The sequence below is a fragment of the Arthrobacter pascens genome, assembly GCF_030815585.1.
Lineage (GTDB): Bacteria > Actinomycetota > Actinomycetes > Actinomycetales > Micrococcaceae > Arthrobacter > Arthrobacter pascens_A.
Genome location: NZ_JAUSWY010000001.1, coordinates 909691 through 965790, shown reverse-complemented (window position 1 = coordinate 965790; position 56100 = coordinate 909691). Strand labels below are relative to the sequence as shown.

63 protein-coding genes (2 of these 63 cut by a window edge) are annotated in these 56100 nt (G+C 61.8%); 19 read left to right on the top strand and 44 right to left on the bottom strand.

The window, feature by feature from the left end; all coding sequences use genetic code 11:
* The 10 genes from QFZ30_RS04630 to QFZ30_RS04585 all read left to right on the top strand — a co-directional run.
* Positions 1–403, top strand: the 3' portion of a protein-coding gene (locus tag QFZ30_RS04630; protein WP_307073914.1) for a prepilin peptidase. The gene continues 263 nt to the left of window position 1, outside the view; the window shows 403 of its 666 coding nt (coding positions 264–666); the start codon falls outside the window, past its left edge; the stop codon is at positions 401–403.
* A 219-nt stretch (positions 404–622) separates the two neighbouring features.
* Positions 623–889 carry a Flp family type IVb pilin gene (locus tag QFZ30_RS04625; RefSeq protein ID WP_307073912.1) on the top strand — a complete coding sequence of 89 codons (267 nt, stop codon included), beginning with the start codon at positions 623–625 and terminating at the stop codon, positions 887–889.
* A gap of 114 nt (positions 890–1003) precedes the next feature.
* Entirely contained in the window at positions 1004–1411 is a 408-nt protein-coding gene (locus QFZ30_RS04620; protein WP_307073910.1) for a TadE/TadG family type IV pilus assembly protein, read from the top strand.
* Positions 1399–2388, top strand: coding sequence for a TadE/TadG family type IV pilus assembly protein (locus tag QFZ30_RS04615; RefSeq protein ID WP_307073908.1), 990 nt, complete (start codon positions 1399–1401; stop codon positions 2386–2388). Before QFZ30_RS04620 ends, QFZ30_RS04615 begins: the two co-directional genes overlap by 13 nt.
* A 1-nt stretch (position 2389) precedes the next feature.
* Positions 2390–3166 (top strand): Flp pilus assembly protein CpaB, encoded by a 777-nt coding sequence (gene cpaB / locus QFZ30_RS04610; RefSeq protein WP_307073906.1) that lies wholly within the window; start codon positions 2390–2392, stop codon positions 3164–3166.
* The gene (locus tag QFZ30_RS04605; RefSeq protein WP_307073905.1) at positions 3163–4356 is read left to right on the top strand and encodes an AAA family ATPase; all 1194 of its coding nucleotides are present in this window, start codon (positions 3163–3165) and stop codon (positions 4354–4356) included. The genes cpaB and QFZ30_RS04605 overlap by 4 nt, the downstream gene beginning before the upstream one ends.
* Positions 4357–5922 (top strand): CpaF family protein, encoded by a 1566-nt coding sequence (locus QFZ30_RS04600; RefSeq protein WP_307073903.1) that lies wholly within the window; start codon positions 4357–4359, stop codon positions 5920–5922. It begins immediately after the preceding gene.
* Between the two features lies 1 nt (position 5923).
* Positions 5924–6856 carry a type II secretion system F family protein gene (locus QFZ30_RS04595; RefSeq protein ID WP_307073901.1) on the top strand — a complete coding sequence of 311 codons (933 nt, stop codon included), beginning with the start codon at positions 5924–5926 and terminating at the stop codon, positions 6854–6856.
* Between the two features lie 9 nt (positions 6857–6865).
* On the top strand, positions 6866–7750 hold the full coding sequence (locus QFZ30_RS04590) for a type II secretion system F family protein (protein WP_307073898.1): 885 nt from the start codon (positions 6866–6868) through the stop codon (positions 7748–7750).
* Between the two features lie 93 nt (positions 7751–7843).
* Positions 7844–8308, top strand: coding sequence for an Hpt domain-containing protein (locus tag QFZ30_RS04585; protein ID WP_307073896.1), 465 nt, complete (start codon positions 7844–7846; stop codon positions 8306–8308).
* A 13-nt stretch (positions 8309–8321) separates the two neighbouring features.
* On the opposite strand, the gene QFZ30_RS04580 is transcribed toward QFZ30_RS04585, so the two are convergent.
* Complete coding sequence (locus QFZ30_RS04580) at positions 8322–9110, bottom strand: response regulator transcription factor (RefSeq protein ID WP_307073894.1); 789 nt, start codon at positions 9108–9110, stop codon at positions 8322–8324.
* Between the two features lie 252 nt (positions 9111–9362).
* Between QFZ30_RS04580 and QFZ30_RS04575 the strand changes: the two genes are divergently transcribed.
* The 6 genes from QFZ30_RS04575 (at position 9363) to QFZ30_RS04550 (ending at position 14552) form a co-directional block, all read left to right on the top strand.
* Positions 9363–11036 carry a PAS domain-containing sensor histidine kinase gene (locus QFZ30_RS04575; protein ID WP_307073892.1) on the top strand — a complete coding sequence of 558 codons (1674 nt, stop codon included), beginning with the start codon at positions 9363–9365 and terminating at the stop codon, positions 11034–11036.
* A 135-nt stretch (positions 11037–11171) separates the two neighbouring features.
* Entirely contained in the window at positions 11172–11723 is a 552-nt protein-coding gene (locus QFZ30_RS04570) for an alternate-type signal peptide domain-containing protein (RefSeq protein ID WP_307073890.1), read from the top strand.
* An 84-nt stretch (positions 11724–11807) separates the two neighbouring features.
* A complete protein-coding gene (locus QFZ30_RS04565) occupies positions 11808–12302 on the top strand; it encodes a hypothetical protein (RefSeq protein ID WP_307073888.1) in 495 nt (164 codons plus the stop codon).
* The gene (locus QFZ30_RS04560; protein ID WP_307073886.1) at positions 12299–12922 is read left to right on the top strand and encodes a signal peptidase I; all 624 of its coding nucleotides are present in this window, start codon (positions 12299–12301) and stop codon (positions 12920–12922) included. The genes QFZ30_RS04565 and QFZ30_RS04560 overlap by 4 nt, the downstream gene beginning before the upstream one ends.
* Positions 12909–13529 (top strand): SipW-dependent-type signal peptide-containing protein, encoded by a 621-nt coding sequence (locus QFZ30_RS04555; protein WP_307073884.1) that lies wholly within the window; start codon positions 12909–12911, stop codon positions 13527–13529. The genes QFZ30_RS04560 and QFZ30_RS04555 overlap by 14 nt, the downstream gene beginning before the upstream one ends.
* Before the next feature lie 6 nt (positions 13530–13535).
* The gene (locus QFZ30_RS04550; protein ID WP_307073882.1) at positions 13536–14552 is read left to right on the top strand and encodes a signal peptidase I; all 1017 of its coding nucleotides are present in this window, start codon (positions 13536–13538) and stop codon (positions 14550–14552) included.
* Between the two features lie 5 nt (positions 14553–14557).
* Here the strand turns inward: QFZ30_RS04550 and QFZ30_RS04545 are convergent, their stop codons facing one another.
* The 31 genes from QFZ30_RS04545 to rpsJ form a co-directional block, all read right to left on the bottom strand.
* Positions 14558–15448, bottom strand: coding sequence for a tRNA pseudouridine synthase A (locus QFZ30_RS04545; protein WP_307073880.1), 891 nt, complete (start codon positions 15446–15448; stop codon positions 14558–14560).
* Between the two features lie 31 nt (positions 15449–15479).
* Positions 15480–16070, bottom strand: coding sequence for a 50S ribosomal protein L17 (gene rplQ, locus QFZ30_RS04540; RefSeq protein WP_307073877.1), 591 nt, complete (start codon positions 16068–16070; stop codon positions 15480–15482).
* A gap of 71 nt (positions 16071–16141) precedes the next feature.
* The gene (locus QFZ30_RS04535; RefSeq protein ID WP_131131310.1) at positions 16142–17152 is read right to left on the bottom strand and encodes a DNA-directed RNA polymerase subunit alpha; all 1011 of its coding nucleotides are present in this window, start codon (positions 17150–17152) and stop codon (positions 16142–16144) included.
* Positions 17153–17282: 130 nt separating this feature from the next.
* Positions 17283–17684 (bottom strand): 30S ribosomal protein S11, encoded by a 402-nt coding sequence (gene rpsK, locus QFZ30_RS04530; RefSeq protein ID WP_018769149.1) that lies wholly within the window; start codon positions 17682–17684, stop codon positions 17283–17285.
* A gap of 52 nt (positions 17685–17736) precedes the next feature.
* On the bottom strand, positions 17737–18111 hold the full coding sequence (gene rpsM, locus QFZ30_RS04525) for a 30S ribosomal protein S13 (protein WP_307073874.1): 375 nt from the start codon (positions 18109–18111) through the stop codon (positions 17737–17739).
* 175 nt (positions 18112–18286) lie between these two features.
* On the bottom strand, positions 18287–18400 hold the full coding sequence (rpmJ, locus tag QFZ30_RS04520) for a 50S ribosomal protein L36 (protein ID WP_009358722.1): 114 nt from the start codon (positions 18398–18400) through the stop codon (positions 18287–18289).
* 70 nt (positions 18401–18470) lie between these two features.
* A complete protein-coding gene (infA, locus tag QFZ30_RS04515; RefSeq protein ID WP_009358723.1) occupies positions 18471–18692 on the bottom strand; it encodes a translation initiation factor IF-1 in 222 nt (73 codons plus the stop codon).
* Between the two features lie 169 nt (positions 18693–18861).
* The gene (locus QFZ30_RS04510) at positions 18862–19890 is read right to left on the bottom strand and encodes a P1 family peptidase (RefSeq protein WP_307073872.1); all 1029 of its coding nucleotides are present in this window, start codon (positions 19888–19890) and stop codon (positions 18862–18864) included.
* A 108-nt stretch (positions 19891–19998) separates the two neighbouring features.
* A complete protein-coding gene (gene map / locus QFZ30_RS04505) occupies positions 19999–20826 on the bottom strand; it encodes a type I methionyl aminopeptidase (RefSeq protein ID WP_307073870.1) in 828 nt (275 codons plus the stop codon).
* 69 nt (positions 20827–20895) lie between these two features.
* Positions 20896–21465: an adenylate kinase gene (locus tag QFZ30_RS04500; RefSeq protein WP_307080038.1), complete on the bottom strand. Its 570-nt coding sequence runs from the start codon at positions 21463–21465 to the stop codon at positions 20896–20898.
* A gap of 5 nt (positions 21466–21470) precedes the next feature.
* Positions 21471–22781, bottom strand: a complete 1311-nt coding sequence (gene secY, locus QFZ30_RS04495) for a preprotein translocase subunit SecY (protein ID WP_307073868.1) — start codon at positions 22779–22781, stop codon at positions 21471–21473.
* Between the two features lie 181 nt (positions 22782–22962).
* Complete coding sequence (gene rplO, locus QFZ30_RS04490) at positions 22963–23454, bottom strand: 50S ribosomal protein L15 (protein WP_307073866.1); 492 nt, start codon at positions 23452–23454, stop codon at positions 22963–22965.
* Complete coding sequence (gene rpmD, locus QFZ30_RS04485) at positions 23455–23661, bottom strand: 50S ribosomal protein L30 (protein WP_028269574.1); 207 nt, start codon at positions 23659–23661, stop codon at positions 23455–23457. It lies immediately after the preceding gene.
* 3 nt (positions 23662–23664) lie between these two features.
* On the bottom strand, positions 23665–24393 hold the full coding sequence (gene rpsE, locus QFZ30_RS04480; protein ID WP_307073863.1) for a 30S ribosomal protein S5: 729 nt from the start codon (positions 24391–24393) through the stop codon (positions 23665–23667).
* A complete protein-coding gene (gene rplR / locus QFZ30_RS04475) occupies positions 24390–24773 on the bottom strand; it encodes a 50S ribosomal protein L18 (protein WP_066293270.1) in 384 nt (127 codons plus the stop codon). The genes rpsE and rplR overlap by 4 nt, the downstream gene beginning before the upstream one ends.
* A gap of 2 nt (positions 24774–24775) precedes the next feature.
* Positions 24776–25312 (bottom strand): 50S ribosomal protein L6, encoded by a 537-nt coding sequence (rplF, locus tag QFZ30_RS04470; protein ID WP_307073861.1) that lies wholly within the window; start codon positions 25310–25312, stop codon positions 24776–24778.
* An 18-nt stretch (positions 25313–25330) separates the two neighbouring features.
* Complete coding sequence (gene rpsH / locus QFZ30_RS04465) at positions 25331–25729, bottom strand: 30S ribosomal protein S8 (RefSeq protein WP_018773673.1); 399 nt, start codon at positions 25727–25729, stop codon at positions 25331–25333.
* 93 nt (positions 25730–25822) lie between these two features.
* Positions 25823–26404 (bottom strand): 50S ribosomal protein L5, encoded by a 582-nt coding sequence (rplE, locus tag QFZ30_RS04460; protein ID WP_307073859.1) that lies wholly within the window; start codon positions 26402–26404, stop codon positions 25823–25825.
* A complete protein-coding gene (rplX, locus tag QFZ30_RS04455; protein WP_307073857.1) occupies positions 26404–26763 on the bottom strand; it encodes a 50S ribosomal protein L24 in 360 nt (119 codons plus the stop codon). Before rplX ends, rplE begins: the two co-directional genes overlap by 1 nt.
* 3 nt (positions 26764–26766) lie before the next feature.
* Positions 26767–27135, bottom strand: coding sequence for a 50S ribosomal protein L14 (rplN, locus tag QFZ30_RS04450; protein WP_024366126.1), 369 nt, complete (start codon positions 27133–27135; stop codon positions 26767–26769).
* Between the two features lie 487 nt (positions 27136–27622).
* On the bottom strand, positions 27623–27934 hold the full coding sequence (gene rpsQ, locus QFZ30_RS04445; RefSeq protein ID WP_307073855.1) for a 30S ribosomal protein S17: 312 nt from the start codon (positions 27932–27934) through the stop codon (positions 27623–27625).
* On the bottom strand, positions 27931–28260 hold the full coding sequence (rpmC, locus tag QFZ30_RS04440; protein WP_307073853.1) for a 50S ribosomal protein L29: 330 nt from the start codon (positions 28258–28260) through the stop codon (positions 27931–27933). Before rpmC ends, rpsQ begins: the two co-directional genes overlap by 4 nt.
* A 2-nt stretch (positions 28261–28262) precedes the next feature.
* Entirely contained in the window at positions 28263–28679 is a 417-nt protein-coding gene (gene rplP / locus QFZ30_RS04435; protein WP_013601829.1) for a 50S ribosomal protein L16, read from the bottom strand.
* Complete coding sequence (gene rpsC, locus QFZ30_RS04430) at positions 28680–29513, bottom strand: 30S ribosomal protein S3 (RefSeq protein WP_307073851.1); 834 nt, start codon at positions 29511–29513, stop codon at positions 28680–28682.
* Complete coding sequence (gene rplV / locus QFZ30_RS04425; protein WP_003803798.1) at positions 29514–29879, bottom strand: 50S ribosomal protein L22; 366 nt, start codon at positions 29877–29879, stop codon at positions 29514–29516.
* A gap of 38 nt (positions 29880–29917) precedes the next feature.
* The gene (gene rpsS, locus QFZ30_RS04420; RefSeq protein WP_003803803.1) at positions 29918–30199 is read right to left on the bottom strand and encodes a 30S ribosomal protein S19; all 282 of its coding nucleotides are present in this window, start codon (positions 30197–30199) and stop codon (positions 29918–29920) included.
* A 12-nt stretch (positions 30200–30211) separates the two neighbouring features.
* Entirely contained in the window at positions 30212–31051 is an 840-nt protein-coding gene (gene rplB / locus QFZ30_RS04415) for a 50S ribosomal protein L2 (protein ID WP_307073850.1), read from the bottom strand.
* Positions 31052–31080: 29 nt separating this feature from the next.
* A complete protein-coding gene (rplW, locus tag QFZ30_RS04410; RefSeq protein ID WP_011692807.1) occupies positions 31081–31386 on the bottom strand; it encodes a 50S ribosomal protein L23 in 306 nt (101 codons plus the stop codon).
* Entirely contained in the window at positions 31383–32006 is a 624-nt protein-coding gene (gene rplD / locus QFZ30_RS04405; protein ID WP_307073847.1) for a 50S ribosomal protein L4, read from the bottom strand. Before rplD ends, rplW begins: the two co-directional genes overlap by 4 nt.
* A 4-nt stretch (positions 32007–32010) precedes the next feature.
* Entirely contained in the window at positions 32011–32661 is a 651-nt protein-coding gene (gene rplC, locus QFZ30_RS04400) for a 50S ribosomal protein L3 (protein ID WP_104136690.1), read from the bottom strand.
* Between the two features lie 17 nt (positions 32662–32678).
* Complete coding sequence (gene rpsJ / locus QFZ30_RS04395; RefSeq protein ID WP_038464699.1) at positions 32679–32987, bottom strand: 30S ribosomal protein S10; 309 nt, start codon at positions 32985–32987, stop codon at positions 32679–32681.
* 399 nt (positions 32988–33386) lie between these two features.
* On the opposite strand from rpsJ, the gene QFZ30_RS04390 reads away from it, so the two are divergent.
* Entirely contained in the window at positions 33387–34823 is a 1437-nt protein-coding gene (locus QFZ30_RS04390) for a GH1 family beta-glucosidase (RefSeq protein WP_307073846.1), read from the top strand.
* Positions 34824–34849: 26 nt separating this feature from the next.
* Here QFZ30_RS04390 and QFZ30_RS04385 read toward each other — a convergent pair whose 3' ends face one another.
* The 9 genes from QFZ30_RS04385 to QFZ30_RS04345 form a co-directional block, all read right to left on the bottom strand.
* Entirely contained in the window at positions 34850–34975 is a 126-nt protein-coding gene (locus QFZ30_RS04385; RefSeq protein WP_307073843.1) for a hypothetical protein, read from the bottom strand.
* 30 nt (positions 34976–35005) lie between these two features.
* Positions 35006–39220: a hypothetical protein gene (locus QFZ30_RS04380; protein ID WP_307073841.1), complete on the bottom strand. Its 4215-nt coding sequence runs from the start codon at positions 39218–39220 to the stop codon at positions 35006–35008.
* A gap of 165 nt (positions 39221–39385) precedes the next feature.
* A complete protein-coding gene (gene tuf / locus QFZ30_RS04375; RefSeq protein WP_307073839.1) occupies positions 39386–40576 on the bottom strand; it encodes an elongation factor Tu in 1191 nt (396 codons plus the stop codon).
* Positions 40577–40840: 264 nt separating this feature from the next.
* Positions 40841–42955, bottom strand: coding sequence for an elongation factor G (fusA, locus tag QFZ30_RS04370; protein ID WP_307073837.1), 2115 nt, complete (start codon positions 42953–42955; stop codon positions 40841–40843).
* Between the two features lie 69 nt (positions 42956–43024).
* Complete coding sequence (rpsG, locus tag QFZ30_RS04365; RefSeq protein WP_011692813.1) at positions 43025–43495, bottom strand: 30S ribosomal protein S7; 471 nt, start codon at positions 43493–43495, stop codon at positions 43025–43027.
* Position 43496: 1 nt separating this feature from the next.
* A complete protein-coding gene (rpsL, locus tag QFZ30_RS04360) occupies positions 43497–43871 on the bottom strand; it encodes a 30S ribosomal protein S12 (protein WP_307073836.1) in 375 nt (124 codons plus the stop codon).
* Between the two features lie 391 nt (positions 43872–44262).
* The gene (locus QFZ30_RS04355) at positions 44263–48162 is read right to left on the bottom strand and encodes a DNA-directed RNA polymerase subunit beta' (protein ID WP_307073834.1); all 3900 of its coding nucleotides are present in this window, start codon (positions 48160–48162) and stop codon (positions 44263–44265) included.
* Between the two features lie 106 nt (positions 48163–48268).
* Positions 48269–51778 carry a DNA-directed RNA polymerase subunit beta gene (gene rpoB, locus QFZ30_RS04350; RefSeq protein ID WP_307073832.1) on the bottom strand — a complete coding sequence of 1170 codons (3510 nt, stop codon included), beginning with the start codon at positions 51776–51778 and terminating at the stop codon, positions 48269–48271.
* A 313-nt stretch (positions 51779–52091) separates the two neighbouring features.
* Positions 52092–52565 (bottom strand): hypothetical protein, encoded by a 474-nt coding sequence (locus tag QFZ30_RS04345; RefSeq protein ID WP_307073830.1) that lies wholly within the window; start codon positions 52563–52565, stop codon positions 52092–52094.
* Positions 52566–52805: 240 nt separating this feature from the next.
* On the opposite strand from QFZ30_RS04345, the gene QFZ30_RS04340 reads away from it, so the two are divergent.
* Positions 52806–54005 (top strand): acetyl-CoA C-acetyltransferase, encoded by a 1200-nt coding sequence (locus QFZ30_RS04340; RefSeq protein WP_307073828.1) that lies wholly within the window; start codon positions 52806–52808, stop codon positions 54003–54005.
* On the top strand, positions 54005–54505 hold the full coding sequence (locus tag QFZ30_RS04335; protein WP_307073826.1) for an aminoacyl-tRNA deacylase: 501 nt from the start codon (positions 54005–54007) through the stop codon (positions 54503–54505). The genes QFZ30_RS04340 and QFZ30_RS04335 overlap by 1 nt, the downstream gene beginning before the upstream one ends.
* Positions 54506–54642: 137 nt before the next feature.
* Here the strand turns inward: QFZ30_RS04335 and rplL are convergent, their stop codons facing one another.
* The 3 genes from rplL to QFZ30_RS04320 form a co-directional block, all read right to left on the bottom strand.
* On the bottom strand, positions 54643–55020 hold the full coding sequence (rplL, locus tag QFZ30_RS04330) for a 50S ribosomal protein L7/L12 (RefSeq protein WP_307073825.1): 378 nt from the start codon (positions 55018–55020) through the stop codon (positions 54643–54645).
* Positions 55021–55098: 78 nt separating this feature from the next.
* Positions 55099–55695, bottom strand: a complete 597-nt coding sequence (gene rplJ / locus QFZ30_RS04325; protein WP_307073823.1) for a 50S ribosomal protein L10 — start codon at positions 55693–55695, stop codon at positions 55099–55101.
* A 296-nt stretch (positions 55696–55991) separates the two neighbouring features.
* Positions 55992–56100 carry the final stretch of a GNAT family N-acetyltransferase gene (locus tag QFZ30_RS04320; RefSeq protein WP_307073821.1) on the bottom strand. The gene runs 1010 nt beyond the window's last position, so the window shows 109 of its 1119 coding nt (coding positions 1011–1119); its start codon lies beyond the right edge, outside the window — the gene reads right to left on this strand; its stop codon occupies positions 55992–55994.

The window sequence follows — 56100 nt, the reverse complement described above, 5'->3', positions numbered from 1 at the left end:
GATCGATCTGGCCCACCACCTGCTCCCCAATGCCCTCGTTTTGGCGCTGCTCATTGGCGGCTTGGCGCTCTTCGCCATGAGCAGCTCGTTCTCGGCAGCCTGGTCCTCGCTGCTGCGGGCAGTCGCCGGCGCGGTCATATTGTTCTTTATCTACCTGGTTCTGGCTCTTATTTCCCCCAGCGGGATCGGAATGGGCGACGTGAAGCTCGCCGCACCCGTGGGCCTGTTCCTGGGCTACTTGGGCTGGAGCCACCTGTTCTACGGCGGTGCCCTGGGCTTCGTGCTGGGCGGGATTGCCTCCGTCGTGTTGATTTCGCTGAAACGAGCGGGAAAATCCTCGGAAGTGGCGTTCGGGCCCGCGATGCTGGCGGCGACACTCGGCGTTGTCTTGTCCGCAGCCTGACCGGACCTCACGGATCCCGCAGGATGGAAGAGGACCTTTTGTACACGGGAAAAGTAGGCAAATGCAAGGTTGGCGCAGTGAAACCGCAGGAAATGCACAGCTTGGGAAAGCTTTACACAGGAAATGGCAAATTCCGTACTTCCAGGGGAAATCTCGTTGCATTCTATTTTACAGAGCTGGTGACGGACCAGCTTCCCTTCACTCGCTCAGGAGTTCAAAATGCTTTCTCTCTACACGAACGTCTCTGCCCGCCTTCACCGCGATGAAAAGGGTGCGACCGCCGTCGAATACGGCATCATGGTCGCCCTCATCGCCGTCGTCATCATTGCCGCTGTCACGCTGCTGGGTGGCAGCATGAAAGAGACCTTCATCAAGGCTCAGTGCTCCGTCTCCGGTAAAGCATTTGTTCCCGCTGTGGCCGCTGTCCCCGCTGACGCCGCTGGAGCTGGGGCTGTCGCTGCGGTTGACGCCAAATGCGCGGCTTAATCGAGGCAGCCACGCTCTCTACCTCGTAACCTGTGGACGGGTGGCGGAGGCCTCAACAGCCTCCGCCACCCGACTCACATTTCGTGGCCAATACGCTTTGAGGAAGGTGACGCCATGTGGCGAACATCCGAACGCGGCGCTGTCGCGGTTGAGTTCGCGCTTTTGGCACCTATCCTCATCATGCTGTTCTTAGGCATCATGGAGTTCGGTCGCGCCTACAACGTGCAGATGTCACTTACGAATGCAGCGCGTGAGTCCGTCCGTTCCATGGCGATCAGCAATAGCGCGATACCTGTCAGCGAGAAGAAGGCCGCCGCGCTTGCGGCAGCAAACAAAGCAATTACTTTCGGTGCCACGCTTACAGCAGCAAATATTGATTTTAATCCATCAAGTTGCCCTGTTACCCCCGGTGCAGCAGTCCCGCAAATCTCAGTTGTTGTTCACTACACGCTTCCCACCATAACCGGAATCGCAGGCCCGTTCGCCATGACAGGGAAGGGAACCATGCTGTGCGGCGGATAGCAGAACCAACCGATAGGGAACGCGGCGGGACCGCCGTCATCGTCGCCATACTCATGGTGGTGCTGCTCGGTTTCGCGGCCATCTCCATTGACGTCGCCAAGCTCTACTCCGAACGCGCGCAACTGCAAAACGGCGCAGACGCAGCGGCCTTGATGGTGGCCCAGAAATGCGCCAAGGATAAGGCGGATACGAACTGCTCCGAAATATCTCCGCTGGCTGCAGACTTCGCCAATTTGAATTCGGTGGATGGGCTGAGCAACATGAAGTCCATCGACCTCGACAAGGATAACGGCACGGTCCGGGTGACAACAGGTGCGAAAGAAGCCGGCGGCGCCACGAACAGCGTCTCGCTTTTCTTCGCGGGTGTCCTCGGCATCCCCAGCGCCGAGGTATCAGCCACTTCGAGCGTTCAGTGGGGCACACCGTCAAAGGGCCCCGTGATCCTGCCGCTGGCAATTGCTGCATGCAAGTTCAACCTGGATGCTGCAGCCGGCGTGGGAAGCGAGCAAGTGCTTGAGTTGGCAGTCAACGGCTGCGGGGGAATTCCAGGCGGATTTGGTTGGCTGAAGGATTCAAGGGATGGCGAAACGGATGGCGAATGCGGCATCACTGTGACCGTCGGCACTGCCGACCATGAAGGAACCTGGGTTTACAGCGATCCCGGTGCCAGCATGCCTTCCGTGTGCACCGCGGACGACCTAAGCAAGATGAACAATCAAACCGTGCTTCTGCCCCTCTACGCCGTCGCGGCAGGGACTGGCTCCGGGGGTGAATACTACATCAAGGGCTTCGCAGCCTTTCACGTAACCGCCTACCACTTTGCCAGCGCAAGTTGGCAAATATCCGGCGGCCAGATTTGCAACAAATGCCTTCGCGGGCATTTCGTGGAGTACGTCTCGCTGAGCAAAGCCCTTGAACTCGGCAACACCCCCGACTACGGGACGTCTGTAGTCCGCCTCACAATTGGAGAACCCTGACGTGAAGTCACGCCTAGTAGCCGGGATCGCGGCCATCGTCCTCGCCATCGTCGGCGCCATGTTGGTTATGTCTTATGCCCAGGGCGCGGACCAGCGGGCCGTTAAGAACCTCGAGCCCGTGGCGGTCCTGGTTGTGAAGACGGCCATTCCCGCAGGCACTCCGGTGGAATCCATGGCGGCCTCGTTGGCAACGGAGCAACTTCCGGCAGCAGCAGTGACTGACTCGTCCCTCAAGTCCCTTGACGCCTCAACGGGCAAGGTGGCTGCCGTGGACCTCGTACCAGGCGAACAGCTTGTGGCCGAGCGCCTGATCGCTCCAGATGAACTCAAAACGCAAGGATCGGTGGAAGTTCCGGCCGGCCTGCAGGAAGTCTCCTTCCAGCTTGAACCGGACCGCGTGGTTGGTGGCCGGCTAGCCCCCGGCGACCATGTGGGCATCTTCGTGTCCATGGACACAGGTGGCCTGGAGGCCAAGGCCGACAAGGAAACCACCAAGCTGACCGTCCGCAAGGCACTCGTCACGGCCGTCCAGCGGGCGCCCGTAGCAACGCCAAAAGCCGCCCCCGCGCCGACGGCGAGCGCTGACCCTAACGCAGCCGACCCGCAGGACACCACCCTGCCAACGGGTTCCCTCATGCTGACTGTTGCCGTCACTGATGTTGACGCAGCCAAGATCGTCTTCGCCGCGGAGTACGCCAAAATGTGGCTCAGCAAGGAACCCATCGACGCCACTGACAGCGGCCCCCGGATCATTCAGCGGAGCGAGGTCTACAAGTGAGCCGCTTCGTCCTGATCACACCAAATGCGGATTTTGACAGCCGGTTGCGGCAGGCAGTGGCGGGCGGTCTCCAAGGCGGTGTCCAGACATTCTTCACGAACGTCCTACCCGCAGGCCCGTACGACTTGTTCGCACAGCTCAACCAGGAACAGCCGGAGGTCCTCATCCTGGGACCGGATGTACCCATTGATGAGGCACTCCGCCTGGCCACCGTGCTCGACGTCCAGCTACCTGACCTTACGGTTCTCCTGGTTAGCGAGCCTGACCCGGAGCTCATCCTGCATGCCATGCGTGCCGGTGTGCGTGACATCCTCAGCCCGTCCGCGGAGCCCGCCCAGCTGCGGGTGCTGTTGGAGCGTGCCTGCCAGTCCTTCGCCAGCCGCCACCGCGCAGGCCAGCCGCAGCAGGCCCAGAGCGGCAAAGGACGGGTGATCGGCGTTTTCTCCCCGAAAGGCGGTGTCGGGAAAACCACCATCGCAACCAATCTCGCCGTCGGCCTGGGCAAAGTGGCGCCGATGAGCGTAGTGGTGGTGGACCTCGATCTGCAGTTCGGCGACGTTGCCTCCGGGCTCTACCTCAGCCCGGAGCACACTGTCACGGACGCCGTCTCCCCCGCGGCCAGCCAGGACACCCTGGTGCTCAAGGCCTTCCTCACGGTGCACCCCTCGAGCATTTACGCCCTGTGCGCACCTGATAACCCTGTTGAAGCCGACCATATCGCACCCGAGCAGGTCACCCGGCTGCTGGAACAGCTGGCGGAAGAATTCCAATTCGTGGTTGTTGACACCGCCCCCGGCTTGCCGGAGATCGGGCTGGCGGCCATGGAGGCCTGCACCGACGTCGTCTGGGTCAGCGCCATGGACATCCCCAGCGTCCGCGGCCTGCGCTCCGGATTGGACATCCTTCGCCAGCTCGACATTCTCCCCGAGGGGCGGCACGTGGTCCTGAACATGGCGGACGCTAAATGCGGGCTTTCTGTTCAGGACATCGAATCAACCATTGGTGCTCCTGTCGATGTCAGCGTGCCAAGGTCCCGTGCCGTGGCGTTCTCCACCAACCGTGGCGTTCCCGTTCTTCAGGAAGCCAAAAAGGATCCCGCTGTCAAGGGACTCAGCCAGCTCGTGGAGCGTTTCAGCGCTGCCGGGCAGGCAAAGATCCAGCGGCAAAGCCACCGCCGGGTGGTGGTCTAGATGAAGCTGTCCGAACGCATCCAGGCGGCCCAGGCGAAGTCCCAGCCTGCCGCTGTCCCTGCCGCAGCCCCCACCCCGGGTGCCCCCGCAGTGACAGCGCTTCTGCCGAATACCGGAGGGACCCTACCTGCCACGCACGCACAAACGGCGGCAACCACTCCTTCGATCCGCCGTGAAGGCGGCCAGCCGACAACAGGGCGTCAGGAGCCGGCAGCGAAGCCTCTCCAGCTGTTGGCTGAGCAACACGATGTCTTCAAGGCCAAGACCCAACAGCCGGTGGATGCGTTCGCCGCCCTCAAGCAGAGGGCGGCGACCGCCCTCTTCGAGCGGATGGGAGCCCGATTCAACGACTCCACCATCACCGAGAAGGAGCTGCGAAGCACGGCCCGTGAGGAACTCAGCCGCATCATCGACGCGGAGCAGGTTCCGTTGACGGCTGACGAGCGTTCCCGTCTCGTCGCCGACGTGGCCGACGACGTGCTCGGCTACGGCCCGTTGCAGCGCCTGCTGGACGATCCGGCGGTCACCGAAATCATGGTGAACCGGATGGACCAGATCTATGTGGAGCGCAAGGGCCAGCTGACTCTGACCGAATCCCGGTTCGGCTCGGAGGATCACCTGCGCAAGGTCATCGAGCGAATCGTTTCCAAGGTGGGACGGCGCATCGATGAGTCGTCCCCCCTGGTTGATGCGCGCCTGGAAGACGGCTCCCGTGTGAATGCCGTGATCCCTCCGCTGGCCGTCGGCGGGTCTTCGCTAACCATCCGTAAGTTCAGCAAAGTTCCCCTGACGGTGAAGAACCTGATCGACTTCGGAACTCTCACCCCGGAAATGGCGGAACTGCTCAACGCCTGCGTCAAGGCCAAGCTGAACATCATCGTCTCCGGCGGTACCGGTACCGGTAAGACCACGCTGCTTAACGTTCTTTCATCGTTCCTCCCGGCCGACGAGCGCATCGTGACCATCGAGGACGCCGTTGAACTCCAGATGCAGCAGGACCACGTGGTCCGTCTGGAAAGCCGGCCACCGAACACCGAGGGCAAGGGCGAAGTGACAATCCGTGAACTGCTCAGGAATTCGCTCCGTATGCGTCCTGACCGCATCGTGGTGGGTGAGGTCCGTGGCGGAGAATCCCTGGACATGCTCCAGGCGATGAACACGGGCCACGACGGCTCGCTTTCCACGGTCCACTCCAACTCCCCGCGCGACGCCGTTGCACGTTTGGAGACCCTGGTCCTCATGGCGGGCATGGATCTGCCTCTACGGGCCATTCGCGAACAGATCGCATCTGCGGTCAACCTGATCATCCAGATCTCCCGTCTAAGGGACGGTACCCGGCGCATCACGCATGTGACCGAGGTCCAGGGCATGGAGGGCGACATCGTCACCCTCCAGGACGCCTTCGTCTTCGACTACTCGGCCGGTGTGGACCAGCACGGACGGTTCCTCGGCTCTCCCATCCCTACAGGCATTCGTCCACGGTTCATCGACCGCTTCGAGGACTTGGGCATCCACGTATCGGCAGGCGTGTTCGGCGCCCCCTTGGCCTCCAGCGGGAGGCACTGACGTGGTCCTCACATTTGGAATCATCCTCGTGGTTGGCGCAGTCGCCCTCGCAGGGGTCGCGGTGATGATCCCCCGCACCCCTTCCGTGCCGATGGACCGCCGTCAGCCTTTCCGCACCGAGTCAGATTCCCAGCTGACGCGCTTCGCCGGATCCGCGGTCCAAGGATTGGAGCGTTTCCTCGCCAAGCGCAATGTCCGCTTCTTCAACCGGGAAATTCTTGAAAATGCAGGTTTGCGCCTGAGCCAGGCGGATTTCCTGCTCCTGGTGATCATCGGTGCCTTCGTAGGGGCCCTGGTTGGCCTCGTCGTCGCCGGACCCCTCTTGGCCATCCTTCTGGTGATCGCGGCACCGTTCGTTGGCCATTTAGTGATCGGCTTCCGCACGGGCAAGAGGCGGACAAAGTTTGGTGACCAGCTGGGCGACACGCTGCAGTTACTGTCCGGCAGCCTGCGGGCGGGACACAGCATCCTGCGTGCCGTTGACGCCGCCGCCAACGAATCACAGGCTCCAACCTCCGAGGAGATGCGCCGGATCGTTTCGGAGACCAGTCTCGGGCGGGACCTGCTCGTTTCGCTCAACGACACTGCCGCACGCATGCAGAACGAAGACTTCGTCTGGATCTCTCAGGCCATCCAGATCAACCGGGAGGTGGGCGGCAACTTGGCTGAAGTCCTGGACCAAGTCAACGAGACCATCCGCGAGCGCAACGAGATCAAGGGCCACATCAAATCCCTCGCAGCGGAGGGAAAATTCTCCGCCTACATACTCATGGCGCTCCCCGTTGGTATCGTGGCCATGCTCATGATGGTTAGCCCGGGTTACATGGACAAGATGGTTTCCACCGTCCTGGGCTGGATCATGATCGTCGCCTCGATCATCATGATGACTATCGGTGGTCTCTGGATGCGCAAGATCATCGACCTGAAGTTCTGAGCCAAAACCATGAGCCCTTTGATACTTCTCGCCCTCCTCCTTATTTGCCTGCCGCTCGGCTATCTTGCCTGGTCTCTGCTTTCCACGGACAAAAAGGGCCAGGCTGTTGCCCGCGATATTTTGTCCCGTGGCGCCCACCGGGCCGAAGCAGAAAAGATAACCAGCAGCGGTCCGCTGGAGAAGATCGGCCGCCGCATCACTCCTGCCGGCTATGTGCAGAAGCTCGACCACCTGCTTTCCCTGGCCGGCCGCCCCGCGAACCTTCCGCTTGGCCGGGTACTTGCGGCGAAACCCGTCCTCGGTCTGGCGGGGGGCCTCGTGGGGCTCTGGCTCAGCTCGGTAGGCACGACGCCGATTATGAAGCTCGCGGGACTGTTTGTCCTGATCTTGGGCTACTTCATTCCGGACCTCCTTCTCTACAGCAAGGGACAGGAACGGCAGAAGGTTATGCAACTGGAACTGGCCAACACCCTGGATCAAATGCTTATCTCGGTGGAAGCCGGCCTTGGTTTCGAGGGGGCCATGGCTCGAGCTGGCGAGAACGGAAAGGGCCCGCTCGCGGAAGAACTGGTACGGACCCTGCAGGACATGCAGGTTGGCCGTAGCCGCCGGGAATCTTATCTGGCCCTCGCCGAGCGGACCAGCCTTCCGGAGCTCCGTAGCTTTGTCCAAGCCATCGTTCAAGCAGATACCTATGGCATTGCCATCAGCCGTGTCCTCAGGGTCCAGGCGAAGGTGATGCGCGTGAAGCGGCGCCAGCGGGCGGAGGAGAAAGCCATGAAGCTTCCGGTGATGATCCTGTTTCCCCTTCTGTTCTTCATTTTCCCGGTGCTTTTTATTGCAATTCTGGGCCCGGCTGTCATCAATGCCGTTATGACGTTCAGCGCTAAGTGACATGGGATCCTCAAGCGTCAATGATCCCGCAAGGTTTCCACAGGATCTCCCTAAATCCAGATTTTCGAAATAATCAGGAAGTAGCCTTAGGCCATGAACATTCCACAGCCCGGCACCAGCGATGGAGGTGTCCCCGCGGACACCTCGTCGGCGGGGTCGCGGCTCGGTGCGGATGCTGGAATATCTCCTGACGTCGAAGAACTGCTCCCCTTGGTCGATGCCAGCATTCTTGAGGACCTGGAAGACCAGCTGAACGGATCAGAACTTGCTGTCCGCTTCGCCCGCGACTACGCGGCCATGTGGGATCAGCGTTGCGCCCGGCTGGCCGCTGCGGTGCAAAGCGAGGACGGAGCGGCGGCCCTTGACGCGATCATCAGCTTGAAGATTACGTCTGCCATGGTTGGTGGCGTCCGTCTGGCACGGCTCGCGGAGATCCTGGAAAAGGTGATTCGTCAGGGCGACTTTGGCCGAGGCCAGGAACTTATGGAACGAGTCGCCCATAACGGCGACCGGACCGTCTCGGAACTCCAAGACAATTACATCCTGAAGAACGGTTAGGTCCAGCCTGCCCCTAGCCCTGCTGATCCGGGCTCTTCGGCGCCAGCCGATATCCGACCCCACGCACTGTCTGAAGCCAGCGTGGAGACAGCGGGTCCTCCTGAAGCTTGCGCCGCAGGTTACCGATGTGCACTTCTACCGCCCGCTCATCGGCTTCGCTGATGTAGGTGTCGTCCTCGTAGAAGTCTCCCCTCACCGCACGCACGAGATCAGCCCTGGTGGAAACCGCACCGCCACCCTTTAACAGTTCGTGTAAGAGATCAAACTCGCTTCGGGTCAGCCCCAGTTGTTCACCGCGGACTACGACAGAGCGGGTTCTGGAATCCAGCGTCAGCCCGTTGTGCTGAAAGACGCCGGGATCCACCACGGACGCAGCGGCAGCAGGAGTTGCCGTCCACGCTGCTGGCACCTGTACCTCACCGTTGACCTCGTGGCGGGGCCGGCGCATCATCGCCGCCAGCCTCGCCCGAAGCTCGCGTGGCCTGAACGGTTTGGCGATGTAATCGTCCGCTCCCGCGTTCAGCGCCGACAGGAGGTCCGGCTCTTCGGTCCTGCCAGTCAGCATCACCACGTAGGCATCGCTGAAATAGCGGATCCGCCGTAGCACTTCAAACCCATCAATGTCAGGGAGGCCGATGTCCAACGTGACCACGCTGGCTTGCTTATGCCGCACAACTTCTACGCCCTCCCGCCCGTCAACGGCGGTGTGGACCTCAAAACCTGCCTGAGTCAGAACGCCCTCCAGAAGGTTGCGAATATCCACGTCATCTTCGATTACTACTGCTACTCCAAGATCGTCCATTGTTATCCCCATGCCAGGTGGAAATGCCCCCCATCAGCCCAGCGCCAATGCCATCTCCACTCCAACTGTCTCTACGCTACAAGCAAGGATGACCGATGACACGCTTTTTCTCTTTCATCTTGCCAAAGTCAATTATGATGACACCAGAAGTACATTCCAGGGACCAGGAAGGCCGGGGGGCCGTGCTCTTGACGAATTCGCTCGCGAACTCATTTTGTACCGGACTAGGACCAAAGAACTTGGGCCTCTCTAGTGACTGATCGCCTCTTGCAGCGTGGCGCAGCGCGGTATTTCAGGCGCTTGGGTCCGCGCACCCAGGTCGCCTTGTGCCAGCTTCCGCTGACGCTGATCGTCGTTGCGGTAGCCGTGGCGACTCCTTTTGCCTGGCCCACCCTGCTGCATAATCCTGTCTATATTTCCGGCATAGTCCTCCACTGTCTACTTTTCGTGGGCTGCTTCCTCGTCCCATGGGAGCGGTTGAGTCCAAGCGCCTACCTGGTCATACCGGTGCTGGACCTGCTCGCCATCTGGCTTTCACGCAACGGTGCCGGGTCAATGTTGCCAGGCTTGGCGACACTCGCCATATTTCCGGTTATCTGGCTCGCAGCGTCGGGAATGCTCGCCCGCACCAGCATCATTTTGAGTGTTGTAGGGCCGGTACTCATCCTTCTTCCATCGTTATTGGGAAAATTCCCCAATTTCACAGCGTCGGACATCACGTCAATTGTTCTGCTGCCTCTCATGATGCTGGCCGTCGCACTGGCAATTCGCTTTGCCAGCGAGAACATGCGGCTCCAGCAGCGGCAGCTGCAGGAAAAAGACAAGGAACTCCGCGAAGCGCTGGCCGCCACCCGAGACCGCGAACAACTGCTAAAGACGATTCTGGACGCGACCGACGTCGGAATTGTCGCGGTGGATTCAGACGGTCAGCACCTGCTGACTAACAACCGCCAGAAAGTATTCGAGCAGGCTGCAAATCCCACGAACCGCAAGCTGGCGCCTCAGGAGGAAAATCAACTAATCTTCGCCCAAGATAAGCTGACGCCGCTGCCCCCGGACAAACGCCCGATCCGGCGGGCAATCGAGGGTGAATCTTTCGCGGATTACCTCGTCTGGATTGGAGAGGGAGCCGATCAGCGCGCTGTTTCCACAGCTGCCCGGCCAATGACGGACGACGGCGGCGGCTTCGCCGGAGCGGTGATCGTCTACAACGATGTGACTGGCCTAGTGGACGCCCTCGCGGCAAACGAAGATCTTGTATCCAATGTGTCCCACGAATTCAGGACACCGTTGAATTCCATCCTCGGAAACGTTGATCTGGTGCTCGAGGACGTGGAGGGAACGTCCAAGCTCTCTGCCCAACGCCTTGAGGTTGTAGTGCGTAACTCCGAGAGGCTGCTGGCCCTGGTATCGGACCTGATGCTGTCGGCTTCATCTGCCCTCAAGGTTTATCCGAAGCGGACAGACCTGGCCGGCCTGGTTGAGACCAGCATCGGCTCTGCCCGGGCCCAGGCAGATCAGTCCAACATCTCACTCGTGGCCAATGTTCCTTCGCCCCTCTGGGCTTACGCGGATCCGCTGAGGATCGGGCAGGCGCTCGACAACTTGGTTTCGAATGCCATCAAGTACTCCCCCGGTGGTGGCGTAGTGAGCATCAGTGCCCAAGGTACCGATGACTGGATCCAGCTACGTGTGAAGGACACCGGAATGGGGATGAGTGCCGAAGACTCTACAAATGTCTTCAAGCGATTCTTCCGCACAGACTCGGCGAGGGAAGCCTCGATTGCAGGCGCAGGGCTGGGGCTGTCCATCACCAAGACGATCGTTGAACGCCACGGCGGAGACATTTCCTGTGAGAGCCGCCCCGGTGAGGGCAGCACCTTCACTCTGAGGCTGCCGGCAGATGGGCCTCCCCCGTCATTCTGATCTTGAGCAAGTCTGCGCCAATCTTTGCGGGCATTTGATGTAATCCCTGGGAGCTCTTGTGGAGCGGTCGCAACAATGGGTTCAGCGGGACCAACCCCGCCAGATATCCAAGATCCGGTCTCAGGGGGCCCCACCATGAATAAAGCAATAAAAGGCGCAATCGCCGCCGGTGCCGCCGGCATCTTGCTTCTAGGCGGCGCAGGCACGTTCGCAGTCTGGTCAGATACAGCCACTGTGGATGCCGGCATGGTCTCCACTGGTCAGCTGAGCCTGTCGGTCGCCGCCGGTTCGTGGGCCGAGGCTACGCACGGTCCCATCGCTGACATCGGTACATTCCAGATAATTCCAGGCGACAGCCTCACGTACAACACCACCGTCACAGTCAAGGCCGAAGGTGAAAACCTCCACGCCGAGCTGACAGTACCCACTGTCCTTGTGGCGCCTGTCACCAATGACCTCGGTGCAACTGTCGCGGAACAGGATCTGGCCGTTGCCATGGTTATTGACTCAGAGTCCGTTGATGGAATCGAGGTGGAGGGCAACAGTGTGAGTTTCGACGCGGCCACTACGTACACGATTCCGGTCACAATCACTGTCGACTTCACGGATGTTGCCGTCAACATCGACCAGAACCTGAACATAGATCTGGAGTCCGCTCTGACATTCTCGCTCGAGCAGACGGCGTAGGGCGGGCATTAGGCCTGCATCACGATGAAAAACAGACTGTGGCTGACACTCGTTGGGGGGATGGTGCTCGTTATGTTGACAACAATGAGCACCACCGGGGCGCTTTGGCGCAACGAGGCCACAGTCGACGCTGGAACCGTCACCACCGGCAGCCTCGTGCTGCTGGTGGGCGGCCAGTCGTCACCCTATACATTCACCGCACTCAGCGCAGGTAACCTGACTCCTGGTCAAGCAGTGCGGGCACCGCTGACAGTCGGCAATGGAGGAAGCACGGACATGACATATGGCCTGACTTCTGTAACGGCTACCGCCGTTACCCCGGCCGATCAAAAACTGGCAGCTGCGCTGCTGTTAACGGTGACGATGGACGAGGTCTGCGGGCAAGCTCCATCGCAGGGAGTGGTTCTCCTTGACCGTGTGCCCGTCAATCCATCGGCGACATTCGCCGGGAGTCCGCTGGCGCCGTCGTCGTCCGAGACGCTTTGCATCGAAGTTGCCCTCAACGCCAACGCCCCGATCACCGCTGCTGCAGGCACCACATCCGTGACGTTTACCTTCAGGGGGGATCAAGAGTCATGAGCAGGAAGCACAGTGCAGCTGTTGACGACGCCGCCACCGGCATCGGCTGGTGGCTGCGGCAGATAGCGTCCTGGGTTCTCCTGCTCTCAATGTTTTCCTTGCTGGTGGTAGTGGTTGCAGTTCCGAGGTTTACAGGGTCAACTCCCTATACAGTTCTCACGGGTTCGATGCGCCCGGGCATGCCGCCGGGTAGCCTGGTGGTCACCCGTCCGGTCCAGGCTGCCGAGCTGAAAGTCGGCGACGCCATCACCTACCAGATCCGTTCGGGTGAACCTGAGGTGGTCACCCACCGGATCAAATCCATCTCCCGGACCCTGGGCGGCGAGGCGCTGTTCACCACGCAGGGGGATGCAAACCCGGTCCCCGATGAAACTCTGGTCAAGGCTCGCCAGATCCGCGGCGTGGTCTGGTACAGCATGCCTTTGCTGGGCTACGTCAACGTTTGGCTGACCGGTGAGCAGCACATCTGGGCCGTGGGCGTCGCCGTAGCCCTGTTGCTCGGTTACTCTGCTTTTATGTGCAACGCGGCAGTGGTCGAGTCGCGTCGTTCAAAGCGGCGGCCGGATCCCGCCCGGCTTCTGTCGGATGCTGGCGCAGGAGTGCCAAATGGGACGGCGTAGCGTAACCCCGCAGGGGGCCGTCTCCAGCGAAAGGAGCATCGGGCTCCGCGCGCTGCTGTCTGCAGGAATGGTCCTGGGCCTCGGCGCCGTGGGGACACTCGCGGCGTGGACCGACGAATCGACGGCAACTGCGACTTTCAGCGCCGGCACGCTTGACCTGAAACTCCGGACGCTGCCCGACGGAACACTGGCAGACTCCGTAGCGGTGACTTCCCTGGATATGACTGCCATGTATCCCGGCGTGAGCAAGGCTGCCATGGTGCAGGCCTCCAACTCGGGTTCGCTCCCGCTTACGTACACGGTGACAGGCTCCGCCGTGGCGGGTGCCGGCGGCCTGGGCGGTAACCTCGGCACATCGCTGCTGGTCGGTGTGTACTCCGGCGGATCCGCCAGCAACACGGCGACGACGGGTTCATGCACGGGCACACGAATCGGTACTACAGACGTTACCCTCGTCGGTACATTGATCTCGGTTCCCCGCACCCTTGCGCCGGCCGGCACTGAGAACCTTTGCCTCGTGGTATCCCTGCCAGCCAATGCTGCCAGCAACCTCCAAGGTACAAGCACCACGGCCACCTTTACCTTCAACGCCGGCGTGGGGAGCTGAGCGGACATGCGCAGACTCTCACGCGTCCAGAACAATCTGCTGACCCTGGGTGCCATTCTCGGTGCGCTCTGCCTCCTGGCGGCCATTGTTGCTGTGTTGATCGGCGCCAAGCCGCTGGTTTTCCGCTCGGGCTCCATGGCGCCCGCCATCCCCACCGGTGCTCTGGGGATCAGCATCCCGGTAGAGGCCGCCGCCCTCCGGGCCGGGGACGTCATCAGCGTCGAAACCGCCGCCGGGGTGCGCATCACCCACCGGCTAGTGCAGGCGGACGTTTCCGGAGACACGGCAACGGTAACGCTTAAAGGCGACGCGAATTCAATCCCCGACGCCGAGCCCTACGTTCTCCGCACAACGGAGCGGGTGATAGCCCACGCTCCGCTGCTGGGTTATGCCGTGGCCTGGCTGAGCAGTTCCGCCGCGGTCTTCGCCGGCGGACTCTTCACCGCCTACCTGTTCTATCTGGCTTTCGGTGCTCCAAAACGCCGGGGTTCCCGGCTGGAGCCACCGCAGCCAGAAAGCAGGCCCCAGGGCGGACGTCGTGCCCGCCGTTCCGGCCGCCGTGCCACGAGGCTGACGGCCATGTCGCTGGTAAGTCTCGGTGTCCTCACCGGAGGTGCCCTCCACACCGCTGCACCGAGCCAGGCAGCCTTCACCGATGGCGCACTGGCGACCGGGCAGTTCACCGCGACGCAGTTGCCATCCCCGACGCTTGTATGCATTCAGGACGGAAACAACATCAGATTGAGGTTGACCCGCTCAGGCAGCCTCGCCACGGATTACGCCCTAGTCACTTTAGTCCCAAACGAATCGTGGTCTTCTGGGCTTTGGCCCGGGACAACGGTGACCGTCACCATAGATGCCGACGATAATGCCTTCGATGGCTACAGGCAGGAAAGAGCAATCCAGTTTCAGGCCGCGCAATGGCTACATTCCTGGGTTTCAACTCCGGCCTCCTCACTCACGGTCCAGTACACTCCTAAAGCCCTCCTTGGCCTCGTTCCCGCCAGCCTGGACTGCCCATAAGGAAGCTACTTCCGCACCGCCCGCGTCAGCTCAGCCCTGGCCAGCATCTCGTCCTCGGAAGGGTAGGCCACTTCCTCAAGTACCAGCGGGTGCGGCGCGGCGAGGATGGACTTGGCGTCCCGCTTCTTCGCCAGGAGCCGGTCGTGGAGCCACCCCGGCTCCTCCACTCCCTCACCCACATACAGGGCCGACCCAACCAGGGCGCGGACCATATTGTGGCAGAACGCATCAGCCTGCACGGTAGCCACAATGACGCCATCCTCCCCGCGCTCGAACTCAAAGCGCTGGAGTTCACGGATGGTGGTGGCCCCCTCCCGCGGCTTGCAGTAGGACAGGAAATTCTGCAGTCCCAGCAACTGTGAGGCGCCCTCGTTCAGGAGGTCAACGTCCAGCGGATTCCTGTGCCACAGGGTGAAGTACCGTTCGAGCGGGTCCCACAGGGCAGGACCGTCCGCGATGCGGTAGCTGTAACGCCGCCACAGGGCAGAGAACCGTGCATCGAATCCCACCGGGGCCATACTCACGAGGTGCACCTCAATGGCCCCCGTGAGGTCGCCCAGCCCGCGGCTGAGCGCTCCGCGCAGCCGCCGCAGCAGCGCGACGGCCGGATCCAGCTCCACTCCCCTGTTCAGCCCCACCCACTCGGCCTCAGTCAGGTCGAGGTGCACCACCTGGCCACGGGCGTGCACACCGGCATCGGTGCGTCCCGCCACGGTGACCCGCACGGGCCGGCGGACCAGCAGTTCCAGCGCCTCCTCCAAGACGCCCTGGACGGTGCGCAGCCCCGGCTGCAGGGCCCACCCGCTGAAGGGGCCGCCGTCGTACGATAAATCAAGCCGGATACGCAAAAACCCGCCGCCCCCTGTAACGGGGGCCGCGGGTTTTTGGTGGTTCATAGACACAAGTCTATGCGAAGGAATCAGCGAATTACTTCGCGTCCTTTTCCTCGGCAGCGGGAGTCTCAGCAGCTTCCTCAGCGGCCGGGGCCTCTTCGTTTGCAGCTTCGGTCTCGGCAGCTTCAGCCTCAGCAGCTTCGGTCTCTACAACCTCAGCTTCGGGAGCCTCTTCGGCAGCCGGAGCGGCAGCAGCTGCTTCCTTCTTGTCGGCGTCGTGCTTGGCAGCGGAGGTAGCCTCGGCTACGACGGCCTGCTTGGCGGAAACCGGCTCAAGAACCAGCTCGATGACAGCCATGGGAGCGTTGTCGCCCTTACGGTTGCCGATCTTGGTGATGCGGGTGTAGCCGCCGTCGCGGTTCTCCACTGCCTGTGCAATGTCGGTGAACAGCTCGTGGACGACGCCCTTGTTGCTGATCAGGCCGAGTACACGACGGCGGGAAGCCAGGTCGCCGCGCTTGGCGAATGTTACCAGGCGCTCGGCGTACGGCTTGAGCCGCTTGGCCTTGGTCACCGTGGTGGTGATCCGCTTGTGCTCGAACAGTGCTGCTGCCAGGTTCGCGAGCATAAGACGCTCGTGAGCCGGGCCGCCTCCGAGGCGCGGACCCTTAGTGGGGGTAGGCATAATTGTTTCTCCTCATATGGAAGCCGTGGGCTGGACACACCATGGTGCCCGGCCCGCGGCCAAGATCTGTTTTAGAGTTCGTCGTCGCCGAAGGCGGCGTCGTCCTCTTCAATTGCTGCGGCGCGTGCTGCGAGGTCAAAACCGGGAGGCGAGTCCTTGAGGGACAGGCCCAGTTCAACCAGCTTTGCCTTGACCTCGTCAATGGACTTCGCACCGAAGTTACGGATGTCCATCAGGTCAGCCTCGGAGCGGGCTACGAGTTCACCCACGGTGTGGATGCCCTCACGCTTGAGGCAGTTGTAGGAACGGACGGTGAGGTCCAGATCCTCGATCGGCAAGGCCATGTCCGCTGCCAAGGCAGCATCCGTCGGCGACGGGCCAATCTCAATACCTTCAGCTGCGGTGTTCAGCTCGCGGGCCAGACCGAAGAGTTCCACCAGGGTGGTACCTGCGGAAGCAACGGCATCGCGGGGGGCGATGGCCTGCTTGGTCTCGACGTCGACAATGAGCTTGTCGAAGTCGGTGCGCTGCTCAACACGGGTTGCTTCCACGCGGAAAGTAACCTTCAGCACCGGCGAGTAGATCGAGTCGACCGGGATACGGCCGATCTCGGAGTCGCCGGACTTGTTCTGAGCTGCCGAAACGTAGCCGCGGCCGCGCTCGATGGTCAGTTCGAGTTCGAACTTGCCCTTCGAGTTCAGCGTGGCAATGTGCAGATCCGGGTTGTGGAATTCGACGCCGGCCGGCGGAGCGATGTCCGCGGCGGTGACGACTCCGGGGCCCTGCTTGCGCAGGTAAGCAACAACCGGCTCGTCGTGCTCGGAGGAAACCGACAGGCTCTTGATGTTCAGGATGATCTCAGTGACATCTTCCTTGACACCCGGAACCGTGGTGAACTCGTGCAGCACGCCATCGATCCGGATGCTGGTTACAGCAGCACCGGGGATGGAAGAGAGCAGGGTACGGCGGAGGGAGTTTCCGAGGGTGTAGCCGAAGCCCGGTTCCAGCGGCTCAATGATGAAACGCGAACGGTTTTCGGAGACTACCTCTTCGGAGAGGGTGGGGCGCTGTGCAATGAGCACTTAGGTTTCCTTTCGGCGAGCATCCGCTATATGACGCAACACAGGTGGTGGAAATTCGGTCTGAAGACTTAACGCGGCTGGGCTTGCCCGGACCGTGACGGTCCGGGCAAGCTCCTGCTGCGGGAAAGGCTTAGACGCGGCGGCGCTTGGGCGGACGGCAGCCGTTGTGCGCAGCGGGGGTGACGTCCTGGATGGAGCCAACCTCCAGGCCAGCGGCCTGCAGCGATCGGATTGCGGTCTCGCGTCCGGATCCCGGTCCCTTGACGAAAACGTCAACCTTGCGCATGCCGTGCTCCTGTGCACGCTTGGCAGCAGCTTCGGCAGCCATCTGGGCGGCGAACGGGGTGGACTTGCGTGAGCCCTTGAAGCCAACCTCACCTGAGGAAGCCCAAGAGATAACAGCGCCGTTCGGGTCCGTGATGGACACGATGGTGTTGTTAAAAGTGCTCTTGATGTGCGCCTGGCCAAGCGCGATATTCTTCTTGTCCTTCTTACGCGGCTTGCGAACCGCGCCACGAGTCTTCGGGGGCATTTTTTCTCCTACAGAAAGTTATCGGGGGAGGCGATCGTTAATCCCGCAGGGATTAACGTGCCTTCTTCTTGCCGGCGACGGTACGCTTCGGGCCCTTGCGGGTACGTGCGTTGGTCTTCGTACGCTGTCCGCGTACGGGCAGGCCCTTGCGGTGGCGCAGGCCTTCGTAGCTGCCGATTTCAACCTTGCGGCGGATATCTGCTGCTACTTCGCGGCGAAGGTCACCCTCAACCTTGTAGTTGCCTTCAATGTAGTCACGCAGCTCAACCAGCTGGGTATCAGTCAGGTCCTTGACGCGAACGTCAGCGCTGATGCCAGTGGCAGCCAGGGTTTCGTGTGCACGGGTCTTACCCACGCCGTAGATGTAAGTAAGCGCAATTTCCAGCCGCTTTTCGCGGGGAATGTCTACGCCAGCGAGACGAGCCATAGTGGCACTACTCCTTGAATAAACCGGAGGTCGTAGGCAGTACACCCGCACGTTCTGTGCGGCCCCAGCCTCCGACCGGGGGTTAGCTGTCCGGGCTCATACGTCCCAATTCAGCTTGTGCTGCCTTTATTTACTTGCGTGGGTTAGCAACCCAGGATTTCCTTCGGGAAGGAAATTAGCCCTGGCGCTGCTTGTGGCGCGGGTTCTCGCAGATCACCATGACCCGGCCATTACGGCGGATCACTTTGCACTTTTCGCAGATCTGCTTGACGCTCGGCTTGACCTTCATGGCATTCCTTTGCGTGTGGCAGTTGGTCAACTGGAGCAGCTGTTCCTATAAGCAGCAGCCGCCCAGCAATTTACTTGTAGCGGTAGACGATACGACCCCGAGTGAGGTCATAAGGGCTCAGTTCCACCACTACCCGGTCCTCAGGGAGAATCCTGATGTAGTGCTGGCGCATCTTGCCTGAGATGTGTGCCAGAACGATGTGCTTGTTGGTGAGCTCAACGCGAAACATCGCGTTAGGCAGCGCCTCAGTCACAACGCCCTCGATCTCAATGACCCCGTCCTTCTTGGCCATACCCTCCGCTAACTGTTGTTGCCGCAGCCCTCCGGATTGCACCGGGCATGACTACAGACGTATTTTGATTGATTGATTGTCACCAACCGGACCGCAAATAGGCGTGGCAGGGCAGACAACCAACAAACAACACTACGCCACTTTGGCGTGAATGTTAAATCCAGCCATGTTAGCGCAATGTGTCCCCGTATGCACCATATTCGCCCGCCGGAGTTGTGATCGCCTCCGCATTGGAGACACCGTCGAGGATGGCCAGGCGCACGACGTCGGCTGCCGCACTCTGCAAAGTAATAAGACCCATCTGCCGGGCAGCTTCGGTACTGCGGTCCAGCTTGATCCCGCCTGTAGCCAGGCAGAAAACGGTATCCCCGTCCGCCAGGGTATGGGACGGGTTCAAAGCCCTGGCAATCCCGGCATGCGCAGCAGACGCCGTCCGCTTACACTCGGCCACATCGAGGACGGCATTCGTCGCAACTACTACCAGCGTCGTATTGAGAGCTTGTGGCTCCGGCGCTGCCGGGGCTGCAACCCTCGGCGTGCTCGCTCGTTCCTCGCTTAGACGCACGCTGCCGGGTCCCAACCCCGTCTGCTCGGTCCCAGTGTCACCACCCACATCATTCACGACGAAAGGCAGACCCAGCGCATTCACCACGGCCAGCGCCCCGACAACCACGCCGTTATCCAGCGTGACCGAGGCGGTACCCACTCCCCCTTTGAACTGGCGGCGTCCAATGAGCGCCCCGGTGCCGGCTCCTACGTTGCCGCGTCCGACGTCGTGCCCTTCCTTCTCGGCAGCGGCGGCAGCGGCTGCCGCGTAGCCCATGCCGGCGTCGGGACGGGCGGCGAAGTCGCCGCCGCGGCCAAGGTCAAAGATGGCGGCGGCGGGGACGATGGGCACAACGCCACCGGAGATCGCGAAGCCCCGGCCGTTCTCCTCGCACCATTGCTGGGCGCCGTGTGCTGTGACCAGGCCGTAAGCGCTGCCGCCTGTCAGGACCACCGCATCAACGGCTGACGTCAGCGTGGTGGGATCCAAAGCGTCGGTCTCATGCGTTCCCGGACCACCGCCACGGACGTCCACGGAGCCAACCGTTCCCGGCGGCGGCAGGACCACGGTCACACCGCTCAGCCAACCGCCGCCGGACTTTTGCGCATGGCCGACCAGGATTCCCGGCACGTCAGTAATCTTGGAAGTCATGGCCCCATTCTGCCCTCCAAAAGTCCTGAGGACGCGGAAAATCCCTGGGGACACCCGAATTTCAGTGTCCCCAGGGATTTTGCGTGTCCTTGGGAAAAAACGCGTGTCCTAGGGGATGGGAACGGGGACGACGCCGAGCGGCACCAGGTGCGCGGCTCCGCCGTCGGGGGCGGACAGCACCCAGATGCCCTTCTCGTGCACCGCCACCGAATGCTCCCACTGGCACGAGCGCTGTCCGTCCGTGGTCACCACGGTCCAGTCATCGTCCAGGACGGCGGTCTCGATGCTGCCGCGGACCAGCATGGGCTCAATCGCAAGGCACAGGCCGGGCCGCAGCTTGGGCCCGCGGTGACTGGTGCGGTAGTTGAGCACGTCCGGCGGCATGTGCATCTCCGAGCCGATACCGTGGCCGACATAGTCTTCCAGGATGCCAAGCGGCTTGCCCGGCACCGAGGACACGTAGTCATCGATGGCCGCGCCGATATCGCCCACGTGGCTTCCGGTGGCCGTCGCCGCAATGCCGCGCCACATCGCCGCCTGCGTAACGTCGGACAGTCGTTGGTCTTCGGGATCGGCCACGCCCACGATCACGGTGCGGGCCGAGTCGGAGTGCCAGCCGTCCACAATCGCGCCGCCGTCGATCGAGATGATGTCGCCGTCGTTGAGGACACGGCCGCTGGGGATGCCGTGGACAACCTCCTCGTTGACGGAGGTGCAGATGGTGGCCGGGAAGCCGTGGTAGCCCAGGAAGTTCGACTTGGCGCCTGCCTCGTTGAGCACTGCGGCAAACACGTCATCCAGGTGCTTGGTGGTGACACCCGGAACGGCCGCGGCCACTGCAGCGTCCAACGCACGGCTCAGGACAAGGCCTGCCTCGTGCATGGTGCGCAGCTGGGCATTTGTTTTGTATTCGATACGGGGCTGGCCGAAAGCCATGCTGTGTCCTCTCAATGGCTGAGGCTCCTCCCGGATGCCGGGAGGAGCCTCGGATAACTCTTGCCTGGATCAGGCTGCCTGTGCTGCCTTAATGGCCTGCATCACGCGGTTGGTGACCTCGTCGATGCCGCCGATGCCGTCCACCTGGGTCAGGATGCCGCGCTCGGCGTACTTGGCCACGACGGCCTCGGTCTGCTCGTGGTAGAGGTCCAGCCGGTGGCGGATGACGGCTTCGTTGTCGTCGCTCCGGCCCGTTTCCTTGGCACGGCCGAGGAGACGGGTCACCAGCTCCTCGTCGTCGGCCGTCAGCTGCAGGACGACGTCGAGCTTCTGCTCACCGTCCGCCAGAATCTGGTCCAGGTAGTCAACCTGCGCAGTGGTGCGCGGGTAGCCGTCCAGCAGGAAGCCGTCCTCGACGTCGGCCTCGCTGAGCCGGTCCCGCACCATTTTGTTGGTCACGCTGTCCGGAACGAAATCTCCGTTGTCCATGTACTTCTTGGCTTCGATGCCAAGCGGCGTCTCGCCCTTCACATTGGCGCGGAAAATGTCACCAGTGGAGATCGCAACAACGCCGAGGCGCTCCGAAATGCGTTCCGCCTGCGTTCCTTTTCCCGAACCCGGAGGTCCAATAATCAACATTCTCGTCATCGCAAAAGCCCTTCGTAGTGACGTTGCTGTAGTTGCGCGTCTATTTGTTTGACGGTCTCAAGCCCAACGCCCACCATGATCAGGATCGAGGTGCCACCGAACGGGAAGTTCTGGTTCGCGTTAATCAGTACCAGTGCCACCAGCGGAATCAGCGCCACAAAGCCCAGGTAGAGGGCGCCGGGCAGGGTGATCCGGGAGAGCACGTACTGGAGGTAGTCCGCCGTCGGCTTGCCGGCACGGATACCTGGGATGAAGCCGCCGTACTTCTTCATGTTGTCCGAGACCTCTTCAGGGTTGAAGGTGATCGCGACATAGAAGTAGGTGAAAAATACAATCATGGCGAAGTAGAGCGCCATGTAGATCGGGTGGTCACCGCGGGTCAGGTTGTTGTTGATCCACTCCACCCAAGGCTGCAGCTGCTCGCCGGGTTTGGGCTGGTTGAACTGTGAGATCAGGCCCGGCAGATAAAGCATGGACGAAGCGAAGATCACGGGGATCACGCCTGCCATGTTCACCTTGATGGGGATGTAGGTGCTGGTGCCGCCCACAGTGCGGCGGCCGATCATCCGCTTGGCGTACTGCACCGGGACCCGGCGCTGCGACTGCTCCACAAAGACCACCAGGGCAACGGTCACCAGGCCGATGGCCAGCACCATAAAGAAGGTCCCGGGGCCCTGGGAGGACCAGATGGCTCCAAGGGAGGTGGGGAACGTTGCAGCGATCGAGGTGAAGATGAGCAGCGACATCCCGTTGCCCACACCCTTTTCGGTGACGAGCTCGCCCATCCACATGATCAGGCCGGTACCAGCCGTCAGTGTGATGATAAGCAGGATCGTGGTGATAACAGTGTTATCCGGAATGATTGGAAGGTTGCAGCCCGGGAGCAGCTGTCCTGAACGTGCCAGCGACACCAACGTCGTGGCGTTCAGCAGGCCCAGCGCGATGGTGAGGTACCGGGTGTACTGGGTCAGCTTGGACTGCCCGGACGCACCCTCCTCGTAGAGCTGCTGGAACCGGGGAATAACCACCCGGAGCAGCTGCACAATGATGCTGGCCGTGATGTACGGCATGATGCCCAGGGCGAAGATGGACACCTGGAGCAATGCACCGCCACTGAACAGGTTGACGAGCTGGTAAAGCCCGCCTGCGGTCTGACCGTTCTGCAAGCATTGCTGGACATTCTGGTAGTTCACACCAGGCGAGGGAATGAAGGCACCCAAGCGGAAGATTGTGATGATTGCCAGCGTGAACAACAACTTGCGTCGCAGATCAGGCGTGCGAAAGGCCCGGCCAAATGCGCTAAGCAAGCGTCCTCCTGTGTTGTAAATATGAGTGGTGTGATGGGTCTCAATAATCCCAACAACCGAGTCTAACGGGTCTATGCGCGATGCGAACAATCCGCAGGTCCCGCCCATGAAAAACTCCCGGTACGCCGGACCCTGAGGCCCCGCATACCGGGAGTTTACAACGGGCATTAGCCCACCGGCTCTAGAGAGCGGTGGTGCTTCCGCCTGCTGCAGCAATCTTTTCAGCGGCGCTGGCCGAGAATGCGTGGGCGGTGACGTCAACCTTGACGGTGATGTCGCCGGTGCCAAGCACCTTGACGGGCTGGTTCTTGCGAACGGCACCCTTTTCGACCAGGTTCTCCACGGTGACTGCGCCACCTTCCGGGAACAGCTCGTTGAGCTTGTCCAGGTTTACAACCTGGAACTCAACCCGGAACGGGTTCTTGAAGCCGCGCAGCTTCGGGAGGCGCATGTGCAGCGGCAGCTGGCCGCCGGCAAAGCCAGCCTTGATCTGGTAGCGGGCCTTCGTACCCTTGGTACCGCGACCGGCGGTCTTACCCTTGGAACCTTCACCACGACCCACACGGGTCTTGGCGGTCTTGGCACCCGGGGCAGGACGCAGGTGGTGAACCTTCAGGGCGTTCTGCTTCTCAGCGGCGCTCTGTGCCTTTTCGGCGGTCTTCTTCTCTGCCATTTACTTCGCCTCCTCTACCTTTACCAGGTGCGGAACCGTGTTGAGCATTCCAACGGTCACGGCGTCGGCGGTGCGGACAACGGTGTGTCCGATCCGCTTCAGGCCGAGGGACCGAAGGGTGTCGCGCTGGTTCTGCTTGCCGCCAATGGCGGACTTGATCTGAGTGATCTCCAACTGAGTGTCGGAGGGAATCAGGTTCTTAGCCATGGCTTAGACACCCGCCTTCTGGTTCAGGAGAGCCTTTACCATTGCCGGCGGAGCAACCTCGTCCAGCGGCAGGCCGCGGCGTGCTGCCACTGCTGCCGGCTCTTCGAGCTGCTTCAGCGCCGCAACCGTCGCGTGGACGATGTTGATGGCGTTGGAGGAGCCCAGCGACTTGGAGAGGATGTCGTGGATGCCCACGCACTCCAAGATGGCGCGGACCGGACCACCGGCAATAACACCGGTACCGGCGGAAGCCGGACGCAGCATTACGACGCCGGCAGCAGCCTCACCCTGAACGCGGTGCGGGATGGTGTTGCCAATGCGGGGAACGCGGAAGAAGGACTTCTTAGCTTCCTCAACGCCCTTCGCGATTGCGGCAGGAACTTCCTTAGCCTTGCCGTAGCCAACGCCGACCATACCGTTGCCGTCACCAACGACGACCAGGGCGGTGAAGCTGAAGCGACGACCACCCTTGACCACCTTGGAAACACGGTTGATGGTGACAACGCGCTCAATGAACTGGCTCTTCTCAGCTTCGCGGCCACCATCGCGGCCGCCACGGCCACCACGGTCTCCGCGGCCCTGGCCCTTGTCGCCACGCTCGCCACGACGAGCGCCACCACGGCGGTCATCGGCAGCAGCGGGGGCAGTGGTCTCAGTGGCCGGAGCAGCTACGGCTTCAGTCGCCTTCTGATCTGCAGACACAGTGTCCTTTTCCTTGTTTGCTTCCGTCACAGTGACAGCCCACCTTCACGTGCACCGTCAGCGACGGCGGCGATCCGGCCGTGGTACTTGTTACCACCGCGGTCAAAGACAACGGCTTCGACACCGGCAGCCTTCGCACGCTCGGCAACCAGCTCGCCAACGCGCTTGGCCTTGGCAGTCTTGTCACCGTCGAATGCACGAAGATCGGCTTCCAGTGTGGACGCGCTCGCTACGGTCAGGCCCTTGGTGTCATCGACAACCTGGACGAATACGTGGCGTGCGGAACGGTTGACGACCAGACGAGGACGTACAGCCGTACCGGAGATGCGCTTGCGGATACGAAGCTGGCGGCGGCTGCGCGAAGCAGATTTGCTCTTGTTCGTACGCTTCTTATTAATTGAGATGGCCATGGTTACTTACCAGCCTTTCCGACCTTGCGGCGGATGACTTCGCCGGCGTAACGGATGCCCTTGCCCTTATAGGGGTCCGGCTTCCGCAGCTTGCGAATGTTGGCAGCAACCTCGCCGACCTGCTGCTTGTTGATACCTGAAACAGAGAGCTTGGTCGGGGTCTCAACTGCAAAGGTGATGCCGTCCGGTGCGGAGACGCTTACCGGGTGGCTGTAGCCGAGAGCGAACTCAAGGTCAGATCCCTTGGCCTGAACGCGGTAACCAGTACCAACGATTTCAAGCTTCTTCTCGTAGCCCTTGGTAACGCCCTCGATCATGTTGGAGATCAGAGTGCGGGTCAGGCCGTGGAGTGAACGGGAGGCGCGCTCGTCGTTCGGGCGGGCGACAGTCAGGGTCTCTGCTTCCAGGGAAACCTCGATCGGGCTGGCCACAGTGTGGTTCAGCTCGCCTTTGGCACCCTTGACGCTGACGACAGAGCCGTCAACCTTGACCTCAACGCCGGCCGGAACGGTGATGGGGAGACGTCCAATACGTGACATTATTCTCTTCCTTTCCCGTTACCAGACGTAGGCGAGGACTTCGCCGCCCACGCCCTTCTTGCCGGCTTGCTTGTCAGTCAACAGGCCGGAAGAGGTGGACAGGATTGCGACACCCAGGCCACCGAGCACGTGCGGCAGGTTGGTGGACTTCGCGTAAACGCGCAGTCCCGGCTTGGAAATACGACGAACACCAGCGATGGAACGCTCGCGGTTCGGACCGAACTTAAGCTCAAGGGTCAGCTTCTTGCCAACCTCAGCGTCTTCTTCTTTCCAGGAGGCGATGTAACCTTCGGCCTTCAGGATGTCGGCAACGCGTGCCTTGAGCTTGCTGTACGGCATGGTCACGGAATCGTGGTATGCCGAGTTTGCATTGCGCAGACGCGTAAGCATGTCTGCGACAGGATCTGTCATTGTCATGTTGGGCTCTTGCCCTTCCTCATAACGGTTTCCTCGACGCCGCTTCTGCAGTTACCTGCAAAGTTGCTTCGAAGGACCTTTTACGTAGTTAGATTAGTCTTCGGCCTTGAACGGGAAACCAAGCGCCTTCAGCAGCGCACGGCCTTCGTCATCGGTCTTGGCAGTGGTGACAACCGTGATGTCCATGCCGCGAGTGCGGTCGATGGAATCCTGGTCGATTTCGTGGAACATAACCTGCTCGGTCAGACCGAAGGTGTAGTTGCCGTTGCCGTCGAACTGCTTGCCGCTGAGGCCGCGGAAGTCGCGGATACGGGGCAGAGCCAGCGTGACCAGGCGGTCCAGGAATTCCCACATGCGGTCCCCACGCAAGGTTGCGTGGGCGCCGATGGGCATGCCTTCGCGCAGCTTGAACTGTGCGATCGACTTGCGGGCCTTGGTTACCTGCGGCTTCTGGCCGGTGATCAGGGTCAGATCGCGGACAGCGCCGTCGATCAGCTTGGAGTCCTTGGCGGCATCTCCAACACCCATGTTCACAACGACCTTCACCAGGCGGGGAACCTGGTTGACGTTCTCGTACTTGAATTCCTCAATGAGCGTGCTCTTGATGGAATCGGCGTACTTGGTCTTCAGACGAGGAACGATCTTCGTTGCCGGAGTCTCGAGAGTCTCAGTCATTAGATGTCCTTCCCGGAGCTCTTGGCCACGCGTACGCGCACTTCACGCTTCACGCCATCGCGCTCAACGGTCTCGGTGCGGAAACCGACGCGGGTGGGCTTCTTGGTGGACGGGTCAACCAGAGCCACGTTGGAGATGTGGATCGAAGCCTCAACAACCTCGATGCCACCGGTCTTGGTGCCGCGCTGCGACTGACCGACCTTGGTGTGCTTGGTTACGCGGTTAATGCCTTCAACCAACACGCGGTTGGTGTCCGGGAATACGCGCAGAACCTTGCCCTGCTTGCCTCGGTCGCCGCCGCGCTCAGCCTTGGCGCCAGTGATGACCTGAACGAGGTCACCCTTTTTGATCTTAGCCATGGACTAGAGCACCTCCGGAGCCAGAGAAACGATCTTCATGAACTTCTTGTCACGGAGTTCACGACCAACCGGTCCGAAGATACGGGTACCGCGGGGGTCACCGTCTGCCTTCAGGATCACAGCTGCGTTCTCGTCAAACTTGATGTAGGAACCATCCGCACGGCGGCGTTCCTTCTTGGTACGGACGATGACTGCCTTGACAACATCACCCTTCTTTACGTTGCCGCCCGGGATTGCGTCCTTGACGGTAGCGACGATGACGTCGCCAATGCCTGCGTAGCGACGGCCAGATCCACCGAGAACGCGAATGGTAAGGATTTCCTTAGCACCCGTGTTGTCGGCGACCTTGAGTCGCGACTCCTGCTGAATCACTATTTACTCCTTGCGTCGCGCTGGTTCTCAGACCGAAAATCTTCCTACGGAATGAGCCTTGCGGAACGGTTGATCGGGGTGTCTCTTGACCTGCCTGGATTTTGCCAGACCAGGCCTAAACGCCCGTGCCAAAAACATTTGCTTCCCAGGCCGATCCAGACGGTGCTGGAGCGCGAGGGGGCACTATGCCGTGGCACGATTGTTTACGAGGTAGATGACAGCGCACGAACGGCGCCATACAAACTCAATATCCTAGCACAGTTCGGCCCAGCCCCCATATCACAAAGTCGGCGCTCCCCCCGCAAAACCAGGCCGCCGCCGTCGTCCGTTCCACAACAGCGCGAACTGGCAGCTAATGACCTCTCACGGCGAATTTGAGGGTATTTGCTGCCAGTTCGCGTCAGCTGCCCCGGAAACGCGGAAACCCCCGCTCCCAAAGGGAACAGGGGTTTCCGGCGCAGTGCCCCGGAAGGCGATGCTGCAGGTGTTATTTGGCCTTCTCGAGGATCTCCACAAGCCGCCAGTTCTTGGTGGCGGACAGCGGGCGGGTCTCAGCGATGACAACGAGGTCGCCGATGCCGGCGGTGTTCTCTTCGTCGTGTGCCTTGACCTTCGAGGTGCGGCGGATGACCTTGCCGTACAGAGCGTGCTTCACGCGGTCTTCAACCTGGACAACGATGGTTTTTTCCATCTTGTCAGAGACCACGTAGCCGCGACGCGTCTTACGGTAACCGCGCTGCTCAGCCGTAGCTTCCGCAGCAGAAACAGTTTCCGTCACGTTCTCGTCCTTTTCACTCACTTGGCGTCCTCCTCGGTCTCAACCGTTTCAGCCTTCTCGGCCTTTTTGGTTGTTGACTTCTTGGACTTCTTTTCTTCCTTGGCTTCCACAACCGGTGCGGCAACCTCGGCACGAATGCCCAGTTCGCGCTCACGGAGAACGGTGTAGATGCGTGCGATGTCCTTCTTTACCGCGCGCAGACGACCGTGGTTCTCCAGCTGACCGGTGGCGGACTGGAAACGCAGGTTGAACAGCTCTTCCTTAGCCTTACGGAGTTCTTCAACGAGGCGCTCGTTGTCGAACGTGTCCAGCTGTGCGGATGCAAGTTCCTTGGATCCTACTGCCATTTCTATTCACCACCTTCGCGACGCAAAATGCGTGCCTTCAACGGGAGCTTGTGGATTGCCAGGCGCAGTGCCTCGCGAGCTACCGATTCTTCGACGCCGGAGATCTCAAAGAGAACCCGGCCCGGCTTGACGTTAGCGACCCACCATTCCGGCGAACCCTTACCGGAACCCATGCGGGTTTCGGCAGGCTTCTTCGTGAGGGGACGGTCCGGGTAGATGTTGATCCAGACCTTACCGCCACGCTTGATGTGGCGGGTCATCGCGATACGTGCAGACTCGATCTGACGGTTGGTTACGTATGCCGGGCTCAGAGCCTGGATGCCGTACTCACCGAAGGAGACCTTGGTGCCGCCCGTGGCAGCGCCGGAACGACCCGGGTGGTGCTGCTTACGGTGCTTGACTCGACGTGGGATAAGCATTTAAGCCTGTCCTCCTTCTACTGCAGCAGGTGCAGCCTCAACAGCCGGAGCTTCGGCAGCAGGAGCTGCTTCGGCGGCCGGACGGTCGGGACGACGGCGGCGGTCACCACGGTCAGCGCCACCCGGGCGGCCCGGACGGTCACTGGCGCCGCGGCCACGGGACGGAGCAGCAGCTGCCTGCTGAGCCAGTTCCTTGGCAGTGACGTCACCCTTGTAGATCCAGACCTTCACGCCGATGCGGCCGAAGGTGGTCTTGGCCTCGTAGAAGCCATAGTCGATGTTCGCGCGGAGGGTGTGCAGGGGCACACGGCCTTCGCGGTAGAACTCCGAGCGGGACATTTCAGCGCCGCCCAGTCGACCGGAGCAGGCGATACGGATGCCCTTGGCACCTGCACGCTGTGCGGACTGCATGGCCTTCTTCATCGCACGGCGGAACGCCACGCGGGAAGTCAGCTGCTCAGCAACGCCCTGGGCAACAAGCTGTGCTTCCATCTCGGGGTTCTTGACCTCGAGGATGTTCAGCTGGACCTGCTTGCCCGTAAGCTTTTCGAGCTCGCCGCGGATGCGGTCTGCTTCTGCTCCGCGGCGGCCGATAACGATGCCGGGACGTGCCGTGTGGATATCCACGCGTACACGGTCACGGGTGCGCTCGATCTCAACCTTGGCGATACCGGCGCGCTCCATGCCAACAGACATGAGCTGGCGGATACGGATGTCTTCGCGAACGAAGTCCTTGTACCGCTGTCCGGCCTTGGTGCTGTCAGCGAACCAGTGCGATACGTGATCGGTGGTGATGCCGAGTCGGAACCCGTGCGGGTTTACTTTCTGTCCCACTTAGCGAGCCTCCTCTTTCTCCGGGGTAGCGACTACCACGGTGATGTGGCTGGTGCGCTTCTTGATCTGAAATGCACGACCCTGGGCACGCGGCTGGAACCGCTTCATGGTCGGGCCTTCATCAACAAACGCTTCGCTGATGATGAGGTCACCTTCGTCAAACGCCACGCCGTCGCGGTCCGCGAGGACCCGGGCGTTGGAGATTGCCGACTGAACTACCTTGAATACCGGCTCTGAAGCTGCCTGTGGGGCAAACTTCAGAATTGCCAGAGCCTCATTCGCTTGCTTACCACGAACAAGGTTGACGACGCGCCGGGCCTTCATAGGCGTTACGCGGATGTGACGCGCAATTGCCTTGGCTTCCATTGCTTTCCTTCTCTCGTCTTTGACGTAAGTGCAGGCGCCTAGCGGCGCTTGCCCTTACGGTCGTCCTTGACATGGCCGCGGAATGTCCGCGTGGGAGCGAATTCGCCGAGCTTGTGCCCGACCATCGACTCGGTGACAAACACCGGAATGTGCTTGCGTCCGTCGTGAACGGCGATCGTGTGCCCGAGCATGTCGGGGATGATCATCGAACGGCGTGACCAGGTCTTGATGACGTTCTTGGTGCCCTTTTCGTTTTCCCTGGCTACCTTTACAAAGAGGTGCTGGTCAACGAAAGGACCTTTTTTCAGGCTGCGTGGCATGTGTCCAGGCTCCTATCGCTTGTTCTTGCCAGTACGACGGCGACGAACAATAAGCTTGTCGCTCTCTTTGTTGGGTCGGCGGGTGCGGCCTTCCCGCTTACCGTTCGGGTTGACGGGGTGACGTCCACCGGACGTCTTACCCTCGCCACCACCGTGCGGGTGGTCAACCGGGTTCATCGCGACACCACGGACGGTCGGGCGGACGCCCTTCCAGCGCATGCGGCCGGCCTTACCCCAGTTGATATTGGACTGCTCGGCGTTGCCGACCTCGCCGACGGTTGCGCGGCAGCGCACGTCAACGTTGCGGATTTCGCCAGAAGGCAGACGCAGCTGGGCGAAACGGCCTTCCTTGGCTACGAGCTGGATCGATGCGCCGGCGGAGCGGCCCATCTTGGCGCCGCCGCCCGGACGCAGTTCAACTGCGTGGACAACGGTACCTACCGGGATGTTGCGCAGGGGCAGGTTGTTGCCAGGCTTGATGTCAGCGTTGGCACCTGCCTCTACGAAGTCACCCTGGGACAGCTTGTTCGGGGCGATGATGTAACGCTTGGTGCCATCAACGTAGTGCAGGAGGGCGATGCGAGCCGTGCGGTTCGGATCGTACTCAATTTCGGCAACGCGGGCGTCAACGCCGTCTTTGTCGTGGCGACGGAAGTCGATCAGACGGTACTGGCGCTTGTGTCCACCACCCTTGTGACGGGTTGTGATCTTACCGGAGTTGTTACGGCCGCCCTTTTTGGGCAGCGGACGTACCAACGACTTTTCCGGCGTCGACCGCGTGATTTCGGTGAAGTCCGCTACGCTCGAGCCACGACGGCCCGGGGTAGTCGGCTTGTACTTACGGATTCCCATGATTTATTTCCTCGTTAAAGTGGTCTCCGCTACGCGAGCGGACCGCCGAAGATGTCGATAGTGCCTTCTTTGAGGGTGACAATCGCACGCTTGGTGTTCTTGCGGGTACCCCATCCGAATTTGGTGCGCTTGCGCTTACCGGCACGGTTGATGGTGTTGATCGATTCGACCTTGACGGAGAAAATCTTCTCCACGGCCAGCTTGATCTCGGTCTTGTTCGAGCGGGGGTCCACCAGGAAGGTGTACTTGCCCTCATCGATCAGGCCGTAGCTCTTTTCCGATACGACGGGTGCAAGCACGACGTCGCGCGGGTCTTTGATGGTGGCTGCACTCACTTGGCATTCTCCTCGTTCTTTGCCACTGCCTTGTCGGCAACGAATGCTTCGTAGGCAGCCTTGGTGAAGACAACGTCGTCAGAGACGAGAACGTCGTAGGTGTTCAGCTGGTCTGCGTACAGAACGTGAACACCGGCGAGGTTGCGCACGGACAGTGCTGCAACATCGTTGGCGCGCTCGATGACAACCAGCAGGTTCTTGCGCTCGGAAACTCCGCGCAGGGTTGCCAGTGCGTTCTTGACGGACGGCTTGGTGCCCTCCACCAGTTCCGCAACAACGTGGATGCGGCCGTTGCGTGCCCGGTCAGAGAGTGCGCCGCGCAGTGCAGCAGCAATCATCTTCTTGGGGGTGCGCTGGCTGTAGTCACGCGGTGTGGGACCGTGGACAACTCCACCACCGGTCATGTGAGGAGCACGGATTGAACCCTGACGGGCGCGGCCGGTGCCCTTCTGCTTGAACGGCTTGCGTCCTGCACCTGAAACCTCGGCGCGGGTCTTGGTCTTGTGGGTACCCTGGCGAGCAGCAGCGAGCTGGGCAACGACGACCTGGTGCAGCAGCGGCACGTTGGTCTGGACGTCGAAGATCTCTGCAGGCAGGTCAACCTTGACAGTGCTAGTCATTTAACTAGGCTCCCTTCACGGCAGTGCGTACGAGTACGACCTGGCCGCGGGCGCCGGGAACGGCACCCTTGATCAGGAGCAGCGACTTCTCGACATCAACCGCGTGAACGGTGAGGTTCAGCGTGGTGTGACGAACGGCGCCCATGCGGCCGGCCATTTTCATGCCCTTGAAGACGCGGCTCGGGGTGGATGCGCCACCGATTGAACCGGGCTTACGGTGGTTCTTGTGGGCACCGTGGGAAGCTCCAACGCCGTGGAAGCCGTGACGCTTCATAACACCGGCGAAGCCCTTACCCTTGGTGGTGCCAATAACGTCGATCTTCTGGCCGGCTTCAAAGAGCTCAACAGACAGCTCCTGGCCCAGCTCGTAAGAGTCAGCATCTGCAGTGCGCAGTTCGACGACGTGGCGGCGAGGCGTGACGCCTGCCTTTTCAAAGTGACCAGCCAGCGGCTTGGTGACCTTGCGGGGATCGATCTGGCCGTAGCCGATCTGAACAGCTACGTAGCCATCAGTGTCTGCGTTGCGCAGCTGGGTGATTACGTTCGAATCTGCCTGGACCACAGTGACGGGGATGAGCTTGTTGTTCTCGTCCCAGACCTGGGTCATGCCGAGCTTCGTGCCCAGCAGGCCCTTTACGTTACGGGTTGCGGTCATAGTCTCTCAGCACCTCCCTACAGCTTGATTTCGATGTTCACGTCGGCCGGCAGGTCGAGACGCATAAGCGAGTCAACAGCCTTGGGCGTGGGATCGATGATGTCGATAAGACGCTTGTGCGTGCGCATTTCAAAGTGCTCGCGGCTGTCCTTGTACTTGTGCGGAGAGCGGATTACGCAGTAAATGTTCTTCTCCGTAGGCAGCGGCACTGGGCCCACTACCGTTGCGCCTGCGCGCGTGACCGTCTCAACGATCTTCCGTGCTGAAACGTCAATGACCTCGTGGTCGTATGACTTCAGCCGGATGCGGATTTTTTGTCCCGCCATGTCGCCTGACTCTCTTTCAGTCTGTGCTTCCCCTGATTAGGGCTGCCCTGTTTACTTCTCGTTGTGTGGCTGCCGAAGCATTTGAAGTCTGAACTACCACCCGCCGCACAAACTGAATCCGGATGAATCCGGGTTCCTCACCTTGCCGGCGTAACCGACCCCCGCGGTCGGGCGTGTCGCGCTTTGCACGCATACAAATCCGCAGTTCCATGGGGAGTGGGTTATGTTTGGTCTTCCACTTGGACCCTGACACCCGGCATTATCCGGATCGGGACACGAAGAAGCGCTTGAACAACTCATCTAGTATGCCGGATATTATCCACAGAAGCGAATCAGCCGGGTGCGGCAGGTGCGTCCTGGGTCATTGCCTTCAGCAACGTCCGAATGGATGATAGGGACATGACGGTGGAGAATGCTGTTTCCGTGCGGGAACTCGCCGGCCGCCTGCCGCCCTCGTTTACCTTGGGCGTTGCGTCAGCCGCATTCCAGATTGAAGGTGCCCTGGCCGCGGACGGCCGCGGGCCCTCCGGCTGGGATGCCTTCGCAGAGAAGCCCGGCAGCATCGTGGATGGACACTCACCTGCCGTGGCCTGCGACCACTACAACCGCTCCCCCGAAGACGTAGCGCTCATGCGTGAGCTTGGGGTGGATTCCTACCGCTTTTCCATCTCCTGGCCGCGGATCCAGCCTGACGGCCGCGGGGCTTTCAATGAACAGGGCCTGGACTTCTATGACCGCCTGATCGACCAGCTCCTCGAAGCTGGCATCTCCCCCATGGCCACCCTCTACCACTGGGATACACCGCTCCCCTTGGAGCATGGAGGCGGGTGGATGAACCGGGCCACGGCTGAACGCTTCGCAGAGTACTCTGCCGTGGCCGGCCGGCGCTTCGGCGACCGCGTGGCGCAATGGGTCACCCTCAATGAACCGGCCTCGGTGGTGCTGAACGGCTATGCGCTGGGCGTCCACGCTCCCGGACAGGACCTGCTTTTCAATTCCTTACCCGCCGTTCACCACCAGCTGCTCGCCCATGGACTGGCTGTCCAAGCGCTGCGCGCTGAAGCAGTCACGGGCGGGGTCGGCGTGACCAACCTGCACTCCCCGGTCCGGCCGGCAACGGGACGGCTGGCCGACAAGCTCATTGCGACAGTATTCGACCTGATGCTTAACCGGATCTACGCTGACCCGATCCTCCTGGGCCGCTACCCTCGCCCGCCGCTGATCGCCAGGCCGTGGTTCCGCGCCTTCGGCAAGATCTCCGATGCCGATCTGCTCACCATCCATCAGCCCCTGGACTTCTACGGAGTAAATTACTATTACCCCACGAGAGTTGCCGCGGGCAGGGGGCCGGCCGAAAGCCCCACAGGACCTGCGGAAGCCATGGTCCGGGTCCCGTTCCACCAGGTGTCCTTCCCCGAGTACAGCACCACCGGGTTCGGCTGGCCGGTGGCCCCGGAACACCTGGGCATCCTGTTGCGGGAACTGAAGGACCGCTACCGGGACTCCCTGCCGCCGCTGTACATCACAGAAAGCGGCGCCAGCTTCCCTGAACCCGATCATGTGACTGGCCCTATCCAGGATCAAAAGCGGATCGACTTTATCGCGGGCCATCTGGGCCACGCCCTGGACGCAACAGCCCCGGGCGGCATTGCCCACGACGTTGACCTGCGTGGCTATTACGTCTGGACCTTGCTGGACAATTTTGAATGGGCGGCAGGCTACTCACAGCGCTTCGGCCTGGTCCACGTTGACTTCGACACCCTGGAGCGGACACCCAAGGAGTCTTTCTACTGGTACCAGGCGCTCAGCCGGGCACGGAAGACGTCCGCCGAGTAGGACCAACAGTCAGGCGTTCCTGCCGGCTACTGGTTCTTGTTTGCGCGTTTGATGCGCTTGGCGCGGTCGATTTCGTTGCGGAAATGCTTCTTGGCCCAGAACACTCCGGCAACCACGGCAACCACAACAATCAGAAAAATAAGCCATTCCATGATGAACTCCTCTCGATGCTGGCAACAGTATCAGGGCCGGCTGAACGGGTCTGCGCCGCCGGGCTGGTGGGACATCGGCTGATGGGACACCGGCTGGTCCGGTCCTGAAGTGCCGGTCTCAGAGCCATCAGGCCAAGAACCGTCAGGGGCGGGCCCATCAGGGGTGGAGTGGGCATCCGGCATTTCTGTTGCGGTACCGCGGTTCAGCCGCCACACCGCGAACACAATCAGCCCGACGGCGATGAGCGCCAGCAGCGCAAACGTGTACTGCCGTATCGCCCACAGAATGCAGAGGGCCACTCCGGCAGCGCCCCACCAGACAAACAGCCTGTCCCCCAGGCCGAGGCCCACCAGCAGGAGTCCGGCAAGAAGTACCAGCACCCACAGCTGCTGGCCGTCGGTGCCTCCGAAGACCACGCCCAGACCACTCAAGGAGAGCAGGCCCGCCCCCGCCCCCACCCTGAGCCTGCCGGCCAGCTGATGGCCGGACGCGTACCGCAGCGCGCCGAGGCCGGCTGCCAAAAGCACGTACCACTGGAGCACCCAGAAGGGATCAGGCATGCCGTCGGACATCGGGTAGTCGTAGCCGTATTCCCCGTCCAGATTAAAGATGGCGGCACGCTGGACAGCCGCTGTCAGCGCAAGGGCGCCGAGCTCCCCTGCAATCCTCCGCGCCCGTGGCGGCACTTCGCGAAAGGGGATGACGACGGCGGCAGCCAGCACCGCGGCGGCCAACCATGACGTCTCATCGTGCGCCACCCCTGCCAAAGCGACGAGGCAGAGGCCCAGGAAGGCAGCCCCGGCCAAGGACCATCGGCGCAGGGGGTCGTCCTGCAGCTGCTGACGCCGGTAAACCCGCAACGAGTACAGGGCAGCTGCAGCAAGTCCGGCACCGACCAGCCACGGCAGGAAACCGTCCCAAACGCCGGGGATGTCTTGGAACGCCGCCTCAGCCAAGGCGATGGAGCCTGCCAGGCCTGCCGCTGCTGCCGGCGGATAGAGGAGCGGCTGGCCCTCCACATGCGAGGCTGTAAAGCACACCGCCGAAAGGACCAGCACCGCCGCGCCCAGCACCCAGTCTGCCGCCCAAGGCGACACAAGCAGGCCGGCAAGGCTGAAGGACGTTGCGATGCCCAGCCACAGCCAATGGTCGATGCCCCGCACGGGAACATTCTGTTCGCGCAGCAGCGCACCGGCGGCGACAGCGGCCAGTGCGACGGTAAGCAGCACTGCTGCCGTCCCTGTATTGTCCAGCACCGGCGCGGCCAGGAAACTTCCACCGAAGCTGAAGAGCGGACCCAGCGAAAGCACCCCGAAGAGTGCGGCGTAAACACTGAAGTAAAGGGCTCCCCGGGCAGTGAAGAACTTTCTGGCGACAACTGCTGAGACGAGCAGCAGGAAGAGTTCCAGAAGAACAACCCAGCGGCCGCCGTCGTCGTCCGGTTCCAGAACACGAGAAGAAGCAGGCTGCAGTACGTAGACCAGCGGCAGTAACGCCTGTCCCGCCAGCGTGATCCAGACTGCCGCCTGCTGGAAGGGAACTTCGGCCAGCCGTGACCTCATGGCCCAACGGACTGCATGCTGGGCAGCAAGGACGAAGGCGAAGGTCACCGAAACAGCCGTCGGAGAAGTGGTGACGTCGTAGCTGAGCACCACGGCCAAGCCTGCCGTCAACACCCGGGCCGCCACGAAATACCACCCCTTGCGGACGGACTGCGGCGCGGCAACCACCATCACCGCGCAGAAGACAGCGAAGACGGCCAGCAGCAGTTCAACCTCGGCCAGCTCCCCGTCGGTGAAGACAAGCAAGGCACCGAAGGCCACCGGCGCGAACCATTCTGAGCCGGCCTCGGCCCGAAGAAAGTATCCCGCGGCGGCCGCACCCAGGGCCACAACGACGGCGGCGTACGTTCCTTGCCAGGCGGCGGCTTCAAGCGGCGCCAGGATTGCGCAGCCGCTCAATTGCAACAGCAGCACAGCGCCCGCATCCGCAAGGATCCACCGCGGAGCGCGCCGGCGGGCAGCCGCCAGAAGGGGGAAAACAAGCTGAAGCGCCAACGTACTGATCAGTACCGTGGCAGGATAAAGCACCTCACCCGCGATGACAATCTGTCCGCTGTCCTGCTGCAGCTGATCAAACGCAGTAAGAACCAGCACCGTGGCTGTCCCCCGGCCCAGCCACCAGTAAGTCCAACGGTGCTGGCGTACACGCAAGCGGCGTGCGGTGGCAAACAGGTAGCCCGCCACGAGCAGCAACGCCCCGTTTCCAGCGCCTTGCGACACCTCCTGGAACGCGACTGCCACAGCCACCGCTGAGAGCCCCAGCGGCAGGGCCTCCCAAACTGTGGCGTGCCAGTCCCGCTCCGTGGCCGGACGGGGTACCAGCAGCCAGCCGATCGCCAACGCAGCGAGCAGCTGGATGAGGACCGCCGGTCCGGTCAGTCCGCTGTCCGGGGCTGTGTCCACGAACGGCAGCACGATCAGGGTGACCGCTCCCCCGGCACCGAAGGCCCCGAGGCTGGCCTCCGGCGCCAAAGTTCGTACCGCGGAGCGTTGCAGGATTGCCGACACCATTTGCTGGCACACCAGCGCCACCAGCACCCCGAAAGCCGCAGCGGCGGCCCGTCCGGGTCCATCATCAACCACGGCCGCCACTGTCACAGGGACGGCCAGTGTGATAGCGGCCCGGGCTGCCAGCACCATCTGCCCCCGCAGCGTGCTGCTCGTCAGGATCCCGCGGACCGCCCAGAAGGCCGAGGCCAGAACCAGCATCCCTGCAAGGGGCCAGGCACCCATGGAAACGCCCACAAGCCCGGCCAGGGTCAACGCGGCCGCCGGCGCCCATTCGGCCGGGCGTTTTAGCGTGCCGGCCAGCACCATGCCGGTGGCCAGTGCCAGCAGGACGGGGACCCACAACGGGACCGCACTCCCCGCCTCCACGCCGGCGTAGCTGTCGAACTCGGCCAAGATCACGTGCCCGGCAAACGCCACGGTGGCCGCCAGCTGGGCACCGAACGTCACCAAGGCATCCAACGGCCAGCGGCCCCTGTCCATCCGCGCATTGGCAGGTTTGAGCGGCGTCGCAGTCCGCCGGCCGGGTTCCGGAAACCAGTTACCGAGCCGCGCCTGCACGAACGCCACTGTCATTGCCTGGATGGCCAAGAGACAAGCCACAGCCAACAAGGCATGATGGCCACGTCCGGTCAGATCCCAGATCTCCACAGCGGCAGCCACTGTCAAGGTGATCCTTGCGGCATAGAAGTTGACCAGCCGCAGCCTGCCTCGCGCAGCTGCCATTAGCGCAAAATAGGCTCCGCACATGCCAATGATGAGCGCGTACTCGGCCTTGTCCAGCAGCAGAGGCACGCAGGTGGCCGCTATGGCCACGGCGGGTACCACAAACGGGTGGAGGACCATCAGCGGCCTGACGTAGACCGGCGGCAGCCATCCCGGCCGCGCCATTGCAAGGACACTCAGCAGAACGGCAACGCCGATCAGTGCCGCGAAATACCAGACAAGCGCACCGCCCAGGACGGATACGCCGGAGCATGCCGTGGAGGCAACAAAGGTAAGGGAAAGGTACACCAGGACGCGGCTCTCAAGGCGGACGGCCGCCATGACGTATGCCGCGGTACCGATCAGCGACGTAATCAACCAGGCGCCAGGGCCGTGGTGCAGCGCAAAGTTGTAGAGGGCAAGGCCCGTCACGGGAACCATGGCAAGGCCTGTTCCTGCGAACGCAACAGCTGCGGGCCTCAGCCGGGGCACCTTGGCATGGAGGACAAACCCCGCACCGTAGAAAATGGCCGTGACCGCGCAGACGCCGGCGAAGCGGAACATCGGCGGAAGGTTGGTTCCGATGAAGAGAGCCGCAGCCGCCACCAGCAGCAGGCTGGCCACGTACAGGGTGATATTGATGTTCTGGCGGTCGCGTTTTTCACGCCGCGCCCGCTGCTCTGCCGGTGTTTCCACGCGCCTCGGCGACGCCGGCGGCATTGGCGAAGCGGTCCCGTTGGGGGGCTCAAGACGGGCGCCCGCATTGCGAATTGAGGTGTCAGCGGGACGGGACGGCGTAGCCCACCGGCCTGACGGCGGGGCCGCCGCAGGACGGTCAGGTTGGCGGTCAGGTCCGGCAGCCATGGCCTGTGGTGCTTCGTGTATGGATGCTTCGTGCTTGGCCATCGCGTCCAGCCAGCCTCGAAGGTGACCGGCGCGGTAACCCGCTTCGTACGACTCGTCCCTCATGGGTTGCTCCCTGGGCAGGCGCATGTGCGCAATTAATCCAATGATTGGATTAATCATAGCAAAGAACAGCCCCGCTGCACCAGCAGCGGGGCTGTTCCAATCTTCACGTCAGGCCGTCAGACGGCCCTCCGATCGGAGAGCTAAACACAGGTCAACAAGAACTACTTACTTGTTGATCTTGGTAACGCGTCCTGAACCAACGGTGCGGCCGCCTTCGCGGATAGCGAAGCCGAGGCCCTCTTCCATGGCGATGGGCTGGATGAGCGCAACGGTCATCTCAGTGTTGTCGCCAGGCATAACCATTTCCGTGCCTTCCGGCAGGGTGATAACGCCGGTTACGTCCGTGGTGCGGAAGTAGAACTGCGGGCGGTAGTTGGAGTAGAACGGGTTGTGACGTCCGCCTTCGTCCTTGGAGAGGATGTAGACGTTGGCCTCGAAGTCGGTGTGCGGGGTGATGGAACCCGGCTTGACGACAACCTGGCCACGCTCTACGTCATCGCGCTTCAGACCGCGGAGCAGGAGGCCACAGTTTTCGCCGGCCCATGCTTCGTCGAGCTGCTTGTGGAACATCTCGATACCGGTAACCGTGGTCTTCTGGACCGGGCGGATGCCGACGATCTCGACCTCGGAGTTGATGGCGAGGGTTCCACGCTCGGCGCGGCCCGTTACAACGGTGCCACGGCCGGTGATCGTGAAGACGTCTTCGATCGGCATCAGGAACGGCTTGTCACGGTCACGTACGGGGTCCGGAACAGAGTTGTCCACGGCCTCCATGAGGTCCTCAACGGACTTGACCCAAACGGGGTCGCCTTCGAGGGCCTTCAGGCCGGAAACGCGAACAACCGGAGCGTCGTCGCCATCGAAGCCCTGTGCGCTGAGCAGCTCACGAACTTCCATTTCAACGAGGTCCAGGAGCTCTTCGTCGTCAACCATGTCCGACTTGTTCAGAGCAACCAGCAGGTAGGGAACGCCAACCTGGCGGGCGAGCAGGACGTGCTCGCGGGTCTGAGCCATCGGGCCGTCAGTGGCGGCAACCACGAGGATTGCACCGTCCATCTGTGCAGCACCGGTGATCATGTTCTTGATGTAGTCAGCGTGACCAGGAGCGTCTACGTGTGCGTAGTGGCGCTTCTCGGTCTGGTACTCAACGTGGGAGATGTTGATGGTGATGCCGCGCTGACGCTCTTCGGGAGCAGAGTCAATAGACGCGAAGTCGCGCTGCTCGTTGAGAGTCGGGTACTTGTCGTACAGCACCTTGGAAATGGCGGCCGTCAACGTCGTCTTACCGTGGTCAACGTGACCAATGGTGCCGATGTTAACGTGCGGCTTAGTCCGCTCGAACTTTGCCTTTGCCACAGGTTCCTCCTAGAACGTTTTCAAAAGACATACCCTTCAACCGCGCTTGTCGCGGCAGAAACTCAGGTAAGTCTACTTGGGGGGCTTTGGATTGGTGAAATTGCAGATTCAGGAACTAATACTAGTCCCTAGAGCCTGTTCGTGCAGATGGCCGGGGCCCGGCTTGACCGGACTGCATCCGACCGGGACCCGGCCACCTGCACCAGGCGTGCTTCCTTAGAGCGGAAGCGCACCCGAGTTTGTTCGCAGTGAATGTCGAAAAGACTATTCGCCGCGGTTCTTCTGGATGATCTCGTCGGCAAACGCCTTCGGGACCTCGGCGTAGCTGTGGAACGTCATGGAGTACACAGCGCGGCCCTGGGTCTTCGAGCGCAGGTCACCGATGTAGCCGAACATGCCGGACAGCGGGACGTGCGCGCGGATGACCTTAACGCCCTGGGCATCTTCCATGGACTGCATCTGGCCACGGCGGGAGTTGAGGTCACCGATAACTTCACCCATGTATTCCTCAGGGGTGCGGACCTCAACATCCATCAGCGGTTCGAGCAGGATGGGGTTCGCCTTGCGTGCAGCTTCCTTGAAAGCCATCCGGCCGGCGATCTTGAACGCCATTTCCGAGGAGTCAACATCGTGGTACGCGCCATCAATCAGCGTGGCCTTGATGCCGACAACGGGGTAACCGGCCAGGACGCCGTCGTTCAGTGCATCCTGGATACCGGCGTCCACTGACGGGATGTATTCGCGCGGAACGCGGCCACCAGTGACCTTGTTCTCGAACTCGTACAGCTCGCCCTCGGATGTGTCCAGCGGCGCGATCGCGATCTGGATCTTTGCGAACTGACCCGAACCACCGGTCTGCTTCTTGTGCGTGTAGTCATGACGCTCCACAGCACGCTTGATGGTTTCGCGGTAAGCAACCTGCGGCTTGCCAACGTTTGCCTCGACCTTGAACTCGCGGCGCATGCGGTCCACCAGGATGTCCAGGTGGAGCTCGCCCATGCCGGCGATGATGGTCTGGCCGGTGTCCTCGTTGAGGGACACCTGGAAGGTGGGGTCCTCAGCGGAGAGCTTCTGGATAGCCGTGGAGAGTTTCTCCTGGTCACCCTTGGTGTTCGGTTCGATCGCAACAGAAATCACGGGCTCCGGGAAGCTCATGGATTCGAGGACGATCTGGTTGCTGGAGTCACACAGGGTGTCGCCCGTGGTGGTGTCCTTCAGGCCGATAGCTGCGTAGATGTGGCCGGCGGTTGCGCCTTCAACGGGCATTTCCTTGTTGGCGTGCATCTGGAACAGCTTGCCGATGCGCTCCTTCTTACCCTTGGTGGAGTTGACCACCTGGGAACCGGCTTCGACGTGACCGGAGTACACGCGGATGAAGGTGAGCTGACCGAAGAACGGGTGCGTAGCAATCTTGAACGCCAGAGCGGAGAAAGGCTCCTCGGACGACGGCTTACGCGTCAGTTCCTTCTCTTCGTCGCGGGGATCGTGACCGATCATCGGCGGGACGTCGAGCGGGTTCGGCAGGTAGTCGACGACCGCATCCAGCATCGGCTGAACGCCGCGGTTCTTGAATGCGGAACCGCAGAACACCGGGTAGAGCTCAGAGTTGATCGTCATCTTGCGGATGCCGGCCTTGAGCTCGTCGATGGAGATCTCTTCACCTTCGAGGTACTTCTCCATGAGTTCCTCGGAGGACTCGGCAACAGCCTCAATAAGGCTTGCGCGGTACTCTTCGGCCTTCTCCTTGAGGTCAGCCGGGATCTCCTGGATCTCGTACTTGGCACCCATGGTGACGTCACCCTTGGAGTCGCCGGGCCAGACCAGTGCACGCATGTAGAGCAGGTCTACCACGCCGATGAAGTCGTTCTCGGCGCCGATCGGGAGCTGCATGACCAGCGGCTTGGCACCCAGGCGGCTGATGATGGTGTCTACGGTGAAGTAGAAGTCAGCGCCCAGCTTGTCCATCTTGTTGACGAAGCAGATACGCGGAACGTTGTACTTGTCAGCCTGACGCCAAACGGTCTCGGACTGCGGCTCCACGCCTTCCTTGCCGTCGAACACGGCAACAGCGCCGTCGAGGACGCGCAGGGAGCGCTCAACCTCAACAGTGAAGTCCACGTGGCCGGGGGTGTCGATGATGTTGATCTGGTTGTTTTCCCAGAAGCAGGTCACGGCGGCAGACGTGATGGTGATGCCGCGTTCCTTTTCCTGTTCCATCCAGTCGGTGGTCGAAGCGCCGTCGTGCGTTTCGCCAATCTTGTGGTTCACACCTGTGTAGAACAGAATGCGCTCGGTGGTGGTGGTCTTGCCGGCATCGATGTGGGCCATGATGCCGATATTGCGGACCTTACTAAGGTCTGTAAGCACGTCCTGTGCCACGGTGTCTCCCTTTCGGATGGACTGCACGTTCGCCGCCGGCTCGTATGAGCCGGCGGCGTCCGGGAAGTATTACCAGCGGTAGTGTGCGAAGGCCTTGTTGGACTCGGCCATCTTGTGCGTGTCTTCGCGGCGCTTCACAGCGGCACCGAGACCGTTGGAGGCATCCAGGATTTCGTTCTGGAGGCGCTCGGTCATGGTCTTTTCGCGGCGGGCCTTGGAGTAGCCGACCAGCCAGCGCAGTGCGAGTGCGGTGGAGCGGCCCGGCTTGACCTCAACCGGAACCTGGTAGGTTGCGCCACCGACGCGGCGTGAGCGCACCTCGAGGGAAGGCTTGACGTTCTCCATGGCCTTCTTGAGGGCAGCAACGGGATCGCCGCCGGACTTGGCGCGTGCGCCTTCGAGGGCACCGTAAACGATGCGCTCTGCGGTGGACTTCTTGCCGTCAACCAGCACCTTGTTGATCAGCTGGGTGACCAGCGGGGAGCCGTAAACGGGATCTAGTACGAGCGGCCGCTTGGGGGCCGGACCCTTGCGAGGCATATTACTTCTTCTCCATCTTTGCGCCGTAGCGGCTGCGGGCCTGCTTACGGTTCTTGACACCCTGGGTATCGAGGGCGCCACGGACGATCTTGTAGCGGACACCCGGAAGGTCCTTCACGCGACCGCCGCGAACGAGCACAATGGAGTGCTCCTGCAGGTTGTGGCCTACACCGGGGATGTAGGCGGTGACTTCAACGCCACCGTTGAGGCGCACACGTGCCACCTTACGGAGAGCCGAGTTCGGCTTCTTCGGGGTGGTGGTGTAGACGCGGGTGCAGACACCGCGGCGCATGGGGCTGCCGGCAAGTGCGGGGGCCTTGGTCTTTTTGACCTTAGGCGTGCGGCCCTTGCGGACCAGCTGGTTAATCGTAGGCACTCTCGTGTTCTCCGTTTTATCCGGAGTGGCCGCTTCCGGCCACTCTCCTGTTGCGTTGCCTCGCCGCCCGGGCTTTGAAGAAGTCTCCAGAGCAGCTGAGGCGAAGCCTTAATAGTCGGATCACATACGTAGGGAATGACCTGACTCGCGTCTTCAAAGGTCCCTAGGCATGCAAAAATGTGGCATACGTTGCACAAGAACCCTGCAAACCGGAAACGTCGCTCTGGTTCAGCCTCTCAGCTGGAACCGGCGCACTCATCCACTGCCACAATAACAATTGGTATCCACTCTAACATGGACGGCTCCCAGACCTTAATCGGGGCCAACCCGGGGACGGGAAAGGCCCCGCCCCCACCGAAGTGGAGACGGGGCCTGACGCCATGCGTGCCGGTTAGCGGAAATCGTTGCCGAGATCGTAGTCGTCCAGCGGGATGGCGTGGAACTCAGGAGCTCCGTCGCCGCCCAGCGTGTCGTACGAGAAGTCACTGAAAGCGCTGGGGCCGGTAAACAGGTTGGCCTTCGCTTCCTCAGTGGGCTCCACGGTGACCTCGGTGTAGCGCGGGAGGCCCGTGCCGGCCGGGATCAGCTTACCGATGATGACGTTCTCCTTGAGGCCGAGCAGCGGATCGCTCTTGCCTTCCATGGCCGCCTGCGTCAGGACGCGGGTGGTCTCCTGGAAGGAAGCTGCGGACAGCCAGGACTCGGTGGCCAGGGAGGCCTTGGTGATGCCCATGAGCTCAGGACGTCCGGAAGCCGGAGTCTTGCCCTCGGACACAACACGGCGGTTGGCGTCCTCGAAGCGGCTGCGCTCGGCGAGCTCACCGGGCAGCAGATCCGATTCGCCGGACTCGATGACCGTGACGCGGCGCAGCATCTGGCGGACGATAACCTCGACGTGCTTGTCGTGGATACCGATGCCCTGGCTGCGGTACACGCCCTGGACCTCGTCCACCAGGAACTTCTGCGCGGCACGGGGACCCATGATGCGCAGAACCTGCTTGGGATCCACCGGACCGTTGATGAGCTTCTGGCCCACTGTGACGTGCTCGCCATCCTCAATGAGGAGGCGTGAACGGCGCAGCACCGGGTAGGCAATCTCTTCGGATCCGTCATCCGGAGTGATGACCAGGCGCATCTGGCGCTCGGACTCTTCAATGGTGATGCGGCCGGCTGCTTCAGCAATCGGTGCGACACCCTTCGGAGTACGGGCTTCGAAGAGCTCCTGGATACGGGGCAGACCCTGGGTGATGTCGTCGCCGCCGCTGGCGGAAACAGCACCACCGGTGTGGAACGTACGCATGGTCAGCTGGGTGCCCGGCTCACCGATGGACTGTGCGGCGATGATGCCCACTGCCTCACCGATGTCCACGGTCTTGCCAGTTGCCAGCGAACGGCCGTAGCACAGGGCGCAGGTGCCGACGCTGGACTCACACGTGAGTACAGAGCGGACCTTGACCTCGGTGATGCCGGCTGCGAACAGCTCCGCGATCACGACGTCGCCGCAGTCGGTGCCGCCGGCTGCAAGGACGTTGCCCTTGGAGTCAACAACATCAACAGCCAGCGTACGGGCGTATGCGCTGTTCTCGACGTTCTCGTCCAGAGCAAGCTCACCGTTGGCGTCAGCGACGGCAATGGGCGTCACCAGTCCGCGCTCAGTGCCGCAGTCCTCTTCGCGGACGATGACGTCCTGGGACACGTCCACCAGACGACGGGTCAGGTAACCCGAGTTGGCGGTACGCAGTGCGGTGTCAGCCAGACCCTTACGGGCACCGTGGGTGGCGATGAAGTATTCCAGCACCGAAAGGCCCTCGCGGTAGGAGGACTTGATGGGACGCGGGATGATCTCACCCTTAGGGTTGGCCACCAGGCCACGGATACCCGCGATCTGGCGGACCTGCATCCAGTTACCACGTGCACCGGAGGACACCATGCGGTTGATGGTGTTCATCGGCGACAGGCTGTCACGCATCGCCTGGGCGATCTCATTGGTTGCCTTGTTCCAGATCTCGATCAGTTCCTGGCGACGCTCGTCGTCGTCGATCAGGCCCTTGTCGTACTGGCCCTGGATCTTGGCAGCCATGGTCTCGTAGCCGGCAAGGATTGCCGGCTTGTCCTTGGGCACCTCGATGTCCGAGATGGCCACGGTGACACCTGAGCGGGTTGCCCAGTAGAAGCCGGCATCCTTCAGGTTGTCCAGCGTTGCCGCAGTAACCACCTTCGGGTAACGCTCGGCAAGGTCGTTGACAATCCGGGACAGTTCGCCCTTGTCCGCAACGTCCTCAACCCACGGGTAGTCCTCGGGCAGGGTCTCGTTGAAGAGAACCTGGCCGAGCGAGGTTTCAACCAGCGCGGTCTGACCCGGCTCCCAGCCCTCCGGAGCCTCCCAGCCGGCGTAAGGGACAAAGCCTTCAAGCCGGATCCTGACCTTGGAGTTCAGGTGCAGCTCGTGGAGATCGTAGGCCATGATGGCTTCCGACACCGAACCGAAGACGCGGCCTTCGCCAGCTGAACCGACACGCTTGGTGGTCAGGTGGTAGAGACCGATGATCATGTCCTGCGAAGGCAGTGTGACCGGGCGGCCGTCGGACGGCTTCAGGATGTTGTTCGAGGACAGCATCAGGATGCGTGCCTCAGCCTGGGCCTCGGGGCTCAGCGGCAGGTGGACTGCCATCTGGTCGCCGTCGAAGTCAGCATTGAAGGCGCCACAAACCAGCGGGTGAAGCTGGATTGCCTTGCCTTCAACAAGCTGCGGCTCGAACGCCTGGATGCCGAGCCGGTGCAGGGTAGGTGCACGGTTCAGCAGCACCGGGTGTTCGGTGATGATTTCCTCGAGCACGTCCCAGACCTGCGGACGGTAGCGCTCGACCATACGCTTGGCCGACTTGATGTTCTGCGCGTGGTTGAGGTCAACCAGGCGCTTCATCACGAACGGCTTGAAGAGCTCCAGCGCCATCTGCTTGGGCAGGCCACACTGGTGCAGCTTCAGCTGCGGGCCGACGACGATGACCGAACGGCCGGAGTAGTCAACGCGCTTGCCGAGGAGGTTCTGGCGGAAACGGCCCTGCTTGCCCTTGAGCATGTCGCTCAGGGACTTCAGCGGACGGTTGCCCGGTCCGGTGACCGGACGGCCGCGGCGGCCGTTGTCGAAGAGGCTGTCAACAGCTTCCTGAAGCATGCGCTTCTCGTTGTTGACGATGATCTCCGGAGCACCAAGATCAAGCAGCCGCTTGAGGCGGTTGTTGCGGTTGATCACGCGGCGGTAGAGGTCGTTGAGGTCGGAGGTCGCAAAGCGGCCACCGTCCAGCTGGACCATCGGGCGCAGTTCCGGCGGGATGACCGGGACGGCGTCCAGCACCATGCCGAGCGGGCTGTTGTTGGTGGTCAGGAATGCGTTGACCACCTTGAGGCGCTTCAGGGCGCGGGTCTTGCGCTGTCCCTTGCCGTTGGCGATGATGTCGCGCAGCAGGTCCGACTCGGCCTGCATGTCAAAGCTCTCAAGACGCTTCTTGATTGCTTCGGCACCCATGGAGCCTTCGAAGTACATGCCGTAGCGGTCGCGCAGCTCGCGGTACAGTCCTTCGTCACCTTCGAGGTCAGCGACCTTGAGGTTCTTGAAACGGTCCCAGACCTGCTCGAGGCGCTCGATCTCGGCGTCGGCACGCTTGCGCACGTTGGCCATCTGACGGTCCGCGGAGTCGCGGGCCTTCTTCTTGTCGGCAGCCTTGGCACCTTCGCCCTCAAGGCGCGCGATCTCGTTTTCGAGGTCGCGTGCGATCGTGGCGATGTCGGAGTCACGGTTGTCGATCAGCTGCTTCTTCTCGATGTCGTGCTCAACCTGCAGGTTGGGCAGTTCCTCGTGGCGGCTGTCGGCGTCGACGCTGGTGATCATGTAGGCAGCGAAGTAGATGACCTTTTCGAGGTCCTTCGGTGCCAGGTCAAGGAGGTAGCCCAGGCGGGACGGAACACCCTTGAAGTACCAGATGTGCGTGACCGGGGCGGCCAGCTCGATGTGGCCCATGCGCTCACGGCGGACCTTTGCACGGGTGACCTCAACGCCACACCGCTCGCAGATGATGCCCTTGAAGCGCACACGCTTGTACTTGCCGCAGTAGCATTCCCAGTCGCGGGACGGGCCAAAGATCTTCTCGCAGAAGAGGCCGTCCTTCTCGGGCTTGAGCGTGCGGTAGTTGATGGTTTCCGGCTTCTTAACCTCGCCGTAAGACCAACCACGGATGTCTTCCGCGGTGGCGAGGCCGATCTGCATGAGGCCGAAGGAGGATTCGCTGGACATATGGTCCCTGTTCTCTCTTGTTCTCTAAATTCTGAAGTCTTGGGTTACGGGAAGAGGGAGGTGACGTCCGACGGCGGGTGGTCACCCGCCGTCGGACATCAACCTGCTAAACCTCTTCTACGGAACTTGGCTCTGCACGAGACAGATCGATGCCCAGTTCTTCCGCAGCCGTGAAGACTGCGTCATCAGAGTCACGCATTTCAATTGTGGTTCCGTCCGTGGAAAGCACTTCCACGTTCAGGCACAGCGACTGCATTTCCTTGATCAAGACCTTGAAGGACTCAGGAACGCCCGGCTCGGGGATGTTCTCGCCCTTGACGATGGCTTCGTAGACCTTCACACGACCGTGGATATCATCCGACTTGATCGTGAGGAGTTCCTGGAGCGTGTACGCGGCGCCATAAGCCTCAAGCGCCCACACTTCCATTTCACCGAAGCGCTGGCCACCGAACTGTGCCTTACCACCCAGCGGCTGCTGCGTGATCATGGAGTACGGGCCGGTGGAGCGGGCATGGATCTTGTCGTCCACCAGGTGGTGGAGCTTCAGGATGTACATGTAGCCGACCGAGATCGGATCCGGGAACGGCTCGCCGGAGCGGCCGTCGAAGAGGCGGGTCTTGCCTGAGGAGTTGATCAGGCGGTCGCCGTCGCGGGTCACGTTGGTGGAGTCCAGCAGCCCGGTGATTTCCTCTTCACGGGCGCCGTCGAACACCGGCGTTGCAACAGTGGTCTGGCCACTCTCGCGTGGCAGGTTCGGCAGCTGCTTGACCCACTCGGGCTCGCCCTCGATCTTCCAACCGGTCTTGGCAACCCAGCCGAGGTGCGTTTCGAGCACCTGGCCGACGTTCATACGGCCCGGGACACCCAGCGGGTTCAGGACAATATCAACGGGGGTACCGTCGGCAAGGAAGGGCATGTCTTCGATCGGAAGGATCTTGGAGATGACACCCTTGTTGCCGTGGCGGCCGGCGAGCTTGTCGCCGTCGGTGATCTTACGCTTGGCGGCCACGTACACGCGGACCAGCTGGTTAACGCCCGGGGGCAGTTCGTCGTCGTTGTCGCGGTCGAAGACGCGGACACCGATAACGGTGCCGGACTCGCCGTGCGGAACCTTCAGCGAGGTGTCGCGCACTTCGCGGGACTTCTCACCGAAGATGGCACGCAGCAGGCGCTCTTCCGGGGTCAGTTCGGTTTCACCCTTCGGGGTGACCTTTCCGACCAGGATGTCGCCTGCTTCAACCTCGGCACCGATGTGGATGATGCCACGCTCGTCCAGGCCCGCAAGGACTTCCTCGGACACGTTGGGGATGTCACGGGTGATTTCCTCGGCACCAAGTTTGGTGTCGCGGGCATCGATCTCGTGCTCCTCGATGTGGATGGAGGAAAGGACGTCCTCGGCAACAATGCGCTGCGAGAGGATGATGGCGTCCTCGAAGTTGTGGCCCTCCCATGACATGAATGCCACAAGGAGGTTCTTACCGAGGGCGAGCTCGCCCTGGTCCGTTGCCGGGCCGTCGGCGATGATGCCGCCGACCTCCAGGCGCTGGCCTTCGCTCACCAGTACGCGGTGGTTGTAGCAGTTGCCCTGGTTGGAACGGGCGAACTTGTTGATGCGGTAGTTGGTTTCCGTACCGTCGTCGTTGAGCATGATGACCAGCTCAGCGGAGACCTCGGTGACCACACCGGCCTTCTTCGCGATGACAACGTCACCGGCGTCGACTGCAGCAGCACGCTCCATGCCGGTACCGACGAAGGGCGCCTCGGAACGGACCAGCGGCACGGCCTGGCGCTGCATGTTGGCACCCATAAGTGCACGGTTTGCATCGTCATGCTCGAGGAACGGGATCAGCGCGGTAGCCACGGACACCATCTGGCGCGGGGAAACGTCCATGAACTCGACGTCGGCGGCGGGAACCAGCACGGGCTCGCCTCCACCACCACGGGCGCGGACAAGGACGGTCTCTTCGGCGAACTTCTTGTTCTGGTCCAGCGGAGCGTTGGCCTGAGCAATCAGGACCTCTGCTTCGTCGTCAGCCGTCAGGTACTGGACCTCATCGGAGACAACGCCCTCGGACACCAGGCGGTAAGGCGTCTCGATGAAGCCGAACGGGTTGATGCGGCCGTAGGACGCCAGCGAACCGATCAGACCGATGTTCGGGCCTTCAGGGGTTTCAATGGGGCACATACGTCCGTAGTGGGACGGGTGAACGTCGCGGACTTCCATGCCTGCACGGTCACGGGACAGACCACCCGGGCCAAGGGCCGACAGGCGGCGCTTGTGGGTCAGACCCGAGAGCGGGTTGTTCTGGTCCATGAACTGTGACAGCTGGGACGTTCCGAAGAACTCCTTGATGGCTGCAACCACGGGGCGGATGTTGATCAGGGTCTGCGGCGTGATGGCCTCGACGTCCTGGGTGGTCATACGCTCGCGGACAACGCGCTCCATACGGGACAGGCCGGTGCGGACCTGGTTCTCGATGAGCTCGCCGACGGCGCGGATGCGGCGGTTTCCGAAGTGGTCGATGTCATCGATCTCGACACGCAGTTCGTGGTCCTGGCCGTCGCGCTTGCCCGTGAGGGTCTTCTCGCCGGCGTGCAGGGCAACCAGGAACTTGATCATGGCGACGATGTCTTCAACGTGCAGGACCGAAGCTTCCTTGTCGCCAAGGGAGCGGTCGATGCCGAGCTTGCGGTTGATCTTGTAACGGCCAACCTTGGCCAGATCGTAGCGCTTGGAGTTGAAGTACAGGTTGTCCAGCAGGGACTGGGCAGCCTCGACTGTGGGCGGCTCGCCCGGTCGCAGCTTCCGGTAGATGTCCAGCAACGCGTCTTCGCGGGTCTCGGTGGCGTCCTTCTCCAGCGTTGCGCGCATGGAGTCGTACTGGCCGAACTCTTCGAGGATCTGGCCTTCGGTCCAGCCAAGGGCCTTCAGCAGCACCGTGACGGACTGCTTGCGCTTGCGGTCGAGGCGGACGCCGACCTGGTCGCGCTTGTCGATCTCGAGCTCGAACCATGCACCGCGGGACGGGATGATCTTGGCAGTGAAGATGTCCTTGTCACTGGTCTTGTCGGCGGTGCGCTCGAAGTACGCGCCCGGTGAACGGACCAGCTGGGAGACGACGACACGTTCGGTGCCGTTGACGACGAATGTGCCCTTCTCCGTCATCAGCGGGAAGTCGCCCATGAACACGGTCTGCTGCTTGATTTCGCCCGTGTTGTTGTTCATGAACTCGGCCTTGACGTACAGCGGAGCCGAGTACGTTGCGTCCCGGTCCTTGCACTCGGCCATGGTGTACTTCGGGTCGGCGAACTCGGGATCGGAGAAGCTCAGGGACATGGTGCCCTGGAAGTCCTCGATCGGGGAGATCTCTTCGAAGATGTCCGAAAGACCGGACGAGGTGGCGACGCTGAGATCGTTTTCTTCGACGGCTTTCGCTACGCGTGCCTGCCAGCGTTCGTTTCCGACCAGCCAGTCGAAGCTGTCTGTCTGCAGGGCAAGAAGATTCGGAACGTCAAGAGGTTCGTGAATCTTTGCGAATGAGAGCCGGCGAGTGGCACCATCAGTGCTGTCGGCGGTGTTAGCGGTTTCGTTATTAGAGGTGCTCGAGGCGACCAAGAGGGATCCTTCCACAGACCTTCAGGCGTTTTCAGATCTCCCCCGCTGTGCACCCTGCAGAATGACTCTGCAGTGCTACCATCCGGTTCCGCTATATGACCCGGGGCCCGCGCTGCCCATAGTGTGACGTTGTTGACGGCACGTTAAAGGTCAGCTGCCAGGCAAAGCCCACCGCTATATGAAGGCTGAAGGTAAACAGGGAAGACGCAAATATCTACGATACGGCAAAACCTAGTGCGTGTCTACCCCACATCGCGCCTGATTGCAAGCACTGATTTTTCGCCGTCGGATGGGTGCCGCCAGCAGACCGGGATCAGAGCCGCAAGGTGACATCCTCCGCGGTGCAGGCACCGCCGGCGTTGCCAAAGACGGCGTCGCGAACCGCGTCCTTGGATGCCTGTTCCGGCCCGCCACCGGACTCAGCCGCCGCAGAGTGGTCGATGGCGAGGAGGCTCAGCGCCGCAAACAGGCCGGCCACGTCACGTGGGGCCGTGTCCTTTGCCTCCTCGGACTTCAGGTAGATGTCCTCGAACGCGTTGGGGTCATTCTGAGGCACCGCCGCCTTGTAGCCGGCATAGAGCGTATTGAAAAGCTCACAGGCCTCCTTGACCCCGCCAGCCGCCACTGGTGTCCCGGAAGATTTCGACGACGTCGCTTTGGGAGTACCGGCGGCGGATGATGTTGGGGTCGCGGATGCTGTGGTGCTGGCCGGCGCAGGAGTGGAGGGGGCACAGGCCGTCAGCCCGGCGAGGCCGGCAACGGCTGCCGCGGCAAGGATTTTCTTCAAGATACTGCTCCCCTGTTTTGCGTTATGAAAGTCCAGTCACGCTCCGAAACTGTCCGCCGTCCACCCTACGCAGGCCGCCGCCGTCATGCACGTTTCGGGCATGGGTAGTTCTCCCCTGCAAGCCCTGATTATTGAGACGCGATCCGCGGAATTCGCTGTACTGATTCAGCGTTTGGATGGTTAGGTGATAAGCCTCACGATAGCCTTGGCCTACATCGTTTCAGATCGGAAGAGATAACAATGGGTAACTCCGCAGACGACACTGACGTTGTCATCCTCGCAGCGGCGCGCACTCCGCAGGGCCGCCTGAACGGGCAACTGGCGAGCTTCACCGCCGTCGAACTTGGCGCCCACGCCATCAAAGCCGCCATATCGGCGACCGGCCTGGATGCTGACCGTGTGGACGCGGTCATCATGGGCCAGGTGCTGCAGGCAGGCTCAGGCCAGAACCCGGCCCGTCAAAGCGCCATCGGTGCCGGCATCGGCTGGAATGTCCCCACGGTCACGATCAACAAGGTGTGCCTGTCCGGACTGACAGCGGTTATCGATGCCGCACGCATGATCCGCAGCGGCGACGCCACTGTGGTGGTGGCCGGCGGCCAGGAATCCATGACCCGGGCCCCCCATCTGCTGCCCGGCTCCAGGCAGGGCTGGACGTACGGCGCCATCCAGGCCCTTGACGTTGCTGCGCATGACGGCCTCACCGACGCCTTCGACGGCCAGTCAATGGGGCTGTCCACTGAAACCAAGAACTTCACCCTGGGAATTGACCGGACGTCGCAGGACAACGTGGCGGCACACTCGCACCAGCGAGCGGCCCTGGCCGCCAAGAACGGCATATTCGACGACGAGATCGCCCCCATCAGCGTCAAGCAGCGCAAGGGTGACCCCGTGGTGGTCTCCGCCGATGAAGGGGTCCGTCCGAACACCACCGTGGAATCACTCGCCGGGCTCCGGGCCGCCTTTGTCAGCGATGGAACCATCACGGCGGGGAACTCCTCTCCCCTGTCCGACGGCGCCTCCGCACTGGTCCTGACCACCCGCAAGTTCGCTGAGGAAAACGGACTGGAATTCCTGGCGGTTGTAGGCAAGCCGGGCCAGGTTGCCGGTCCGGACAATTCCCTCCACTCCCAACCCTCAAACGCCATCAAAAACGCCCTGGGACGGGCGGGCTGGAGCATGGCAGACCTGGACTTCATCGAGATCAACGAGGCTTTTGGTTCTGTTGCCGTGCAGTCCCTGAAGGACCTGGACTACCCCTTGGAGCAGTGCAACCTCCACGGCGGCGCTATTGCGCTGGGCCACCCGATCGGCGCATCCGGGGCACGGCTGGCGCTGCACGCCGCCCACGAACTTAAACGTCGCGGCAGCGGCAAAGCCGCAGTGTCCCTGTGTGGCGGGGGCGGGCAGGGCGAGGCCCTGCTGCTGTACCGGGACTGATGGCGACCCTTTCAGCAGGGGGAACGGACGGCGTCGGCCGGGAGCGTTTCCTGGCCGACGCCAAAGCCCGCGGACTGGACATCCAGATCGTGGAGCGCCTGGCCGCGAACAGCCTTGAGGAGGCAGCGGGCATCCTGGGCATCACTCCGGCGGACATCGTGAAGTCGCTGGTGGTCAGGCACAAAGACGGAAGCTTCCTATTCGCCCTCATCCCCGGCGACCGGCAGATCTCCTGGCCCAAGCTAAGGAACCTGGTGGGCGTCAACAAACTGTCGCTGCCGCCGGCCGACGTGGCCCTGGATGCAACGGGCTATGAGCGCGGAACCATCACCCCGCTCGGAAGCACCACCGCGTGGCCGGTGTACGCGGACCGGACCATCACGGGGCGCCGGATCTCCATGGGCGCGGGCGAGCATGGCTACAGCGCCTTTGTGGACGCCGATGCGCTGGCCTCCGCTTTGGGCGCAGTGGTGGCGGACATCAGCGACCCGCTTGCGTAACGCATAGGCACCTAAGTAGCTCGCATTTAACGTCGCCATTCCGCGTTTTAACGACGTTAAATGCGAGCCAGTTGGGCCGCGAACGCAAAAAACCCCGCCCACCGGAGTGGACGGGGTTTTCCTTGAAGAGGCGGGAGTTACTTGAGGGTAACGCGGGCGCCGGCTTCTTCGAGCTGTGCGATAGCCTTCTCGGCAGCTTCCTTGGTGACACCTTCGAGAACAGCCTTGGGAGCGCTGTCAACCAGGTCCTTGGCTTCCTTGAGGCCCAGGGAAGTGATGGCGCGAACTTCCTTGATCACTGCGATCTTCTTGTCGCCGGCAGCTTCGAGGATGACGTCGAATTCAGTCTGCTCTTCAGCCTCTTCTGCAGCGCCGCCACCGGCGGGGCCGGCAACAGCAACAGCAGCTGCGGTAACTTCGAAGGTCTCTTCGAAGAGCTTGACGAACTCGGAGAGCTCGATGATGGTCAGTTCCTTGAAAGCTTCAATGAGCTCTTCGTTGGTGAGCTTCGCCATGGTGTGGCGTCCTTCCTATAGTGGTGCTCGGCGGCCTGTGGCTTGCCTTCACACCGGAGTCTGGTGGGTAAAGAGAAACTACTTCTCTTCGGCAGCGGGAGCTTCGGCCGGGGCCTCAGCTTCTGCGGCGGGAGCCTCTTCGGCGGGAGCTTCGTCAGCGGCAGGAGCCTCGGCAGCTGCCGGTGCACCGTTCTCTTCTTCAAGCTTGAGACGCAGTGCGTCGATGATGCGTGCAGCGGCGGCGGCAGGAGCCTTGAGGATCCCTGCAACCTTGGCGAGCTGCAGCTCGCGGGACTCGAGTGCTGCCAGGGCAGCAACTTCGCTCGCGTTCAGTGCCTTGCCCTCGAAGTAACCGGTCTTGATGACCAGCTGCTTGTTGGCTTTGGCAAAATCCGTCAGGCTCTTGGCAGCGGCAACTGCGTCACCCTTGATGAACGCGATTGCAGTGGGGCCGGAGAGCTGGTCGTTGAATGCTTCAACACCGGCTTCCTTGGCTGCAATGGCGGTCAGGGTGTTCTTGACGACCGAGAACTTGGTGTCCTGGCCGAGAGAAACACGCAGCTGCTTGAGCTGTGCAACGGTGAGCCCGCGGTATTCGGTCAGGACAGCGGCGTTCGATTCCTTGAAATCGTTTGTGATCTCAGCTACTGCTGAAACCTTGATTGGCGTTGCCATAACCCTCCTTCCGGGGATAGTGCCGGTATTCGACGGTCCCCGCTCAGGTGAGCTAAAACTAAAAACGCCCCGCGCAGATGCACGGGGCTGGGCTCAACACGCTTGTTGCCGTGGAGCTTTGCTTCGTTCACCTGCGCTGGCCGCCCTACGTTCAGGGTCCTTCGTCCAGAAAGCCACTTGCCCTCGCGCGCACAACTGCAGAGTTGAGCTGTGTTCGTGAGAGTGGATTTCCAACAACCGACGGTCTTTGGTACTTCAACCATACGGGACCGGCCGCCGGTCCGCCAAATCGGGCCTTAGCTGGTGCTGGCTCCGAGGTGGGGCAGTTCCTTCTGCCAGATGCCCGTGACACCTGCGGTGGTGAAGCCCAGCTGCTGGTTTACGGTCAGGAGGTACCTGTTCTCC

Coding starts and splice junctions, on each gene's coding strand:
- rpsH (WP_018773673.1), bottom strand. CDS start 25,729: ATGACAATGACAGATCCTGTCGCAGACATGCTTACGCGTCTGCGCAAT.
- QFZ30_RS04340 (WP_307073828.1), top strand. CDS start 52,806: ATGGGTAACTCCGCAGACGACACTGACGTTGTCATCCTCGCAGCGGCG.
- QFZ30_RS04335 (WP_307073826.1), top strand. CDS start 54,005: ATGGCGACCCTTTCAGCAGGGGGAACGGACGGCGTCGGCCGGGAGCGT.
- QFZ30_RS04550 (WP_307073882.1), top strand. CDS start 13,536: ATGCGCAGACTCTCACGCGTCCAGAACAATCTGCTGACCCTGGGTGCC.
- infA (WP_009358723.1), bottom strand. CDS start 18,692: ATGGCCAAGAAGGACGGGGTCATTGAGATCGAGGGCGTTGTGACTGAG.
- QFZ30_RS04625 (WP_307073912.1), top strand. CDS start 623: ATGCTTTCTCTCTACACGAACGTCTCTGCCCGCCTTCACCGCGATGAA.
- rplQ (WP_307073877.1), bottom strand. CDS start 16,070: ATGCCTACCCCCACTAAGGGTCCGCGCCTCGGAGGCGGCCCGGCTCAC.
- rpsS (WP_003803803.1), bottom strand. CDS start 30,199: ATGCCACGCAGCCTGAAAAAAGGTCCTTTCGTTGACCAGCACCTCTTT.
- rplP (WP_013601829.1), bottom strand. CDS start 28,679: ATGCTTATCCCACGTCGAGTCAAGCACCGTAAGCAGCACCACCCGGGT.
- QFZ30_RS04385 (WP_307073843.1), bottom strand. CDS start 34,975: ATGGAATGGCTTATTTTTCTGATTGTTGTGGTTGCCGTGGTTGCCGGA.
- QFZ30_RS04380 (WP_307073841.1), bottom strand. CDS start 39,220: ATGAGGGACGAGTCGTACGAAGCGGGTTACCGCGCCGGTCACCTTCGA.
- rplC (WP_104136690.1), bottom strand. CDS start 32,661: ATGACCGCAACCCGTAACGTAAAGGGCCTGCTGGGCACGAAGCTCGGC.
- map (WP_307073870.1), bottom strand. CDS start 20,826: ATGGCTTTCGGCCAGCCCCGTATCGAATACAAAACAAATGCCCAGCTG.
- QFZ30_RS04560 (WP_307073886.1), top strand. CDS start 12,299: ATGAGCAGGAAGCACAGTGCAGCTGTTGACGACGCCGCCACCGGCATC.
- QFZ30_RS04565 (WP_307073888.1), top strand. CDS start 11,808: ATGAGCACCACCGGGGCGCTTTGGCGCAACGAGGCCACAGTCGACGCT.
- QFZ30_RS04545 (WP_307073880.1), bottom strand. CDS start 15,448: ATGAACCACCAAAAACCCGCGGCCCCCGTTACAGGGGGCGGCGGGTTT.
- rpsG (WP_011692813.1), bottom strand. CDS start 43,495: ATGCCTCGCAAGGGTCCGGCCCCCAAGCGGCCGCTCGTACTAGATCCC.
- rplD (WP_307073847.1), bottom strand. CDS start 32,006: ATGACTAGCACTGTCAAGGTTGACCTGCCTGCAGAGATCTTCGACGTC.
- rpsM (WP_307073874.1), bottom strand. CDS start 18,111: ATGGCTCGTCTCGCTGGCGTAGACATTCCCCGCGAAAAGCGGCTGGAA.
- QFZ30_RS04390 (WP_307073846.1), top strand. CDS start 33,387: ATGACGGTGGAGAATGCTGTTTCCGTGCGGGAACTCGCCGGCCGCCTG.
- QFZ30_RS04600 (WP_307073903.1), top strand. CDS start 4,357: ATGAAGCTGTCCGAACGCATCCAGGCGGCCCAGGCGAAGTCCCAGCCT.
- rpmC (WP_307073853.1), bottom strand. CDS start 28,260: ATGGCAGTAGGATCCAAGGAACTTGCATCCGCACAGCTGGACACGTTC.
- rplR (WP_066293270.1), bottom strand. CDS start 24,773: ATGGCCATCTCAATTAATAAGAAGCGTACGAACAAGAGCAAATCTGCT.
- QFZ30_RS04510 (WP_307073872.1), bottom strand. CDS start 19,890: ATGACTTCCAAGATTACTGACGTGCCGGGAATCCTGGTCGGCCATGCG.
- QFZ30_RS04500 (WP_307080038.1), bottom strand. CDS start 21,465: ATGTTGATTATTGGACCTCCGGGTTCGGGAAAAGGAACGCAGGCGGAA.
- QFZ30_RS04555 (WP_307073884.1), top strand. CDS start 12,909: ATGGGACGGCGTAGCGTAACCCCGCAGGGGGCCGTCTCCAGCGAAAGG.
- rpmD (WP_028269574.1), bottom strand. CDS start 23,661: ATGGCTAAGAACCTGATTCCCTCCGACACTCAGTTGGAGATCACTCAG.
- QFZ30_RS04585 (WP_307073896.1), top strand. CDS start 7,844: ATGAACATTCCACAGCCCGGCACCAGCGATGGAGGTGTCCCCGCGGAC.
- rpsJ (WP_038464699.1), bottom strand. CDS start 32,987: ATGGCGGGACAAAAAATCCGCATCCGGCTGAAGTCATACGACCACGAG.
- rplV (WP_003803798.1), bottom strand. CDS start 29,879: ATGGAAGCCAAGGCAATTGCGCGTCACATCCGCGTAACGCCTATGAAG.
- rplF (WP_307073861.1), bottom strand. CDS start 25,312: ATGTCACGTATTGGACGTCTCCCCATCACCGTTCCGGCCGGCGTTGAG.
- rplO (WP_307073866.1), bottom strand. CDS start 23,454: ATGGCAGAGAAGAAGACCGCCGAAAAGGCACAGAGCGCCGCTGAGAAG.
- QFZ30_RS04355 (WP_307073834.1), bottom strand. CDS start 48,162: ATGTCCAGCGAATCCTCCTTCGGCCTCATGCAGATCGGCCTCGCCACC.
- QFZ30_RS04580 (WP_307073894.1), bottom strand. CDS start 9,110: ATGGACGATCTTGGAGTAGCAGTAGTAATCGAAGATGACGTGGATATT.
- rplE (WP_307073859.1), bottom strand. CDS start 26,404: ATGACTGAGACTCTCGAGACTCCGGCAACGAAGATCGTTCCTCGTCTG.
- QFZ30_RS04570 (WP_307073890.1), top strand. CDS start 11,172: ATGAATAAAGCAATAAAAGGCGCAATCGCCGCCGGTGCCGCCGGCATC.
- QFZ30_RS04590 (WP_307073898.1), top strand. CDS start 6,866: ATGAGCCCTTTGATACTTCTCGCCCTCCTCCTTATTTGCCTGCCGCTC.
- rplB (WP_307073850.1), bottom strand. CDS start 31,051: ATGGGAATCCGTAAGTACAAGCCGACTACCCCGGGCCGTCGTGGCTCG.
- rpmJ (WP_009358722.1), bottom strand. CDS start 18,400: ATGAAGGTCAAGCCGAGCGTCAAGCAGATCTGCGAAAAGTGCAAAGTG.
- rpsK (WP_018769149.1), bottom strand. CDS start 17,684: ATGCCCCCGAAGACTCGTGGCGCGGTTCGCAAGCCGCGTAAGAAGGAC.
- rplJ (WP_307073823.1), bottom strand. CDS start 55,695: ATGGCAACGCCAATCAAGGTTTCAGCAGTAGCTGAGATCACAAACGAT.
- QFZ30_RS04620 (WP_307073910.1), top strand. CDS start 1,004: ATGTGGCGAACATCCGAACGCGGCGCTGTCGCGGTTGAGTTCGCGCTT.
- rplL (WP_307073825.1), bottom strand. CDS start 55,020: ATGGCGAAGCTCACCAACGAAGAGCTCATTGAAGCTTTCAAGGAACTG.
- rplX (WP_307073857.1), bottom strand. CDS start 26,763: ATGGCTAAGATCAAAAAGGGTGACCTCGTTCAGGTCATCACTGGCGCC.